Below are 55,557 nucleotides of genomic sequence, written 5' to 3' on the forward strand. Positions count from 1 at the left end.
GCCCGTAGCTGGTTGAGCACCAGCGACCATGCCGCGAGGGTGGCCTCGCTGCCCTCCAGGTCCGTCGTGCCGTCGCGCAGTCTGCGCAGATACTCGGCGGCGTCCATGCGGGACTCGGCCAGCACCGAGGCGGCCTGGGTCAGGGCGAGGGGCAGATCCCCCAGTTCGGCGGCGACCTCTTCCGCTTCGTCGGCGCTCAGGTGCGGGGCCCGGCGCAGCAGATAGCCGGTGGACTCGGCGCGGTCGAACCCGGGCATCTCGACGACCTCGGCCGAGGTCCGCCACGCGCGATTGCGTGAGGTGATCAGCACGTGGCCAGGACTGCCCTGCGGCAGCAGCCCGTCCGCGCCCTCCGGCTCCTCCCAGCCGTCGAGTACGAGCAGCCAGCGCCGGTAGGGCTCGCCCGTGCGCAGCGCCTCCCGTACCGCGCGGACGCGCTCGCCGATCTCGGGGCCCGTGTCCAGGTCCAGCGCCGCCGCCAGTTCCGCGAGGCGTTCTCGCAGGGTGGCGCGCCGGTCGGCGTCGATCCACCAGACGACGTCGTAGTCCGAGCCGTAGCGGTGCGCGTACTCGACGGCCACCTGCGTCTTGCCGATACCGGCCATCCCTACGAGGGCGCAGACGGAAGCTCCCGGCTCGGCGTCCATGAGGGTCCGCTGCACGCGGGCGAGCAGTTCGTCGCGCCCGGTGAAGCGGGGGTTGCGGCGCGGGACTCCGCCCCATACGGCGGGCGGGTCGTTCGGGTAGCGGGCGCCGACAAGCTCTCTCGGGTTCGGGTTTTCCCTAGGGGTCGCCTCCAGATCGAGCCGGGCCAGCAGCCTGCGTTCCGCCTCCGTCGCGTCCAGGCCCCGCAGGTCCACCGGTTCCAGCAGAGCGGCGGCGGTCGACAGGGGAAGGTCGGTGAGGGCGACGGCGGCGAACCGCCCGGCGTTTCTCGCCACCAGACCGCGCAGCGCCTCGTCCCACTCACCCTCGCGACGCGGACCGAGCTGGAAGAACCGCTCACTGAGGACGAGGAGCACAGGCCCGGAGGTGAGCAGCAGATCGCCGAGTGCCTCTGTCAGATCCTGTTCCCTGGGCGGGTCCCAGCGATGGAGGGATGTGCGCTGCCCGTGCGCTTCCAGCGTGCGGGCGATCCATGCCGCCCATGCGCGGTCGGGGCCGGGGAAGACGACCGTGATGAGCTGCTGCGACTGCACCGGTTCGGGTTCCGGCTCCGGTTCCGGTACGGGCTCCGGCTCGCGGTGCGGCGTCCGGCCGAGCAGTCTCCGCCTCGCCCGCTCCACGAGGCCGGGACGCGACGCTTCGGCGTCGGGCTCGAACTCGATCTCGAACTCGACCTCGGGCTCGGGCTCGGCGCCGGGCTCGATGCGGAACTCGGGCAAGGCCCCGGCCTCCCAGCCGGGCTCGATGCGGAACTCGGCTCCGGGCTCCGTCGGCACCTCCGTCGGAGTGGACGCGAGCGGGGCGCGGGGCGCGTAGCGGCGTACGACCTGGGCCGGGATCTCCGCGAAGGGCTCGGGCAACGCGGGGAACGCGTCGTTCTCGGCGCCCCCGGACAGCTCCGGCGCGCCCTCGCCTTCCGCGAGCCGGGCGAGGGCGAGCGCCGGGAAGTTGCGTGTGCCGCGGCCGAAGTGCTGCTCCACGTAGGCGGAGCAGAGGCGCAGCACCATCAGCGCGTCCCCCTTGGGCAGCACCCGCAGCAGCGCCTCACGCACACCGGGGGCGAACTCGTACCAGCCTTCGGACTCCCCCCGGCGCAGCAGTCCGCTCAGCACCACCTCGGCCAGGACGGAGGGGCCGCTGCGCGGCTGGGTCGCGCGCTGGACCATGCGCATCACCGGGAGGGTCAGCGGCACGGCCGAGAGCGCGACGGCCAGTTCGAGCGCGGGCCTGGAGGCCGTCTGCCGGAAGGTGCGCACGAGCCGCCCGGGGTCCGCCTCGCCCGGTGCGGGACGCGGCCCGGCCGAGGGGTGGTCGGCCTGTACCCAGCCCGCTGCGGCGGGCAGCGAGACCCCGGTGGTGCCCGACATCAGCCGCGCCCAGGTCTCCAGCGCGGCCGGGGTGGGGGCGAGTACGGGTACCGGGACACGGGCGTCCTGGCCGTACGCTCCGTCCCGGCCCCCACCCCCGCCCCCGTCCGACTGCCGGAACTCCAGCCTGCCGCCCAGCCCTTCGCGCCGCCGCAGCAGCCCGGCCGAGGCGGGCAGGTGGGTGCGCCCCCACATGCGCTGCGGAAGCGGCTGGACGACGGCGACGGGCGAGGTCCTGGACCAGCGGTGGAGCAGCCGCTGCATCCGTCCCGTACGCCACAGGGGCCCCGCACAGTCGCTGAGCACGAGGGTGAGCTGCCGCCCCGTGGGGTCGCGCAGCAGTTCCGGGGCGCGCGGCCGACGGCCGGGGTCCCAGTCGCGGCTCACGGTGGCCGCGCCGCTGTCGTCCATGTGCACGTAGTGCACCAGCACTTCGCGGAAGACGCCGGTCCCCTCGCAGAGTCTCCGCAGGTCGGTGAGGGTCGCCGTCCACACGGCCGTCGAGGTGGAGACGTCCATCAGCAGTTGCAGCCGCGCCTCGCGGCGTCCGCTGTCCTGGAGTACGGGCAGCAGCAGTCCGCTCACTGCCGCGCGCTCCGCCGTGGCCTGCTCGTCGAGCTGCTGGAGCGCCACGTGGACGGGCGGGCGGTAGCGGCGCAGCGGGCGCAGCGCGCGCTGCATCGGCAGGGGGTCGGGGAGCGCGGTGGCCCCGGGGGCCCGTACCGGGAAGGGTGCCCGCCCCCCGGCCGGGACGCCCTGTCCGGCGCCGGGGTGGTGCGCGGGGTGCAGCGGCAGCCGCTCGGGAAGGGGCGCCCCGGTGCCGGGCGGCGGGGGTTCGGGTGAGGCGCTGCGCGTGCCGGGCGGCGGCCCCGCCGGTACGTGCCCGCCTCGGTCCGCGCCCTCGCCGGCCACGCCGCCGCACCCCGTACCCACCCAGCGCGCCAGCCACAGCGACTCGGCCAGTTCGCGCGGCGTGGGGTCGCCGCCCGCGTCGCGCAGCCGTCCGACCAGCTCCATGAGCGGGTCGGACGGCCCCGAAGGCCGGTCCGGGGGCCGGTCCGAAGGCCCGTCCGGGGGCGGAGACGGAGGCGGGGACGGGGACGTCATCGGCGCGAGCCCGTCATCCGTGCGGGCCCGGCTCGGTCTGGTCCAGTGGCCGCATCAGCAGCTCGGCCAGCCGGTCCCGGTCGACGGCGCTGTCGAGACCCGCGTGCTGGGTCAGATAGATCGCGTTCAGCAACTGGTCAGCGGCGCGCAGGGAGCCGGGGCTGCTCTGGAGGAAGTGCCGGATGAGCGCGTCGTTGCGCTCGGGGTCCTCGTCCCCGAAGTGGGCGCGCACCATGGTGCCGAGGCGGTCGGCGCCGTGCGGGTCGTTGCGCGGCGAGGGCAGGTCCAGGTGGAGGCAGCGGCGCAGCAGCGGGGGCGGGAAGTCGCGCTCGCCGTTGCTGGTCATCACCACGAAGGGGAAGGCGCGGCAGCGCACCCTGCCCTCCACGAGCGGTGCCCGGCGGCCGTCGTCGGTGAGTACCTCGACCATCTCCCGCGTCCCGGACACCCGCTCCAGCTCGGGGACGGCGAATTCGCCCTCCTCCAGCGCGTTCAGCAGGTCGTTGGGGAGGTCGATGTCGCTCTTGTCCAGCTCGTCGACGAGGAGGACGCGCGGGCGCTCGTACGGCAGCAGCGCGGTGCCGAGCGGTCCGAGCCGCAGATAGCGGCCGATGTCCCCGGCCTGCGGTTCCGCCGTACCGGACGGCTCCCCCGGTTCGCCCGGCTCCCCCGACTCCCCTGGCTCGCCGAGCGGCCCCGCCCGCCGGGCCAGTTGCATGTCCTGGAGCCGGGCGATGGCGTCGTACGTGTAGAGCCCGTCGCGCAGCGTGGTCCGGCTGACGATGGGCCAGCGCAGCACCCGGCCGAGGCCCAGTTCGTGTGCGACGGCGTGGGCCAGCGTCGACTTGCCCGAGCCGGGGTCGCCGGTGACCAGCAGGGGCCGCCGGAGGTAGAGCGCGGCGTTGATCAGCTCCAGCTCCTGGGGGCGCCAGGCCAGTCCGCCGGGGCCCCGTGCGCCGTACGTGCCCCTGGTGCCGAGTCGGCGGAGGGACTCGGTGCCCAGGGGCGGTACGTCGCCGAGCGGCGGGCCGCCGTCGAAGTCGCGCCAGGGCGGCGGGGGCGGCAGCGCGTCGATGCCGTCGTGCGGCTCGCCGGTGCCCCGGTAGAGCAGCCAGTCGGGGTCGGCCGTGGTCACGGCGCCCTCCTCTGTCGTCTCGTCGATCGGTCGTGTCGGCCGTCAGCCGGTCGTCCCGGCCGGTGGCCGTCGGGCCGGTGGCCGTCGGGGCGGCCGGTGTGCGTCGTGGCCGTCGGGGCCGTCGGGGCCGGGCCGGTCATGGACAGTCCACGACGGTCGCCGGGGGCCCCGGCACGGGGCGGCCCGGGTCGTCGAAGAGCAGCGCCAGATGCTCGGCCCAGTAGGCGTCAGCGTCCTCCCCGTTGACCCGCTCCCGCAGCACGCGCAGTTCCTCGGGCAGCGCCCCGGCCCCGCCCGACTGCCGCAGGAGCTTCGCTGTGGCCTCGTGGAGCCGTTCGCACTCGCCGTCGCAGCCGTATGTGTGCCGCGCCGTACGGTTCCACAGCGCGAGGCCGTGCCCGGCCCTGATCGCCTCCCTGAGCGGGACGACGCTCTCCGAGGCCGGACGGCACAGTACGGGCACCGCGTCTGCCTCGGCCGTGCCGAAGGCGACGTCGCCCTCAGCGCGGACGGGCAGCGCCTGCGGACACCGCTCCGTCACCGCCTCCCAGCGGGCCTCCCACGCCCCGCCGGGCGCCCCGCCACGCCTGGCGAGATCGCGGAGGACGACCTGCCGGTGGACGCCGAAGGGACGCTCGGCCGGGTGCGGTCGCATGCTGCGCACGACCAGTTGGGCGCGCCAGAGGTGGACGTCGATGTCGAAGTGCTCCACGGGGAGGACGACTTCGAGGCGGGCGCGCCGACGGCCGGTGTCCAGGCGCCCGAACGCGGTGCGCAGCGGCTCGCTCAGCCGGTACGGCAGCTCGTGGAGTGCCGTGCCCTCACCCGACTCGCCCTCCGCCCAGGAGCGCACGCTCTCCGGTCCTTCGGTCCACACCCAGACGCGCCAGTAGAAGCGTCCGCCTCCGGGGTAGTGGGCCGGTTCCAGCTCCACCGCGACGACCGGCCCCTCGTCGCCGGGCCCGGCGGCAGCGCGCTCGGACACGGTGGCCGCGCCGAGGGCCGCACCGCCACGCCGCGACGGGCCACCGCCCGGGACCGCGTCCGGGTCCGGGTTCCTGTCCGGCCCCGGCGCCCCCGGCTCCTCGCGCGCTCCCCGTACCCCCCGTGCTCCCGGCCGGGCGAGGACGTTCTCCAGCAGCGCCCGGTGGTGCGGCACCAGTTGCGCCGCGCGGTCACGGACCCAGCACTCCAGCCGCTCCACAGGCCCCGCCGCCTCCTCCTCCGGTTCCTCGGCGCGGCAGGTACGGGCCGCGAGCAGCAGGTAGTGGAGGAAGGACATCTCGTCGCCGGTCTCGTCGCTCTCGTAGAGCCGCCCGTGCCCGTCCCGCCAGGTGCGCGGCGCGACGCCGAGCCACGGCTGCTCCTCGCCGAGCACGGTCCGCAGCACGTCGCCCACGGTGGCGGGGCCGCCTGGCCGGGGCAGCGCGGCGAGCAGGGCGAGCGCCCGCGTACGGTCCGACGGACGCCAGCGGCCGTGCTCCGGCTGCACGGGGGTCCAGGCCATGGGGCCGCCGCAGCCGTCGTGCCACTCGTCGTGCGCGCGGATCAGCCGCTCGTACGGGTCGGGGCCCAGCCCGTTCTCGCCGCCCACGGCCTCGGCCGTCTCGAAGCCGCGCAGCGCCGTCGTCGCGATGGCGAGGCCACCGTCCCTGCCGCGCCGCCGGGCCTTGACGACACCGACGACGGACCCGTGGTCGCGGTCGACCACCGGACCGCCCGAGGCCCCGTGCGGGACCTCGGTCTCGGGGCCGAGCATCATGCCGTACGGGCCGTCGGAGCCGGTGATCGCGCAGTTGCCGCTCCACTCCTGGGGCGCCTGGCCCTCCTTGGGGACGCGCCAGCCGTAGGCGGCGACACGGGCGGGCTTGTCGCCACGGTCGGTCAGCCAGACACAGGGATGGGGCACGTCGTCCAGCAGCCGTACGAGCGCGAGGTCCTGGTCCCCGTCCTGGGCGGCGGGCAGGCGGTACCCGAGCCGGGCGCCCACCCTCAGCCCGCCCGCACCGTGCACGGCGAAGGGGAGGCCGCCGTCCGGGCCGAGCCGTTCGCGCACCACGTGGAGGCAGGTCAGCACCCAGCCGGGGGCGACGAAGAAGCCGCTGCCCCACAGCGTGCCGTCCGCGTCCTCGGGGCCGAGCCGCACGGTCGCCGTGCGGGCCAGCGCCTCCAGTCGGGCGCCGGTCATCCCGCCGAACCGGCGCCGCGGCGGTCACCGTCGTCGCGGCCGTCGTCGTTGCGACGGCCGTCGCGGCCCGGGCGCCACGTGAGGGTGACCGAGACCGACGCCTTCGCCTCGCCGTCGGCCAGCATCGCGACGGCCTTGCCCGGCTTGGCCACCAGCTCGACGCCGAAGGTCGCCGTGACCTCGTCCGGGGACGCGGCGCGTGCCGCGTCGAGCACGGCGGAGCCGACGCCCGTGATGACGTCGTTGAGCGCGTCGATGCGGGAGGTGAGGGTGTCCAGGGCGCCGACGTCGTCGTACGCGAACTCGTCCTCGTCGGCGCTCGGCGGGATCTCATCGGGTTCGAGCACGCTGACGCGGGCGAGCACCGTCGTGCCGTCCGGCAGCAGGATCTCCTTGATCTCGCGATCCATCGCGTCCCCCGTCTCCCTGTGCGCCCCGCGCCTGTGCGTCCGGCCCCGTTCACGCCAACGGGCCTGTTTCCGGGCCGCGTTGACGGGCGTCCAGGCTACTGCGCGGGGTGACAGTGATCGACCCCCGCCGGCAGGGGCCGCGACTCCCGCCGGGGGACGGAGCGGAACGGGTGCCCCCGCCCCGCATACCCTGGAGCGGAACCATCCCCGGGCATTCCAGGAGCACCCGTGTACTTCACCGACCGCGGCATCGAGGAGCTGGAGAAGCGGCGCGGCGAGCAGGAGGTCACCTTCGAGTGGCTGGCCGAGCAACTGCGGACCTTCGTCGATCTGAACCCGGACTTCGAGGTCCCGGTCGAACGCCTCGCGACATGGCTGGCACGGCTGGACGACGAGGACGAGGACGAGGAGTAGACGGCTCGGCGGCGCCCCTTGCCGAGGCGGGCAACGCGACATATCGTGTCGAGTGAGAGACGCGATATGTCGTCGCGTGTCCATGCCTACTCAGGGGGAGGCCGTCGTGCCCGCCGATCGCTCGTGGCAGATCTCCACGCCGCAGACCCTCGATTTCGACGCGCCCGTCGACGAACTGCACGTACGGGTGGTGAACGGCACCGTGAACGTCGTCGGCACCGCCGGGCCAGGCGCTCGGGTCGAGATCGCGGAGGTGAAGGGGCCGCCGCTGGTGGTCGAGCGGGGAGGGCGGCACGCTGAGCGTCGCGTACGAGGATCTGCCGTGGAAGGGCTTCCTCAAGTGGCTGGACCGCAAGGGCTGGCACCGGCGGGCCGTCATCTCGGTCAGCGTGCCCGCCGGGGCGCGGCTGAGCGTCGGCGCCGTGGGGGCCTGCGCCGTCGTCTCGGGGATGGAAGGGAACACGGACGTGCGAGGGGTATCGGGCGAGACCACCCTGGTGGGCCTGTCGGGTCCGGTGCGCGCCGACACCGTCTCAGGGAACGTCGAGGCGCAGTCGCTCAGCGGCACGCTCCGCTTCAACTCCGTCTCCGGTGACCTCACCGTCATCGACGGCGGCGGGACCTCGCTCAACGCCGACTCCGTCAGCGGTGACATGGTCCTCGATCTCGCGCCCGAGCCGGGGCGGCCGGACGAGCCCACGGACATCAGGCTCACCACGGTCTCCGGGGACGTGGCCCTGCGGCTGCCCCGGCACCCCGTCGACGCCACGGTGGAGGCCAACACCACCAGCGGCGTCCTCTCCAACGCCTTCGACGAGCTGCGGGTCGACGGCCAGTGGGGCGCCAAGCGGGTGACCGGCGTCCTCGGTGACGGCAGCGGCAGGCTCAAGGCCACCACCATCTCCGGCTCCATCGCCCTCCTCCGCCGCCCCGCCCAGGCGGACCCCGAAACCGATCCTGGAACCGGCTCCGGAACCGGCTCCGGAACCGGCTCCGGAGCCGCACCCGGTTCCGGCCCCGCCGACGACGTCTCCCCCACCCTCACCAAGGACGTGTGACATGGCCCCCGTCTTCGCCCACGGCAGGCTCCGCCTCTACCTCCTCAAGCTGCTCGACGAGGCACCCCGCCACGGTTACGAGGTGATCCGTCTCCTGGAGGAGCGCTTCCAGGGGCTGTACGCGCCCTCCGCCGGAACCGTCTATCCCCGGCTGGCGAAACTGGAGGCCGAGGGCCTGGTGAACCACACCACCGAGGGCGGCAGAAAGGTTTACTCGATCACCGACGCGGGCCGCGCCGAACTCGCCGACCGGCAGGGGGAGCTGGCCGAGCTGGAGGTCGAGATCCGCGAGTCGCTGGCCGCGCTCGCCGCCGACATCCGCGAGGACGTCAGCGGTTCGGCCCGCGATCTGCGCCGCGAGATGCGGGAACAGGCGCGGCACGCCCGCGCCTCCGGGGGTGCGGGCGCGGGCGGCGCGGGGGCGCCCTGGGAGGGCTGGGGCGACAAGGAGGGCTGGCGACAGGCGAAGGAGGAGATGCGGCGCGCCAAGGAGGAGTGGAAGGAGCAGGCGCGTAAGGCCAAGCGCGAGACGCAGCAGGCCCAGCGCCAGGCCAAGGAGGCCGAGGCGCGCGCGGAGGCGGCGGAGGAGGTCCGTCGCATCGCCCGCCAAGTGCAGGACCAAGTGCAGTCGCGGGCCCGCGCGGGGGACTGGCCCGGCGCGGTGCGCGAGGGCATGTCCCAGCTCGCGCGCGAGATGGGCAACCTGGGCCGTATCACCGGGTATTCGACGGCCTGGCCCCCGTACGTCAAGCCGGATCCGGCGCCGGGTGCGGGGCCCGCTGAGGGGTGGCAGGGGCACGACGCCTGGGCCGAGGAGGACGAGGACGCGTCCGGCGAGAACCCGTCCCGCACGCTCGAACGCCTCCTCGACCGCTTCCGCGACGAGGTCCGCGACGCGGCCCGCGACCACGGCGTCACACCGGAGCAACTGCGTGAGGCGCGGCGCCATCTGTCCACGGCCGCGGCGCACATCGGCGTGCTGCTTCGTGATTCGGAGGGCAGCGACGGCCCCGGTCCAGGTGACGGGGCCCCCTAACCCGGCCTACACAGGGTTGCCGCTTCACGGGGGTGTTGCGCGGGACGGGTCCCCTTCGCGGGGTGCGGAAGGAAACGGTGGGTTCTGGTTGTCCGGGGGTGTTGCGCGGGACGGTTGGCCCGTGAGGTGGGTGCCGTAGGGTCCCGCGCTGATTTTTGTGCCGCAGCACGGGGCGCGGGGCGCTGCGCTGGGCTGGGCGCCGTTTCCGGGTGCGGCTGTGTGGCTTCGGCGCGGCGTGTGGACCGGTTGTTCGCGGCTGGCGCCGCGTGATTCTTGGTGTCCGACGGTGGCCGTGTGCGGTGTGTGGGTGGTGGGTGTCCGGTGCCGGGGTGGGGTGTCTCCTCGGCGTGAAGGTCTCGCTTACGGCTCTCCGCCGGTGACTTTCTCGACCTGCGGGGACACCCCACCCCGTCCCCGTCCCGCCGGTGACCCGCTGCTCCTCCGGGTCGGCTGGGGTCGGCTCCATGGCGTGCGGCGGCACGAAAACCAGCGCGGGACCTTACGGTTCCCGCTTCACGGGCCGACCGTCCCGCGCAACACCCCCGGTGCAGGGGTGCGCCTACCCGATTGCCCCCTGGGGTCTCGTTCGCGTGCTGCGGGCCGGTGGCACGGGTTGTGCCCACCCTCCCCCAGCTACCGCTGGGAGGTGCCCCCTCGCCGAGCGGGACGCTTGCCCACAACAGTGTGGCGAGCACCATCGTCGGCTTCCGGTGGCAGGGGCGGGCCCCTCGGCGAGGCGCCGGGGGGGCGGGCACACAACGGTGGTGGAGCCGTCACCGTCAGCTCCCCCGACAGGGGCGAAGCCCCTCCGGTACGGCACCGGCACACAGCATGGCAACAACCAAAGCGGTCACCGGCCCGAGGTTGGCCACCGAGTGGGAGGGGACGCGGTGGGGTGTCCCCGCAGGTCGAGAAAGTCACCGGCCGAAAGCCGAAAACGAGACCTTCACGCCGAGGAGACACCCCACCGCGGCACCGACCCCCACCACACACGGGCCCCATAACCACGGTCGCAACCGAGAATCACGCGGCGCCAGCCGCGTCGTACCGGTCCATACGCCGCGCCGAAGCCACCGGCCCGGCAGCCGAACACGGCGCCAAGCCACACGCGCACCGCCCCCGTGAAGCCGCACAAAAATCGGCGCGGGACCCTACAGTGCGCACCACACCGGCCAACCGTCCCGCGCAACACCCCCGACGAACCGGCAACCCCCCGTCCCCTTCCGCACCCCGCGAAGGGGACCCGCTCACCCCAGGACCGCCGCGCGGCAAGCGGCCGGCGTGCCCCACGCGCCGCGCAGGGCGCGGGCCTTGCGGAGGTGGAGCGTCAGGTCGTACTCGTCCGTGTAGCCGAGGGCCCCGTGGACCTGGAGCGCCGTGCGGGCCGCGCCGTACGCCGCGTCGGAGCAGGCCGCCTTCGCCGCGGGCAGGTCCGGGGACCCCGTGTCGCCGCGGGCGAGGGCTACGGCGGCCCCGTACAGCAGCGGCCCGGCGAACTCCAGCTCGACGGCGACCGTGGCCAGCATGTGCTTGACCGCCTGGAAGGAGCCGATGGGGCGCCCGAACTGCGTGCGGTGCGCGGCGTGCTCCACGCTGCCGTCCAGCAGCGCGCGCCCCGCGCCCAGCGTCTGGGCGGCGGTCAGCAGGGTCGCGAGGGAGCGGAGCCGCACGGTGTCGGCGGCCACGGTGCCGCCGGGGGCGGGTGCGCAGCGCGTCAGGCGGCGCACCGGGTCGATGGAGTCGCGGGGTGCGCCCTCGGGTGCCGCGAGGCGCAGGACGTGGGGCGCGCCCGCGAAGACCGGTCCGGGGTCCCCATCGTCGTCTCCGGGTGCCCGTTCCAGGACGAACGCCGCATCGGCGAGGTGTGCGTCGAGTGCGTACGGGCCCGCCGGGTCGGCGACCGTGAGCAGCGCGTCCCCGGCCATGGCGGGCCCCAGCCAGGGCGCGGCAGCCACGGCGCCGTCCCCCGCGTCGCCGGCGGCGCCCAGCGCGGCGGCCACGGCGACCGTCTCCACGACGGGGCCAGGAACGCCCGCGCGGCCCAGTTCGAAGAAGGCGGAGGCGAGTTCGGGCGGGCGGTGGCCCAGGCCCTCGCGGGCGGCGGGGACGGCGAGGGCCACGAGGCCCGTGTCGGCCAGGGAGCGCCAGAGGCGGCGGCCAGGTTCCGGGTCGCCAGCGGCCCAGGCGCGGGCCGCCTTCAGGGGCGCGGCGTCCGCGAGGAGGCGGCGCAGCGTCGAGACGTAGGCGCGGTGGTCCTCGTCGGGGTGGAAGTCCATGGCCGCTCAGCGCCCCTTCGGCAGGCCGAGCAGGCGCTCGGCGATGATGTCGCGCTGGATCTCGTTCGTACCGGCGTAGACGGGACCGGCGAGCGCGAACACCCAGCCGTCCATCCAGCCGTCCGCCCAGTCGTGCGTCCACGCGCCGTCGCCCTCCGGCCCGCGTCCCGGCTCCTCCGACGCGAACTCCCCCTCCGGGCCCAGGAGGTCGAGCGCGGTCTCGTGCAGGGCGATGTCCAGCTCGGACCAGAAGACCTTGTTCATGGAGGCCGCCGCGCCCGCGCGCACCGCCGCCTCCGCCCCCGCTTCCGGGCGCGACACCGCCGCGTACCCCGCGAGCTGGTAGGCGCGCGCCCGTATCCAGGCGTCGGCGACGCGGTCGCGCGTCGCGGTGTCGCGCGGGTCGCCTGCGCGGCGCCAGAGCGCGGCCAGGCGCGAGGCCGACGCCGTGAACCGGCCCGGCGAGCGCAGCGTCACCCCGCGCTCGTTGCCCGCCGTGGACATCGCGGCGCGCCAGCCCTGCCCTGCTTCGCCGATGACGTCCTCGTCGGGCACGAAGACCTGGTCGAGGAACAGCTCGGCGAAGGCGGGCCGCCCGTCGAGGCGGCCGATGGCGCGTACGGTGACGCCGGGCGCTACGAGCGGGAACATCAGATAGGTCAGGCCGCGGTGGCGGGACTGCTCGGGGTCCGTGCGGAAGAGGCCGAAGGCGCGGTCGGCGAACGCGGCGCGCGAGGACCACGTCTTCTGGCCGCTCAGCAGCCAGCCGCCCGTGGTGCGTTCGGCGGTGGAGCGCAGCGACGCCAGGTCGGAACCGGCCTCCGGCTCCGACCACGCCTGCGCCCAGACCGTCTCGCCCGAGGCCATGGGCGGCAGCAGACGGGCGAGCTGGCCCGGTGTGCCGTGCGCGAAGAGGGTGGGGGCCAGCAGGCTGATGCCGTTCTGGCTGACGCGGCCCGGCGCGCCCGCCGCGTAGTACTCCTCCTCGAAGATCAGCCATTCGGTGAGCGACGCGTCCCTGCCGCCGTACGCGCGGGGCCAGCCGACCACCGACCAGCCGCCCTCGTGCAGCTCCCGCTCCCACTCCCGGTGGGCGGCGAAGCCCTCCTCCGTCTCCAGCGAGTGCAGGGGTGTACGGGGCACGTGCGCCGTCAGCCAGGCGCGGGCCTCGGCCCTGAAGGCGTCCTCGGCCTCGGTGAAGTCGAGATCCATGACGGGGTGCTCGCCTCCTTCCCTAACAAGTGTTTGGTAGATTAACGTGGCCGCCAGCGGCCCGTCGAGAGGCCGGCGCCCAGAGGCGCACGCCCGACGCGCGACGCAAGGAGACACGAGGGGAGCGGCACCACATGACGGACACCCCGGAGCCCCGGAGCGGCGCGCTGGCCCCCTCCTACGTACCGGCGCACGGCCTGCTCACCGGCCGCACCGTCGTCGTCACCGCGGCGGCGGGCAGCGGCATCGGCGGGGCCACGGCGCGGCGCGTCCTGGAGGAGGGCGCCGAGGCGGTCGTCGTCGGCGACACCCACGAGCGGCGGCTGCGCGAGACCGAGGAGTCGCTGGCCGGGGAGTTCGGCGCCGAGCGCGTCAGCGCGCTGCGCTGCGACGTCACCCGCGAGGAGGAGGTGACGGCGCTGCTGGACCTGTGCGTGCGGCGCTACGGACGGCTCGACGTCCTCGTCAACAACGCCGGGCTCGGCGGCACGGCCGACCTCGTCGACATGACCGACGACCAGTGGAGCAGGGTCCTGGACGTCACGCTGAACGGCACGTTCCGCTGCACCCGCGCCGCCCTGCGCGTCATGCGGGAGCAGCCTGGGCCGCGGCGGGGCGTGATCGTCAACAACGCCTCGGTCGTGGGCTGGCGCGCGCAGCGCGGGCAGGCGCACTACGCCGCCGCGAAGGCGGGCGTGATGGCGCTGACGCGCTGCGCGGCGGCGGAGGCCGCCGAGTACGGCGTCCGCGTCAACGCCGTCTCCCCCAGCCTGGCCATGCACCCGCATCTGGTGAAGGTGACCACCCCGGAGCTGCTGGCTGAACTGACCGCCAAGGAGGCGTTCGGGAGGTACGCGGAGCCGTGGGAGGTGGCCAACGTGATCGTCTTCCTCGCGGGCGACTACGCCTCGTACATGACGGGCGAGACCGTCGCGGTCAGCAGCCAGCGGGCCTGACGCACGCGCCGCGCCGCGCTGGGCGGGCCCGCAAGGAACCGCGCCGGCCCCGAGGACACCCCGAGGACAATGGACCCATGCCGACGAAGAAGACTCCAGCGCCGAACGCAGCGCGGCCCCGGCGCTCCGAACTGCTGGCCACGGCCGCCGAGGTGTTCGCCGAGCAGGGCTACGACGCGACCACCGTCCGCACCATCGCGGACCGCGCCGGGATGCTCGCCGGGAGCCTCTACTACCACTTCGACTCCAAGGAGTCGATGGCGGACGAGATCCTCAGCTCCTTCCTCACCGAGCTGTGGGAGGGCTACGAACGCGTCGAGGACGCCGGGCTCGCGCCGCGTGCCACGTTCGAGGGACTTGTCACGGAGTCCTTCCGTCAGATGGACAGGCACCGCCCGGCCGTCGCGCTCTACCAGAAGGAGGCCCGGCGGCTGTCGGCGCTGCCGCGGTTCGCGTATCTCTCCGACTCGCAGCAGCGCTTCCAGAAGCTGTGGACGCGGACGCTGGAGCGCGGCGTCGAGGAGGGCGACTTCCGCGCCGACCTGGACGTTCCGCTCGCGTACCGCTTCGTGCGGGACACCGTCTGGGTCGCCGCGGTCTGGTACCGGCCCGGCGGGCGCAAGAGCGCGGCGGAGATCGCCGCGCAGTACACGTCGATGGTGCTCGACGGCATCGCCGCCGACACCGGCGAGGACACCGGCAAGGACACCTGAAGAGCAGACCCGAGGAGTGTGAGCGCGATGGCGCGCGGCGGCGGAGCAGGCGAGGCGTACGTGGTCGAGGCGGTGCGCACCCCCGTCGGCAAGCGGGGCGGCGCCCTGTCTGCCGTCCACCCGGCGGACCTGGGCGCGCACGTGCTCGGCGCCCTGATGGAACGCTCGGGCGCCGATCCGGAGGCCGTGGAGGACGTCGTCTTCGGCTGCCTGGACACGGTGGGCCCGCAGGCGGGCGACATCGCGCGGACGAGCTGGCTGGCGGCCGGGCTGCCCGAGTCCGTCCCCGGGGTCACCGTGGACCGGCAGTGCGGTTCGTCGCAGCAGGCGGTGCACTTCGCCGCGCAGGCGGTCCTGTCGGGCACGGCCGAGCTGGTGGTAGCGGGCGGCGTGCAGAACATGTCGCAGGTCCCGATCGCCTACGCCTCGCGCGAGGCGGCCGTACCGCTGGGCCTGACGGAGGGCCCGTTCCACGGCTCACGGGGCTGGCGGGCCCGCTACGGCGACGCGCCCGTCGACCAGTTCAACGGCGCGGAGATGATCGCGCGGCAGTGGGACATCTCGCGCGAGGACATGGAGCGGTGGGCACTGCGCTCGCACCGGCGCGCTGTGGAGGCGATCGACGGGGGACGCTTCGCGCGGGAGACGGTGCCCTACGGCGACCACGCGACGGACGAGGGGCCGCGCCGTGACACGAGCGCGGAGAAGATGGCGGGGCTCAGCACCCTGGTCGAGGGCGGGCGGCTGACCGCTGCCGTGTCATCGCAGATATCCGACGCGGCCTCGGCCGTGCTGCTGGCCTCCGAGGAGGCCGTCCGCGTCCACGGGCTCACCCCGCGCGCCCGCGTCCACCATCTGTCCGTGCGCGGCGAGGATCCGCTGCGGATGCTCTCGGCGCCGATCCCGGCGACCGCGCACGCGCTGAAGAAGGCCGGGATGACGATGGACGACATCGATCTGGTCGAGATCAACGAGGCGTTCGCCTCCGTCGTCCTCGCCTGGCTCCACGAGACGGGCTGCGACCCGGACAAGGTCAATGTGAACGGCGGCGCCATCGCGCTCGGGCATCCCCTGGGCGCCACGGGGACGAAGCTGCTGACGACGCTGCTGCACGAACTGGAGCGCACCGGCGGCCGTTACGGCCTCCAGACCATGTGCGAGGGCGGCGGCCAGGCGAACGTCACCATCATCGAGCGGCTGTAGCCCCCTCGCCCCTCCCCCTCGCTCCTGGCCGGGGACTCAGAACTCGGCGGTGTCCAGCTCGAAGCCGAGGGGATCGGGGAGCGCGATCTTCTTGGAGAACTTCGCCTGGACCCGCCGGGTGTACTCCTCGCCCTTCGGCTCACTGTGCACGACCACCTCATCGGCCTCACGGTCGATCAGAAGATAGACCGGAATGCCCGCGCGCGCGTACCCCCGCAGCTTCGGCCCACGATCGATATCCCCCGTAGAACGGGACGTCACCTCGCCCACGAGCAACGCGGGAGACGGATCGTGGAACTCCTGCCCATCACTGAAGCTGCCCTTGGGGGCGACGACCAGATCCGGAATGATCTTGCCGGTCGGAGAAGCACCGGGGATGAGCAGCCCGAGCCCGGTGAAATTGCGGAGCGTCTCTTCTGTTCCCGTTCCCCGCACCGTCACCTGGTGCGAAAGCTCGGAAACGATTTCCTCATGCTCGCCATTGGCGGGTGGCACCACGCGGATCTCCCCTTCGACCAGTTCCACGCGCCACCCTTCCGGGGCTGCCGCATCGAACGCTTCGAAGGCGTCCTCCACCGACGGCACCTTGCTGCCGTCGACGACCGCGTCGGACTCACGCTCGGGGGCTGTCAGTGCCACGGTGGACCTCCTTCGTCACGGAGCGACACTTCCAGGTTAGCGGCGTGAGTGCGGTCGTATCGGCGTACGACTCCCTCGAACGTGTGTCAGGAAACCTTTCCGCAGCTCAGAGCGCTGCCGCCCGTGCTAGTGACCCACGGTGACGCTCACCCCGTGTCATCCCCGCGCCCCGTACACCCGCTCGGGCTCCGGCGACTTCGCGACGAGGCCGCGTACCGCCATGTCCAGCTCGGACGGGTCCCAGCGCGCGCCCTTGTCCGCCTGCGCTGCACGGCGCCAGCCGTCCATGAGGGTGACCCGGCCCGCCTCGGCCTCGAAGACGCGGCCCGTGATGCCGTGCGAGGCGGCGGAGCCGAGGTAGACGACGAGGGGCGAGACGTTGTCCGGGGCCATGGCGTCGAAGCCGTCGTCGGGGGCCGCCATGTCCTCGGCGAAGGTGCGCTCGGTCATCCGGGTCCTGGCGGCCGGGGCGAGCGCGTTGACCTGCACCCCGTAGGGCGCGAACTCCTCCGCCGCGACCAGCGTGAGCGCCGCGATGCCCGCCTTGGCCGCGCTGTAGTTGCCCTGCCCTACGCTGCCCGCGAGCCCGGCGCCCGAACTGGTGTTGACGACGCGCGCCTCGGGCACGCGGCCCGCCTTCGCCTCCGTGCGCCAGTGGGCCGCCGCGTGCTTCATCGGCAGGAAGTGCCCCTTGAGGTGGACACGGATGACCGCGTCCCAGTCGTCCTCGTCGAGGTTGACGAGCATGCGGTCGCGCAGGAACCCCGCGTTGTTGACGAGGGTGTCCAGGCGTCCGAAGCGGTCGAGGGCCGTGCGGACGAGGTGTGCGGCGCCCTCGCCCGTGGCGATGTCGTCCGTCGAGACGGCCGCCTCGCCGCCCAGCGCGCGTATCTCGTCGGCGACCAGGGCCGCGGGGGCGTCGTCCGCTTCGGCCGAGCCGTCGAGGCCGACGCCGAGGTCGTTGACGACGACGCGGGCGCCCGCGCGCGCGAAGGCCAGCGCGTGCGCCCTGCCGAGCCCGCGGCCAGCCCCGGTGACGACGACGACCCGTCCCTCGGCGATACGGGGGCCGCCGGGGGCGCGGGATTCTGACGGTGTGGCGGGCATGGTCTCTCCTTCGCGTCGGGCGCGCCCGGCTGTTCTCGGCTGCTCTCGGGCGGGCGCGCGGTCAGGGCCTGTTGACGTTCGCGGCGTCGAGGAACGCGGGCCGCTCCCCTCCCCCGTGCACGGCGAGGGACGCGCCGGTGATGTAGCGGGCGCTGGGCGAGGACAGGAAGACGCAGGCGTCGCCGACCTCCTCCGGGTCAGCGAGCCGCCCCAGCGGCACGGTGCGCGAGACCGCGTCGACGCCGTCCTCGTCCCCGTAGTGCAGCTGCGTCAGCTCGGTGCGGACCATGCCGAGGACGAGGGTGTTGACCCGTACGCCGTCACCGGCCCACTCCACGGCCAGCGAACGCGCGAGGTTGTCGAGGCCCGCCTTCGCGGCTCCGTAGGCCGCCGTGCCCGGTGAGGGGCGGGTGCCGCTGACGCTGCCCACCATCACGATGGAGCCGCCGCCCTCCTGCGCGCGCATCACGGCGTGCGCGGCGCGGGAGAGGTGGAGCGGCGCGAGGAGGTTCAGCTCGATGACCCGCGCGTGCTGGGCCGCCGCGCCCTCGGCGGCGTAGCGGAAGGGCGTGCCGCCGGCATTGTTGACGAGGACGTCGAGCGATCCGTGCTCGCGGGCGATACGGGCGCACAGTTCCTCGGCGGCGGCGGGATCGCGTACGTCGAGGGGGAGGTAGCGCGCGCTGCGGACGCCCTCGGCGTCGCCGGAACCGGAACCCTCCCCGTCGCCGGGCCCCTCCCCGTCCCGCACGCTCACCGGGCGGTCAGGCGCCCTGCGTCCGCACACCACGACCTCGGCGCCGGAGCGCAGGAGCGCCCGCGCGATGCCCGCGCCGACCCCTCGTGTGCCGCCCGTGACGAGCGCGACCGTCATCCTCCGGCTCCCCTCCCGACGCCCCGATGCCCCGACGTCCCGACATCCGACGTGGCTCGTCGGACCACCTGTCCGCTTCCCCGGTGAGGGGGCCGCTGCTATGGTCCGCCAAGCAAACGTTAGGTGGAAAGGTAGCTGATCCAGCCATGGGTGTCTCCACCTCCCGCCCGGAAGGGCACGACGGGGTCGCCGTCGTCACCGTCGACTTCCCACCCGTCAACGCGCTGCCCGTCAGCGGCTGGTACGAGCTGGCCGACGCGCTGCGCGCCGCGGGCCGCGACGCGCGCCACCGCGCCGTCGTCCTCACCGCCACCGGGCGCGGCTTCAACGCGGGCGTCGACATCAAGGAGATGCAGCGCACGCGGGGCCACGCCGCGCTCATCGGCGCCAACCGCGGCTGCTACGAGGCGTTCGCCGCCGTCTACGAGTGCGCGGTGCCCGTCATCGCCGCCGTGCATGGGCACTGCCTGGGCGGCGGCATCGGCCTGGTGGGCAACGCGGACGCCGTCGTCGCCACCGAGGACGCCACCTTCGGGCTGCCCGAGCTGGACCGGGGCGCGCTCGGCGCGGCGACGCATCTGTCGCGGCTCGTCCCCGGACATCTGATGCGGGCGCTGTACTACACGGGGCGCACCGTCGGGGCGCGCGAGCTGGAGCGGTACGGCTCGGTGTGGGCCGTCGCGCCCGACCGGGAGCGGCTGCTGGCGGCGGCGCTGGAGCTGGCGGACGCGATCGCCGCCAAGGACGGCTACCTCCTGCGCCTCGCGAAGGAGGCCCTCAACGGCATCGACCCGGTGGACGTGCGCCGCAGCTACCGCTTCGAGCAGGGCTTCACCTTCGAGGCCAACCTCGAAGGCGTCTCCGACGCGCACCGCGACGCCTTCGTCTCCCGCGAGCCCCGCGAGCCCCGAAACTCCCACTCCCACGAGGGGAAGTGACGCGATGACCACCGGCCACCACACGGACACAACCGCAGACACAGGACCCGCGGCGGACGGTTCCGGCAGCCGTCCCGCCGTCGACAAGGTCCTCACCGCGGACGAGGTCGCGGCCCGCGTCGAGTCCGGCATGACCGTCGGCATCGGCGGCTGGGGCTCGCGCCGCAAGCCGATGGCGCTGGTACGGGCCCTGCTGCGCGGCGGCGCGAAGGACCTCACACTGGTGAGCTGCGGCGGCCCCGACGTCGGGCTGCTGGCCGCCGCCGGACGGCTGCGCAGACTCGTCGCACCGTTCGTCACCCTCGACTCGGTGCCCCTCGAACCCCACTTCCGCGCGGCGCGCGAGTCGGGCGCCCTCGACTTCGAGGAGTGGGACGAGGCGATGTTCCTGTCCGGGCTGACGGCCGCGGCGCAGCGGCTGCCCTTCCTGCCCGTACGCGCGGGCCTCGGCGCCGACCTGCTGCGCCTCAACCCCCGGCTGCGCACCGTCACCTCGCCGTACGAGGACGGCGAGGAGCTGCTGGCGGCGCCCGCGCTGACGATGGACGTGGCCCTGGTGCACGTCAACCGCGCCGACCCGCGCGGGAACGGCCAGTACCTGGGCCCCGACCCGTACTTCGACGACCTGTACTCGGAGGCGGCCACCCACACCTATGTCTCCTGCGAGGAGATCACCGACCACCTCGAAGGCCCGCCCCAGACGCTGCTGCTCCAGCGCCAGAACGTGTCCGGGGTCGTACGGGCGCCCGGCGGCGCCCACTTCACGGGGTGCGCGCCCGACTACGGCCGCGACGAGGCGTTCCAGCGCGCCTACGCGAAGGCGGCGGCGGACCCGGGGACGTGGCGGGAGTTCACGGAGCGCTTCCTCTCGGGCGACGAGACGGAGTACCGGCACGCGGTCGCCGCCTTCGCGGCGGAGGAAGGCCGCGCCGCACACGAGACCACACACCAGGGGGAGCGCAAGTGAAGAGGACCGCGGCACCGCAGACGTCGGACCCGGACAGCCCTGCCCCCGGGGTCACCCGCGCCGAGCACTGCGTCATCGCTTGCGCCGAGGCGTGGCGCGGCGACGGCGAGATCCTGGCGGCCCCCATGGGCACCGTCCCCCGCGTCGCGGCGCGGCTGGCCCGCCGTACCTTCGCGCCCGAGCTGCTGCTGACGGACGGCGAGGCCCTGCTGACCCGCGAGGACCCGGGCTCGACGGACTCGGCCCTGGATACCGTCGAGGGCTGGCTGCCGTACCGCAAGCACCTCACGCTCACCGCTGGCGGGAAGCGGCACGTGATGATGGGCGCGAGCCAGCTCGACCAGTACGGCAACCAGAACATCTCCGCCATCGGCGACCCGCACCGCCCCAGGCGCCAGCTCCTCGGCGCTCGCGGCGCCCCGGTCAACACCCTCAACAACCCGGTCTCGTACTGGATACCGCGCCACTCCCCCCGCGTCCTCGTCCCGCGCGTGGACGTCGTCAGCGGGGTCGGATACGACCGCGCGGCCGAGGCGGGCCCCTCCGCCACCCGCTTCCACGAGCTGCGCCGGGTGGTCACGGACCTGGCCGTGCTCGACTTCGCGACGCCGGACCACCGGATGCGGCTGGTGAGCGTCCACCCCGGGGTGACGGTGGAGGAGGTGCGGGAGCGCACGGGCTTCGACCTCGCACTCGCCGAACCCGGCCCCGGCGGTCCGCGGGCGGGCGAGGTGCCGTACACCCGCGACCCCACGCCCGAGGAGCTGCGCCTGATCCGCGAGGTGATCGATCCGCACGCCGCACGCGACCGCGAGGTCTCCCCATGACACCCCCGCCACCACCCGCACCCTCCCCTCCGGGCCCGCTCCGTACACCGCTCACCGAACTGACCGGCGTGCGCCACCCCCTCATCCAGACCGGCATGGGCTGGGTCGCGGGCCCCCGGCTCGTCTCGGCGACGGCCGAAGCGGGCGCCCTCGGCATCCTCGCCTCCGCCACCATGACGCTCCCCCAGCTCCGCGACGCGATCACGGAGGTACGCACGCGCACGGGCGGAGCGCCCTTCGGCGTCAACCTGCGCGCCGACGCCTCGGACGCAGCCGACCGTGTACGGCTGCTCATCGACGAGGGCGTACGCGTCGCCTCCTTCGCGCTCGCGCCCTCGCCCGAGCTGATCGCCCGGCTCAAGGAGGCCGGTGTCGTGGTCATCCCGTCCGTCGGCGCGGTGCGGCACGCGCGCAAGGTCGAGTCGTGGGGCGCGGACGCCGTGCTGGTGCAGGGCGGCGAGGGCGGCGGCCACACCGGGCAGGTCGCCACGACCGTGCTGCTTCCGCAGGTCGTGGACGCCGTCGGCATCCCCGTCATCGGCGCGGGCGGCTTCTTCGACGGGCGCGGGCTCGCCGCGGCGCTCTCCTACGGCGCGGCGGGCGCGGCCATGGGCACCCGCTTCCTGCTGACGGCGGAGTCGACGGTGCCCGACGCCGTCAAGCGGCGCTACCTCGAAGCGGCCGTCACCGATGTCACCGTCACCACCCGCGTGGACGGGCTCCCGCACCGGATGCTGCGCAGCGAGATGGTCGCGGCGCTGGAGTCGTCGGGCCGCGCCGCCTCGCTGCTGCGGGCGCTGCGGCACGCCGCCGCGTTCCGGCGGCTGACGGGGATGTCCTGGCGCCGCATGCTGCGGGACGGGCGCGCCCTGCGCCACGGCAAGGACCTCTCCCTCAGCCAGACGCTGCTCGCCGCGAACACGCCGATGCTGCTGAAGGCGGCCATGGTGGACGGCCGTACGGACGCCGGGGTCATGGCCTCGGGCCAGGTCGCCGGGGTCATCGGGGACCTGCCGACGTGCCGCGAGCTGGTGGACTCCACCGTCGCCGAGGCCGTCGCCGTCCTGACCTCGCTGGCGCGCACCGCAGTGGTGACGGAGGAACAGCGGACGGAGGAGGAGGGCGCGGAACCCTTCTCACCGTGAACCGTGAGGGGCCCGGCCCGACGTTCAGACCGTGAGCACGACCTTCCCGAAGAGGTCGCCCTCGGCCATCTTCGCGAAGCCCTCGCGTGCCCGGTCGAGCGGCAGCGTCGAGTCGATCACCGGGCGCACGCCCTTGGCGGCGCAGAAGCTCAGCAGGGAGGCCAGCTCCTCCTTGGTGCCCATGGTCGAGCCGACAACGCGCAGTTCCAGGAAGAAGATCCGGTTCAGCTCGGCAGCGGGCGGGTTGGGGCCGCTGGTGGCGCCCGAGATGACCAGGGTGCCGCCAGGCCGCAGCGACTTCACCGAGTGCGACCACGTCGCCGCGCCCACCGTCTCCAGCACCGCGTCCACGCGCCGCGGCAGCCGCGCGCCGCTCTCCAGTGCCGCCTCGGCGCCCAGTTCGACGGCCCGCTCGCGCTTGGCCGCGTCGCGGCTGGTGGCGAAGACCCGCAGCCCCGCCGCCGCGCCGAGCACGATCGCCGCCGTGGCGACGCCGCCGCCCGCGCCCTGGACCAGGACGCAGTCGCCCGGCCGTACGTTCGCGTTGGTGAAGAGCATCCGGTAGGCGGTGAGCCAGGCCGTGGGCAGGCAGGCCGCCTCCTCGAAGGACAGCTCCCGCGGCTTCGGCACGACGTTCCACCGGGGCACGGCCACCCGCTCGGCGAAGGTGCCCTGGTACTTCTCGGTGAGGATCGACCGCGGCTCGTCCGGGCCCACGCCGTGGCCGCTCTGGCCGATGACGGAGTGCAGGACGACCTCGTTGCCCTCGGCGTCCACGCCCGCCGCGTCGCAGCCGAGGATCATCGGCAGCGACTTCTCGCTCAGCCCCACCCCGCGCAGCGACCACAGGTCGTGGTGGTTGAGCGACGCGGCCCTCACGTCGACCGTCGTCCACCCCTCGGGGGCCGTGGGCTCGGGGCGGTCACCCAACTCCAGCCCGTTGAGCGGCTGGTCCTTGTCGATGCGCGCGGCGTAGGCAGCAAACATGATCCGACGCTACGCCCGAGTAGCCCGGTCGTTGAAGACCCCGCTCCGCGAAGCGACGGATGTCACGGGGACGGACCGGCCCGAGGCGGACCGGCCCGCCCTGGGCAGGACCGGTCCGTCCCCGTCGGCTACAGCACCTTCGACAGGAACGCCTGCGTCCGCTCGTGCTGCGGGTTCGTCAGGACGTCCCGGGGGTTGCCCGACTCGACGACCACGCCGTCGTCCATGAAGACCAGCGAGTCGCCGACCTCCCGCGCGAACCCCATCTCGTGGGTGACCACGATCATCGTCATGCCGTCCTCGGCGAGCCCGCGCATGACGTCCAGGACCTCACCGACCAGCTCCGGGTCGAGCGCGGAGGTCGGCTCGTCGAAGAGCATCAGCTTCGGCTCCATCGCCAGCGCGCGGGCGATGGCGACGCGCTGCTGCTGGCCGCCGGAGAGCTGCGACGGGTAGTTCTCGGCCTTGTCCGAGAGCCCCACCCGATCCAGCAGCGCCCGCGCCCGCTCCCGTGCCACGGCCCGCGACTCGCGCTTGACCTGGACCGGCGCCTCCATCACGTTCTCCAGCGCGGTCATGTGCGGGAAGAGGTTGAAGCGCTGGAAGACCATGCCGATGTCGCGGCGCTGGGCCGCGACCTCGCGGTCGCGCAGCTCGTAGAGCTTTCCGCCGCGCTCGTGGTAGCCCACCAGCGTGCCGTCGACGTACAGCCGCCCGGCGTTGATCTTCTCCAGGTGGTTGATGCACCGCAGGAAGGTGGACTTGCCCGAGCCCGAGGGGCCGACGAGGCAGAACACCTCGCGCGGCGCGACCTCCAGATCGATGCCCTTGAGGACCTCGACGTGGCCGAAGGACTTGTGCACGGCCTCGGCCTTCACCATTGCCGTCGCCGTCGCCGTCGCCGTCATGCCTTGGCCCCCGATCCCGAACCGCGCGAGAACGTGAAAACGTTCTGCTTCACCTTCTGCCACGGCGTCGCGGGCAACTGCCGCCTGCTGCCGCGCGCGTAGTACCGCTCCAGATAGAACTGGCCGATGCTGAACACCGTCGTGATGGCGAGGTACCAGATGGTCGCCACCAGCAGCATCTCGACGACCGCGCCCGCGTTGTTGCCGATGTTCTGGGCCTTGCGGAGCGTCTCCTCGAACATCACGACGGCGCAGAGCGAGGACGTCTTCAGCAGGTTGATGAACTCGTTGCCCGTCGGCGGCACGATGACCCGCATCGCCTGGGGCAGCACGATGCGGCGCATCGTCTTCGCGTTGCTCATGCCCAGCGCCTGCGACGCCTCGGCCTGGCCCTCGTCAACGGACTCGATGCCCGCGCGGCAGATCTCCGCCATGTACGCCGCCTCGTTCAGGCCGAGCCCCAGCAGGGCTGCCATGAACGGCGTCATCACGTCCGTCATCTCGTCCTTGTAGATCGGACCGAGATTGAGCATCGGGAAGATGAGCGCCAGGTTGAACCACAGCAGCAACTGCACATAGACGGGCGTGCCGCGGAAGAACCAGATGTAGCCCCAGGCCACGCTGGAGGTGACCGGGTTCTTCGACATCCGCATCACGGCGAGCAGGATGCCGAGCACCAGGCCCATGATCATGGCCAGCACGCTGACCACGAGGGTGTTCTTGACGCCTTCGAGGATCTCGTCGTCGAAGAAGAAGTCCCCGACCGCGCCCCATTCGAGGTCCGCGGTCGCGAAGGCGTTGACGAGCAGGGCGAGCAGCGCGAGCACGATGACGGCCGACACGTAGCGGCCGTAGTGCCGCACGGGGATGGCCCTGATGGCCTCGGGCGCGGTGCGCGCCGGCGGCGTACCGCCGCCGGGCGCCGCGTCCCCGGAGCCCCCGGAGTCCTTGGAAACAGCCACGGGAATCGCCTTTCAGCTTCCGTCCGTACGGTGCGGTCAGGAGCCGGCGTTGATCTTCGCCGAGTCGACCCCGCCGTCCTCGACGCCCCACTTCTTGAGCGCCTTGTCGTACGAGCCGTCCTTGATGACCGCCGCCAGGGCCTCCTTGAGGGCGTCCCGCAGCTCGGTGTTGGTCTTGCTCACGGCCATGCCGTAGGGCGCGGACTCCATCTGCTCGCCGACGACCTCGAAGTCCTTGCCCGCCTTGGCCGCGTTGGCGGCGACGGGGAAGTCCGAGACGTCCGCGACGACGCCGCCCGCCTTCAGCCGGACACGGGCCTCGTCGTCGGTGTCGAAGGGCTCGATGGAGATGGCCTTCTCACCGTCCTTCTCGCACTTCTCGGTCTGCTTCTTGAGGATCTCGTGCGAGGTGGTGCCGCGCTGGGTGGCGACCTTCTGGCCGCACATCTGCTCCACGGAGTCGATCTTCTCCGGGTTGCCCTTCTTGACCAGGATCGAGGAGCCGGCGGTCAGGTAGTCGACGAAGTCGACGCCCTTGCCCGCCTTCTTGCCCTTGTCGTCCAGGCCCTCCTGGCGGTCCTTGGTGTCCGTCATCGCCGACATGATCATGTCGAAGCGGCCGGTCTGCATCGAGGTGATGAGGCCGTCGAAGGTGCCGTTGGTGAACTCGAAGCGCACGCCCAGCTTCTTGCCCATCGCGTCCGCGATGTCCGGGTCGAGGCCGACGATCTTCTGCCCGTCCTTGTACTCCATGGGCTTGTACGCGGCGTCCGTGCCGACCTTGATGACGCCCTCGTCCTGGATCTTCTTCGGCAGCTTGTCGAAGAGCGGGGCGTCGCTCGTGGCGCCCCCGCCCTCGCCCCCGCCGTCGGTCTGGTCGCCGCAACCGGCCAGCAGCAGTGCGCCGGTGACCGCGATGGCTCCGGCCGCGAGTATCCGGCCCCGGGAAGCGGCCGTGCGACGGGGGGTGCTTGCGGTCATGCTGGATCCTCCTGCTGGATGAGGCAGTAGCGATCGGTCGGGCACACACCTTCGGGTGTCGCGACCGCGTATGGGTGGGGGCATCTTGCCATCCGGACATGCGGATGCAGGGTGCCATCGATGTCAAAATCGGATAACGGAGGTCCGGTTCCGATTACTGGGCAGCACTCAGGCGCGTACTGGGCAGCACTCAAGCACCCAAAGCACTCCGGACCGGGACGCTCTGAGACATACGTCACGCCAGGCAGGTCTCACTGTGTGGACATCTTGCCGCCCACGCGACGCTTTGTCGTCATTACGCCCCCTTGACACGGGGCCGGGGAACAAGCGGGTCGTCCCGAGCGGGCCTTGTCGGGTAGAAAGGTCGATTACACCCCTCACCCGGGGACCAGGGCGCGTGTGCGGCGCGCCCGGCGTCCGCACCTCCCCCCGGACGGCGGCCCATCCGCCGCTCGGGAAGCGGACGTGGTGCCCGCCCGTTCCTCAACCAGGGAGCGGTCACCCTCACCAGATTCGACAAAGGGGTTCGACAAGTGGCAGCGGAGATCGTCAATTCGAAGGACGGGCTGGGCGAAGACGTCATCGATCCGGCCTTCGCCCTGCACCGCGGCGGCAAGATGGCGGTGCAGGCAACGGTGCCCGTGCGGAACGCGGACGATTTGTCCCTCGCGTACACGCCGGGCGTCGCCAAGGTGTGCAGCGCCATCGCCGACCAGCCCGAGCTGGTCGACGACTACACCTGGAAGTCCCAGGTGGTCGCCGTCGTGACCGACGGCAGCGCGGTGCTGGGCCTGGGCGACATCGGGCCGGAAGCATCGCTTCCGGTGATGGAGGGCAAGGCCATCCTCTTCAAGCAGTTCGGCGGCGTGGACGCGGTCCCGATCGCCCTGGACTGCCGGGAGACCGACGAGATCGTGGAGACCGTCGCCCGGCTCGCGCCGTCGTTCGGCGGCGTCAACCTGGAGGACATCTCGGCACCCCGGTGCTTCGAGATCGAGGCGAAGCTCAAGGAGCGGCTCGACGTCCCGGTCTTCCACGACGACCAGCACGGCACGGCCATCGTCACGCTCGCGGCGCTGCGCAACGCGGCGAAGCTGAGCGGGCGCGGGCTCGGCGAGCTGCGCGCGGTCATCTCGGGCGCGGGCGCGGCCGGTGTCGCCATCGCCAGGATCCTCGTCGAGGCGGGCATCGGCGACGTCACGGTCTGCGACCGCAAGGGCGTCGTCGCCGCCGCGCGCGAGGACCTGACGGACATCAAGCGGGAGCTGGCGGGCTTCACCAACAAGGCGGGCCTCACCGGCTCGCTGGAGGACGCGATGGACGGCGCCGACGTCTTCATCGGCGTCAGCGGCGGCACCGTGCCGGAGCCCGCGGTGGCGCGCATGGCCGAGGGCGCGTTCATCTTCGCCATGGCCAACCCGAACCCGGAGATCCACCCGGACGTGGCGAAGAAGTACGCGTCGGTCGTGGCCACCGGGCGCAGCGACTACCCGAACCAGATCAACAACGTCCTCGCCTTCCCCGGCGTCTTCGCGGGCGCGCTCCAGGTGCGGGCGACGGACATCACCGAGGGCATGAAGCTCGCGGCGGCCGAGGCCCTGGCGGCCGTGGTCGCGGACGAGCTGTCGGCCGACAAGGTCATCCCCTCGCCGTTCGACGAGCGCGTCGCACCCGCGGTCACCTCGGCGGTCGCCGCCGCGGCCCGCGCGGAGGGCATCGCACGGCGGTAACGGCGCCAGACAGACCAAGAGGGCGGTACGGGCCGGGTGTCCCGTACCGCCCTTTGGCGTGCGGGTGCGGGTGCGGGTGCGGGTGCGCAGGCGCGCACAGGGCGCGCGTGACGTGCGCCGGAGCGCGGATTCCCGCCCCGGCCACCACTGGTTCACCGCATGCTGCTGGGATGTCGCCCGCGGCGCGAGGGCGCCGCTCGTCCGGACAAGTGCAGACGAGTTCGGACGAGTTCAGACACCTGGAGGCATCATCTCAGTGAACCTCGTGGTCAACGGCGATGCCGAACACGGTCCCGGCGGCACGGCGGAGCCCGTCCGCTCCGTCGAGGGATGGGAGGTGACGCAGGGCGCGCCGGCCCTCGTCGGATACGGGACGGCCGAGGGGTATCCCACGCCGCAGGATCCGGGCCCGCCCCGTCGCAGCAGCCGCTTCTTCTCGGGCGGGAACTCGCCCCGCACCGCCCTCGTCCAGGACGTCAGGCTCCCCGCGCACGGCTCCACGGGCCGCGCGGCCGTGGACGCGGGCCGGGTCCGTTTCCGCGCGGGCGCCTGGCTCGGCGGCTACGCGGGGCAGGGCGACGGCGCACGCCTGTCCGTCGAGTTCCGCGACGCGAAGGGCACGCCCCTGGCCCTCGCCGTCCTCGGCCCCGTCACCCCGGAGGAGCGGGACGGGCGCACGGGGCTCGTCGAGCGCACGGCGGAGGCCGCGCTGCCGCCCGGCGCGCGTACGGCGCGGCTCCAGCTCGTCCTCACCCGCAGCGGCGGCGGCACGTCCAACGACGGCTACGCCGACGCACTCACCCTCACCCTCGTCCCCGCTCCCGCCCACGCCGGAGGCCGTCCGTGAAGCTGAACCGACGCGATGTGCTCAGGGCCGCCGGAGCGGCGGGCGCCCTCAACCTCGTCTGGCCGCTGAGCGCCGGGCTCTCCCCCGCGCAGGCCAAGGAGGCCGCCCAGGAACTGGGCGCGTCCTACGATCCCGCGCCGTTCACCCTCGGCGTCGCCTCCGGCGATCCGCTGCCCACCAGCGTCGTGCTGTGGACGCGGCTGGCGCCCGAGCCGTTCGCCGCCGAGGCGGACGAGCAGGGGCTGCCCGAGGTGGTCGAGGTGGGCTGGGTCGTCGCGGAGGACCGCGCGCTGAGACGGGTGGTGGCGCGGGGCACGGTGCCCGCTTCCGCGACGCTCGGCCACAGCGTCCACGTGCCGGTGGGCGGCCTGCGCCCCGGGCGCCACTACTGGTACGCGTTCACCGCGCGCGGCAGGACCAGCCGGGTGGGCCGCACGAAGACGGCGCCCCTGGGCACGGCGGCGAGCGTGCGCTTCGCCAGCGCCAACTGCCAGGCGTTCCACGACGGCTACTACGCGGCGTTCCGCGGTATCGCCCGCGAGGAGCTGGACTTCGTCGTCCACCTGGGCGACTACATCTACGAGCACGGCCCCGTCGGCGGCGATCACGTCCGCGACCACGAAGGGCCCGAGGTCTTCACCCTCGCCGACTACCGCAGGCGCTACGCGCTCTACAAGGGCGACCCGTCCCTGCGCGCCGCCCACGCGGCGCACCCCTGGTATCTGACCTGGGACGATCACGAGGTCGTCAACGACTACAGCGGCACGGGCGGCGACGCGGCCTTCCTGCGGCGCAGGGACGCGGCGTACCAGGCGTGGTACGAGCACCAGCCGCACCGCGACGAGGGCACCTCGGCACTCCCTGACCCGGTGATCCACCGGCGCAGGCTCTACGGCAACCTCGTCGACCTCACCGTCCTCGACCTGCGCTCCTACCGCTCGGCGCAGAACCTGCCCGACGGGACGATCCTGGGCGACGCGCAGAAGCGGTGGCTGAAGCGGGGCATCGACGAGGCGCCGGACGCCTGGCACTGCTGGGTGAACTCGATCATGCTGAGCCAGTTGCGGGGCAGGCCGGGCGGCGACTTCATGTTCACCGACCAGTGGGACGGCTTCCTCGCCGAGCGGAAAGAGGTCCTGACGCACGCGCACAAAGCGGGTCTTGAGGACCTCGTCGTCATCACGGGCGACTGGCACTCGGCCTTCGTGGACGACGTGCGCCCGGACTTCGACGACGCGGACTCCCCCGTCATCGGTACGGAGTTCACGGCGCACTCGGTCAGCTCCGCCGCCTACGACGAGGAGTGGAACAAGGCGAACGGCCCCCTGATGGGCCGGGCCAATCCGCATCTCGCCTACTTCGACGGCGGACACAACGGCTACGCGGTCTACGACGTGACGGCGCGGCGCTGGTCGACGGCGATGCGCGTGGTCGGCTCGTTGACGGACCCCGCGTCCGCCGTCTCCACGCTGACGACCTTCCACGTGGACCGGGGCAAGGCGGGCACGTACGAGGACCCGTCGACGGACGGCTCCCCGGCGCACTACCGCCGCACGTAGCGGCGTACGCGGCGCCCTATGCGGCGGCGGGGGGCGCCTCCTCCCACGGCACCGGGAGGAGGCGCCCCCGCAGCCTGAGCACCCGGGGAGGCTCAGCGCAGGCCGAGGACCAGCCCGTCCTCCGGGGAGCACCAGACCTGGCGGGCCTCGGCGAAGCCGACGGACCGCAGCGCCTCGGCGTGCCAGGCCGCCGACTGGACCTCGCCGTGCGCGTGGTCGCCCGCCGCCGGGTCGCCGAAGATGCGGTAGCGCTCGGCGACGACCCCGGACAGCTCAGGGTCGGCCGCCATCTCCTGCCACCAGGCGATCCAGTCCTGGCTGCCGCCCTCCCGCTCGCGCTCGCGGCGGGCCTTGTCGAAGGCGTGCGCTGCCTCGTTGATGCGCGGGGTGGACTCGTCGGGCATGTGGTCGGCGTTCATGAAGACGCCGCCCTCGCGCAGGACGCCGCCGATCTGCCCGTAGAGCGCGCGCAGCGGTTCCGTCTGGAGCCAGTGCAGGGCCGTGGCGGTGAGCACGGCGTCGTACGGGCCCTCGGGGAGCTTGTCCACCCAGGCCGGGTCGCCGAGGTCGGCGGTGACGAACTGGGCCCGGGGTTCCCCTGCGAAGTGGCCGCGCGCGATGGTGAGCAGGGCGGGGTCGAGGTCGACGCCTACGCTGCGGGCGCCGGGGAACCGCTTCAGGAGACGGTCCGAGATACTGCCCGTACCGCAGGCGAGGTCGAGCACCCGGGGCTCGGGCCCGGCCAGCGCCTCGACCATGTCGAGCATCACGCGGAACCGCTCCTCGCGGTCGGGGAGGTACCACTCCTGCTGGCGGTCCCAACTGTCCTGCCACGTCTGCCAGGTCCGGCCGTTCACGTGCTCGGCGTGATCGGCCTGTCCCGCGTTCCCGTCCGTACGTACCGACATGAACCCTCCTTGGCGTAATACCCTCAAACCATAGTCATCCATTACTAACCTTGACCGACCTTAGACCGCAGCCGTAAGGACCACAAGTGGAACTGAACTATTACTCGGACATGGCGGTGCGCCTGGTCAACACCGAGCGGCCCGAGCGCGGCGAGGACTCCCTCACCACGGTCGAGTCCGTGCGCGAGCTGTTCGGTCCGCTCCAGCAGATGGCCCGGCGCGCCACGGAGGCCGACGTGACCCGGCTGCGCGCCGTCCGCACCCGGCTGCGCGCGGTGTTCGGGGCCGCTTCAGAGGGCGACGAGGTACGCGCGGTCGACCTGCTCAACTCGCTGCTGATGGAGTTCCCGACGAGCCCGCAGATCTCGGGGCACGAGTTCCTGGACGAGGAGGGACGCCCGCGCTGGCACATGCACCTGGCCGACTACGCGCCCAACGCCACCGCCGGATACGCCGCGACCGCCTGCATGGGCCTCGCCTTCCACCTCACCGACCTGGGCGTGGAGCGGCTGGGCGTCTGCCAGGCCGACCCCTGCCGCAACGCCTACCTGGACACGTCGACGAACCGCTCGCGCCGCTACTGCTCGGACCGCTGCGCGACCCGCGCCAACGTGGCCGCCTACCGCGCCCGGAAGCGCCTGGAGAGCGCGGCGGAGGCCGAGCGCGGCCGTACCCGCGACAGCGGGCGCACCCGTACCAGCGGACGCACGGCACCCAGCACCCAGCCCGCCACGGATGACACGTTGGGCTGAATCCCGCGCGGCGGACGCAGCCGCACCCACGCACGGGCGACGACCAGCTCGTCCGGAACAGCCCCGAACTCCCTGCTGTCGTTCCTGACGGCCGGGTTGTCCCCCATGACCCACCAGCCCCCGGCGCGGCGCTCGACCGCGCGCTTGACGATGAGCAGGTCGTGCTGGAAGGGGTGCCGCACGACCACGACGTCCCCCGCCCGTACGGCGTCGCCCCACTTGACGATGAGCTGGTCACCGGGGCGCAGCGTGGGCAGCATCGAGGGGTTGTAGACCTCCGCGAGCCCGATCCTCCGCAGCGGACCGGCCCCGCCCTGCCCAGGCTGGCCCTGCTCCCGCGCCCGCTCCGGCATGTCGCCCTCCGCCTCCGGTCCTTCCTCCGCCAGTCCCAGCACAAGACTGGACTTTTGTCCTAAGCCCATGGGGGCACACGCGAAAAGGCTTCCCCCACGGAGTAATCTCGCACGTGAGAAGACGATCACGAGGAAGGACGCTTTATGCTTTCCCGCCTGTTCGCCCCCAAGGTGCAGGTCAGCGCCCACTGCGACCTGCCGTGCGGCGTCTACGACCCGGCCCAGGCCCGTATCGAGGCCGAGTCGGTCAAGGCCGTCCAGGAGAAGTACCAGGCCAACGAGGACCCGCACTACCGTGCGCGCGCCACCACCATCAAGGAGGAGCGCGCCGAGCTGGCCAAGCACCACGTCTCGGTCCTGTGGAGCGACTACTTCAAGCCGCCGCACTTCGAGAAGTACCCGGAGCTGCACCAGCTCGTCAACGACACCCTCAAGGCCCTCAGCGCGGCCAAGGGCTCGACCGACCCGGCCACGGGCCAGAAGGCGCTGGACTACATCGCCCAGATCGACAAGATCTTCTGGGAGACGAAGAAGGGCTGAGCCCTGCTGGGCCCCTGGCCCGCGGTCCCCGTGACCGCATGGCCCACATGCCCGCACCCGGCCCGCACGGCACCCTGTCCGGTGTCGTGACGGGCCGGGTGCGGTCTGTGTTTTGCGGTCTGTGTTTCCGGCGCTTTCGGGGCGGGGGCGGGACAGGGCGGGGCGCCCGGAGCGGGTCTCAGCTCTTGGCGGGCTTGCCCCGCTTCTTGAGACGCTTCAAACGCTCCTGCGCCTTGACGTGTTCCTTCTGGAAATGCTTCAGCATATTCTTCTGGAGCCCTACGTCATTACCCGGCCCACCCTTCTTGATCACTGATGCGATGTCCTTGACGCTCCTTTCCTGGGTCAGGCTCGTGAGCTTGTTCGCAGCGGTGATGTCACTCATGTGCTGGCTCTTGTTAGTGGAGTAGAACGGCACGAAGCGATCGGAGAGGAATTTCTTGAACTTTTCCTCCTGCTTGGGCGTGAGCTTGACCTTCTGATCGAGGCTCGTGATGCCGTAACCGGGCTTGTGCCCGAGAGCGTGGTTGAGCGCGGCGAGAGTGACCGCGTTCGTGGGGTCCCCGTTGCTGGGGTCGGGGATACGGTCGGTAAACCCGATCCGCTTGTACTGGCGCGGGTCCAGGCCCGCGACGGCGGCCTTGATCCTTTCACTCTTCGGCTTCGTCGCCAGCTCGCGCCTCTTCAGCTCGCCTTTCTGCCACTCGATCGTTTTCTCAAGCTCTGCTTCGTTCTGCTCCTCCACCGGCTTTACGTCCCAGTTGCCGCGGGAGTTCTTGTACTGAGGGATACCGTTCTCGATCCGCATCACCTCGTCGTCCTTGTGCACGGCTTCGGTGTGCACCTGATCCGTATCGGTCGGCTCGACGACCGCGCCTTCTTCTTGGCCTTCTTGGCCTTCTTGGCCTTCTTGGCCTTCTGAGCCCGCACCCGGTTCCTCCGCCACCTCCCCCTGCTCCAGTTCCTCGCCCTCTTCCGCTCCGGATTCCGGGGACGCCTCGGAGGCGATCTCACCTTCTTCTAGCTCCTCGCCCTCGCCGCCCTCTTGTTCCCCACCGGCGACCTCGCCCTCTTCCAGTTCCTCGGACTCGGACTCGGACTCCTCGGCACCCGACTCTCCGACCTCCGCTTCCGTCTCGGGCTCTGGCTCTGCTTCCGGCTCCGCCTCCCCTTCGGGCTCCACGTCGGGCTCAGTCTCGGCTTCGGCCTCCGCCTCACCCTCGGGTTCCGGCTCCGGCTCCGCCTCTGGCTCCGACCCCCCTTCAGCCTCCGGCTCGGACTCCGACTCCGCGTCGGCCTCCGGCTCCCCTTCAGCCTCCGGCTCGGGTTCCGGCTCCGCCTCGGGCTCCGGCTCAGGTTCCGGGTCCGCCTCGGGTTCCGGGTCCGCCTCGGCCTCTGGCTCAGGTTCGGGCTCTGGCTCCCCTTCAGCCTCCGGCTCGGGTTCGGCCTCTGCCTCGGACTCCGGCTCAGGTTCCGGGTCCGCCTCGGCCTCTGGCTCAGGTTCGGGCTCCGGCTCCGCGTCAGCCTCCGGCTCCCCTTCAGCCTCCGGCTCAGGCTCCGGGTCCGCCTCGGGCTCGGGCTCTGCTTCCGGCTCGGCCTCGGCCTCCGCCTCTGCCTCGGGTTCCGGCTCCGCCTCGGACTCAGGCTCAGGTTCGGGCTCCGCCTCGGACTCTGGCTCAGGTTCCGGCTCCGCCTCGGGTTCCGGGTCCGCCTCGGCCTCTGGCTCAGGTTCGGGTTCCGGCTCCGCGTCGGGCTCGGGTTCTCCTTCTGGCTCGGGTTCAGGTTCGGGCTCCGGCTCGGGCTCCGGCTCCCCTTCCGGCTCCGCCTCGGACTCTGGCTCGGGCTCTGGCTCCGCGTCGGGCTCGGGCTCTGCTTCCGGCTCGGCCTCGGGCTCCGGCTCCGGCTCCGGCTCGGGCTCCGGCTCGGGCTCCGGCTCCGGCTCCGGCTCCGGCTCCGGCTCCGGCTCCGGCTCCGGCTCCGGCTCCGGCTCGCTGGCGTCGTCCTGGTTCATGCACAGCACCCCTGTGTCTCGTATCGCAGCCTGGATTCGCCGTGTCCCCGTGCGTCAGGCTGCCTCGGAGGAAACCCGTTCAAGCATCCCGAACCCCCTATAAGGGTGTATTCACTGGTATGAGTGGCTATGCGACCTCATATATTGCGTTGGCAGTTTAGGAGCGGCTTATGTAGCAGTCGGATATTCGACCCGAGAAGGGAACATTCATGCCTCAGCGCATGCGTCTTCGTCCTGCCCGTGTGCTCGCCGTCATGGCTGCCACCAGCGCGGCCGTCCTCGTCGTCCCCACCGCCCAGGCCGCGTCCCCAGACGCCGCGCCCCGAGCCGCCGCCGCGAGCGTCTCCTGCCAGGCGGGCGGCACCGCCCAGTTCTCCCCCGGACTGACCCCCGTCCCCGTCCCCCGCGACACCAACGTGCAGTACAACGGGCGCGACCACTCCTGCACCGGCGCCACAGCGAAGGGCTCGGAGATCGCCACGGCGACCTTCAACGGCTCCTTCAACGTGCCGATGTCCTGCGAGGTCGGCGGCTCCTCCACACCCGCCACAGGATCGGGCACCGTCACCTGGAAGACCAAGGAGGGCAAGACCCTCAAGTCGTCCCTCTCCCTGACCATCACCGGCCAGATGTTCAACACCGCCAAGGTCGACGGGAACGTCACCGACGGCGCCTTCCTCGGCGGCAAGATCCACGGCGACTTCCAGGTCGATCTGGTCAAGGAGGGCGTCAACTGCGCCGCCCAGGCGTTCACCGGCGGCCTCCGCCAGGCCAACTACGACGGCAGCTTCACCATCAACGCCTGACCGCCCCGCGCCGACGGCGCTGACACCCCACAGACCGTGGGCCCGCTCCGGGGTTCCGGAGCGGGCCCACGGCGTGCGTGCGAGCGGGCAGCCGGACCCGGCGAGAGGCAGGGCCCGGCGACCGGGCAGGCGTGCCGTCCGGTCACTTCACCGGCCGGTCACTTCACCGACCGGGCGCTCGGCGTGAGGAGATGCTCGGGCCGCAGGTACAAGGCCTTGCCATAGCTGTCGTCCAGCCAGATCCTGTTGCGGTCCGTCTCGCCCTCAAGGCTCGGATGGATGTAGCTCAGGGACCGGCCCGACTCCGGGTTGACCGTGACCTTCACCCACTCGACGCACCAGGGCGGATTGCTCCCGGCGGGCTCGAAGCGCAGGTAGACGGGGAAGTAGTCGAGATCGTCGGTGTCCAGAGGAGGCGTGCGGGGGTCGTTGTACTCGGGCTCCTCAAGGTTGTTGCCGTCGCCGAACCGGAAGTCCTGCTTGGCGCCCACGGAGAAGTCGGCGCCGGTGCTGTCGACCACGAACTCCCGTCCGCCGATGCCGAGATAGACCCAGGCGCCGGTGTCGGCGCCTCCGACGTCCGCGGTGTGCACGTGAGCGAGGATCTGGGTGATGGGGGCCACTGGAGCCCTCCTTCGGTGAGCGTGCCGGTACCGCCGCGAACGATGGCCCCGTGGCACGCGGCCGACCGGCCGTTCACCGGTCCGGCGCGTGGAGGGCCGCACGTGACGGCGCTTGTCGACGAAGGGCATGCCCCGCCTCTCCCGGCCCGTAGAGCGGCTGATCGCGCTGTGACCCGAACCGGCGACACCGTGGGGTACCAGAGGGGGAGACCGGACAGGCGTGCCCCGCGTGCGCGAAGGCACGTGTGCGGAGCACCGCGCGCCGGTCTTCGCCCGGCGCGCGCTCGTCCACGCGAACCCGCAGGCCGCACGGCTGCGGGGACGGGTCTGCTCCCGTCCCCGCGCCGGTTCTCCCACGGTTCCACCGGCTCGTCCGACACCGTCCGACGCCGTCGGGTGCCGTCAAGTGCCGCCGGTGTCACCGGTTCCGCGCCGTGCGGGCCCGTGGACTCGTGGACCCGTACCCGTACGGGTCCCGCCTACTTGATCCAGCCCGCCGTGCGCGCCGTCTTCCACGCCTGGAGCTCCGCGCGGTCGGCGGCGATGTTCAGGCGGCGGTCCTTGCCCTGGGCCTTGCTGGCCTGACGGGCGGCCTTCCAGGCGTTCCTGGCGGCCTGGCGGGCCTCCAGGCCGTTGCCGGAGAAGCCCTTGTCCTCGGTCGTGGCGAAGAGGACCGCGCCCTGAGGACGGTTCTGGGGACGGTTCTTGGCCGGGGCGATCGCGCCGCTGAGCGCCGCCGCCTCCTGCGAGGTGCGGAACGCCCTGTTCGCCGCCCGCGAGGGGTTCTTGGCCGCCATCGCCTGGTCGGCGAAGCCCTGGGCGCGCTTCGGCGCTGTACGGCTGTAGCTCTTGGCCTCCTTGCCGGGGGCCTTGCCGACGACGAGCTTGGCGCGCTCGGCCGCGCGGGCCGCGCGCTTGGCGTGGCACTCGGCCACGACCTGCTCGGCCTTGAAGGACCAGAGCTGCGTGTTCATCTCCGCACATGTCGCGGTCCGCTTGGCGGCGGGCGCCGGGGCCGGAGCCGCGGCCAGTGCCGGGGCCGCCAGCACGCTGCCCAGCAGCGCCGCCGACACGGTCAACGCGGCCGTCTGGCCCGTACGGGCGGCCTTTCCTGCTCTGCGCATCGATTCCTCATTCCCTGTTTCCGGTAGGCCCCGCCACGGCGGAGGCCAGGCCCCTGGAAACGCCCGTGGGCCCGAAACGCATCTTCAGCCGCGCGTACGGGACCACCAAGGCGCACCGCCGCCGCGTCCTCCGCTCAGCCCAATGGTTCGTACGCCCATATCCCTTTTCGCGGCCCGGCCCGTCCCGCCCCCTCCCTTCCCCGCACACACCTCGGCGCCCACGGCAGAAGCCGTGGGCGCCGAGGGAACCGGGCGCGCGGGCGCGGCGGGGGAGGTCCGGGCCCGCGAAGGGGGCGGGTCAGATCCTGCCCCCGGTCGCCCGGGTCAGGGGGCCGAAGCCGCTCTTCGCGGCGTGCCGTCCGGCGAGGTAGGAGGCGGAGCAGACCGCCGTCACCCCGGTGCCCGCCGCTATCGCGACGGCCTTGCGGGCGCGCAGGACGGTCCAGGCTGTGCCGGCCGTCGCGACCGCCTTGCCGGGCACGGCAGCCGCCTTCTCCCTGGCCACCGCGGCGCCCTGGGAGACGAGCTGTCCGGCGCGGCCCGTCGTGCCCGCCGCCTCGGCCACCCTTCTCCTGCCGGCCGCCGCGGCGTCCTTGGCCTCGCCCGGCGTGACGCTGCCGACGTCCTCGACGCCCTCGGGGACCTTCCCGTTCGTGCCGCTCCCGGCCGTCTTGCCCTTCGCCGACGTCACGGCCTTGCCGGTGGTCGCGTGCGAACTCGTCTTCTTGTCAGCCATGTTCGCCGGGTAGCCACACACCCTGGCGTGAAACCTTCGCACCACGCCCCGTCCACGACCCGTCCACGCCCGCGCCTACACCGTCCGCACCGGTGCCTCGTCCACCATCGGCCGCACCTCTACGGGCGTGTTCCCGTGGCTGCCGCCCCGGCCGGGCACGGCGGAGGCGCGGGCCGCGATCTCGATGGCACGCTCGCGCCCCGCGCAGTCCACGACCCAGTACCAGACGAGGACGCCGGGGCCCGTGTCCGGATGCCTGCCCTGGGCGACCTCGGGGAAGCCGCCCGGCCTGGCCCGTACGACCGTGGCCGTGGAGGGGGCCGCCAGGGCGCCCGTGTCCAGGAGTTCGCCCGCCGTGGCCAGTTCCTTGTTCAGGGTCTCCATGGACGCGCCCATCTCCTGGAGCGCCTCCCGGGACCACGCCGTCTCGCCCACGGCGCCCACGGCGTCCCAGTCCTCCTGGCGGCTGTACATCAGCAGCATGAACCTCATGTCAGGGCTCCTCGCTCCCCCCACCACCACCCGGCGCCCGGGGTGGGCGCCCCCCTCATCAGGAGAACGCGGAGCGGTCACCTCCGCTCCGGCCGCGCGGGCAAAGATGGCGGGCACCCGGGGTGCGACCGGGGTGCGCCCGCCGAGCTTTCCGGACGAAAGGACCGGGCCGCCCGCACACGGCGGACGGCCCGGAGAAGCGGTGGCGCGCGAGGGTCAGTCGGGCGGGGTCGGGGTGTCCGGGCAGCGGTACATCGCCTGGATGTCCAGCTCCAGTTGGACGGTGGGACCCACGACGGCGATGCCCTTGGCCAGCATGTTCCGCCAGTTGAGGGTGTACTCCTCGCGGTGCAGCTCGGCCGTCGCCTTGGCCGCGCAGCGCAGCTCCTCGCCGTAGCCGCCGTTGACGAAGCCGAGGTAGTCGGTCTCCAGCGCGACGGAGCGGCTGACGCCGTGCAGGGTCAGCGTGCCCTGGACGGACCACTTGTTGCCCGCGCGGTTCGCGAACCGGTTGCTGGCGAAGTGGATGTACGGGTAGTTCTTGACGTCCAGGAAGTCCGCCGAGCGCAGGTGGTTGTCGCGCGTGTTGTTGCCCGTGGTGATGCTGGAGGCGTCGATGGTGCACTCGACGTAGGAGTCCTCCGGCCGTTCACCGATGCGCAGCCCGCCGTCGAACCGGGTGAAGCGTCCGTGCACGTTGGCCATGCCGACGTGCCGGGCGATGAAGCGGATCGCGGTGTGCGGCGGGTCGAAGAGCCACACGCCGGGCTGCGGGGGCTCCAGCGGACGCGCCGGTTCCAGCTCGACGCGCTCCAGCTCCTGCTCGCCCGCCGTCACCTCGACCGTGCGCTGGCCTGGCAGCAGCCCGTCCACGGTGATCAGCGCGGCGTAACGGCCGGGCGGGAGGGCGACGTTGAACATGCCGTACGGGTCGGTGCGGCCCTTCATCACCCGTCGCCCGCTGGTGTTCGACTTGATCGTGACGTCGGCGCCGTTGAGCGGATGCCCGATCGGGTCCACGACTTCGAGGGCCAGGACTCCGGCTGTCAGGGGAACCCTGGACAGCAGCCCCGCTCCTCTGCCGCCGCTCTTCGACCGCCTGCGCGGAAGCAGCGAGAGGCCCATGGGGTGACCGCCTTTCTCTCTTGCCTAACGATGTCCTGCCGGTCCACGGCGCTCTCGCGCCGTTCCGGCCGGGGAGCCGAGGATCTGCCGCGGTGCAGCGGCAGTGGCTTCCGCGCACCCGGATCGGCGCCGGGGTGGCGGACTGCGATGTGGTTGTGGGGGCGTACGAGTTGCAGGGGCCGACGGGCGGACGACCCGCCCCTCCGGTCTCCCGCAGCCGGGCCCGGCCCCCCGTACGGGTCCTCGTACTCCGGCCCTGGCCCGATGACGGTGATGACGGCGGCGGCGCGCTCGCGGTTCAGTTCCACTGAGACCGCGTCAGCCGCCCGCGTCCAGCAGTCGCCATCAAGTCCGGTGATCATACTGAACCCGTCGTTCCCCTTGAGGCCGAGGGCGACTGGGGTGATGCGTCCTCGGGAGCCGGCAAAGAGATCGTAAATGAGTTGTTCCCGCTTCAACTTCCCCCGCTCCGGGGCCGAACGGGCACACAGGTGGCGATCACGGACGAACGGACTCCGGAAGAGCCGTCCAGGGGCGCGAAGCGTGGCGAGTACCACGTTTCCGCGCCGCCTCGCCGGGCCGAGCGGGGGTCGCTTCGGGCGAGATGAGCATCCGGTTTCCGACGAGGCGAGGCGAGACGCGAGGCGTGACGCGAGGCGGCGCTGGACCGACGTGGCTACGCGGGCTCCCCGGCCGCGCGCAGCCGCCACAGCGAGGTCACCTCGGCGGCGCGGGCCGCGTGCAGCGGGTCGTCGCGGTCGGCGGCGCGCGGGTGCCGCGGCCTGATGTCCTCGCGGCCCGCGACCCGCAGCCCCGCGCCCCCGATCCAGCCGAGCAGCTCCTCGCGGCTCCGCAGGCCCAGCTGCTCGGCGAGGTCGGAGAGGATCAGCCAGCCCTCTCCTCCGGGCGCGAGCCGCGCGGCCAGACCGTCGAGGAAGCCGCGCAGCATCCGGCTGCCCGGGTCGTACACCGCGTGTTCCAGCGGCGAGGTGGGCTTGGCCGGGAGCCAGGGCGGGTTGCAGACGACCAGCGAGGCGGCGGGGGCGGCGGGAGTGCCAGGGGCGCCTGTCCCGTCCGGGAAGAGGTCCGCGGCGACGACCTCCACCCGGTCAGCCACGCCGAGCCGCCCCAGGTTCGCGCGGGCGCAGTCGAGGGCGCGCGGGTCCTGGTCCGTCGCGACCACCCGCGCCACACCGCGCCGCGCCAGGACCGCGCTCAGCACGCCCGTACCCGTACCGATGTCGTAGGCGAGGGTCCCCCCGGGCAGCGGGGCGCGTGCCACCAGGTCGACGTACTCGCCGCGCACCGGCGAGAAGACCCCGTACGCCGGATGCACCCGGTCACCGCCGAGCGCCGGGATCTCCACCCCCTTGCGGCTCCACTCGTGCGCCCCGACCAGGCCGAGCAGCTCGCGCAGCGCGAGCACGGAGGGCCCCTCGTCGGGGGACGGCGGCCCGTACGCCTCGGCGCACGCCTCCCGCACGTCAGGGGCGCGGCGCAGCGGCACGGTGTGGTCCGCTTCCAGCGGGACCAGCAGCATGCCGAGGATCCGGGCGCGACGGGACTGCGCCTGCCGGTGCAGATGGAAGCTCTCGCGCGCGTCGGCGCCCCGCTTGGCGGGCTTGCGGTCGACGCGGCGGCCCAGCGCGCTCAGCAGTTGCCGCGCGCCGTGGAAGTCACCGCGCCACAGGAGCGCCGTGCCCTCGCAGGCGAGCTTGTAGGCGGCGTCGGCCGTCGTACGGTCGTCGGCGACGCGCACCCGCGCGGGCGGACGTGCGCCGCTCTCGGACCGCCACCGTGCCCGGTGCGTCCGCGCCCGCGCGCCCGTCTCCGTGCCCTCTTCGGCCTCTTCCCACGTCACCGTCTCCGTCTCCCGCTCGCTCACCGCCTCACCCTATGGCGTCCCCGGGGCGGGCCCGCCGCCTCGTGGGCGCGGGCCCGCCCCGCACGGGCGCGGGTCACGTGGTGCGGGAGGTGCGGACCGCGCCCGCGCTGGCCGCTATCACCAGCGCGATGGCGACCAGCTCCAGCGGCTTCAGGCGCTGGTCGAGGACCAGGAAGCCCGCCAGGGTCGCGGCCACGGGCATCAGGCTCATCAGCACGGCGAAGGTGGCGGCCGGGAGCCGTCGCAGGGCGAACAGCTCCAGGGTGTACGGCAGCCCCGACGACAGCACGGCCACCGCGGCACCGAGCCCCAGGGTCACCGGGTCGAGCAGCGCGCCGCCCGCGTCGAGGATGCCCAGGGGCGCGCTGACCAGCGCCGCGATGCCCATCGCGAGGGCCAGCCCGTCCGCCTTGGGGAAGCGGGCACCGGTGCGCGAGTTGAAGACGATGTACGCCACCCACATGCCGCCCGCGGCGAGCGCGAAGCCCACCCCGGCGAAGTTCAGCTCGTCGAACCCGCTGCTGCCCAGCAGATACACCCCGGCCAGCGCCAGCAGCGCCCACACGAGGCTGAGCAGCCGCCGGGACGCGACGACGGAGAGCACCAGGGGGCCCAGGAGTTCCAGGGTGACCGCTGCGCCCAGGGGGATGCGGTCGATGGCCTGGTAGAAGAGCGAGTTCATGGTGCCGAGGGCGATCCCGAGCCCGGCGACGGCGGCCCAGTCGGCGCGCGAGTGCCCGCGCAGCCTCGGCCTGCACACGGCCAGCATGAGGGCGGCCGAGAAGACCAGCCGCAGCGCGACCACGCCCAGCGCGCCCGCGCGCGGGAACAGCGTCGCGGCGACGGCCGAGCCGAACTGGAGCGAGAGCGCGCTCCCGATCACCATGCCGACGGCACCGAGCCGCGCCCGGCCACCGGGCGCCCCGCCCGGCAGGGGGCCAGCGCCGCCCGCCGTGGGGGCAGTGGACGCCGCGGACGCCGACGGCGCCGTGCGCGCGGCGCCGGTAACGGGATCGCCTGTTGTCATGCGCCCCACGCTAAGACTCATGACCCGGCGCGTGAAATGCGCGCCCGCCAGTGACTATGCGTCCCGCGCATGATCACGGAGCCGTGTCACCCGCGCGCCTTCCCCGACCGGTGCGGTGTCCGGAGCGGCGGCCCGGGAACCCGCTGATCACCGCATACGTTGGCGGGTCGAGGGCACTCACCCCTCTCCGCACCAGAAGCACCGGGAGGCAGGGCCATGGCAGGTTTCCTCGACAGGGCCAAGGAACAGGCACAGCGCGGACTCGCACAGGGCAAGGAGAAGGTGGGCGAGGTCCAGGCGCAGCGCTCCGGCAACGATCTGCTGCGCAAGCTCGGCGCCGCCTACTACGCACAGCAGCGCGGCAGCGGTTCGCCCGCCGACGTACAGCAGGCGCTCGCGGCGCTGGAGGCGCACATCGCCCAGAACGGCGACGCGTTCCTGCGGGGCGGCGGCACCTCGGGCCACTGATCCCGCACGTCGCACCGTCGTCCCGTCGCCCTCCCGCGCCCGGCGCCAGGCGCCCCCGCGCCTCTTCCCACCCTCGCCGGGGCGGGGCGGAGCGGGCCGTGCGGCACGGCGCGGACCAGCCGGCCGGTCCCTCGTGGGCGAGGCCAGCGCGGCTGCCGCCGGAACGGGCCGCGGCCCGTCGGCACGGCAGTACGCACGTCCTTGTCCGCGGGTTCCGGCCGGTGGCCGGGCCCTGGGCCCTCACCGGACCCTCACCGGGCCCTTCGGCGGGCTCCGTCGAAGCGTCGAAGCAGAGCCATGGCCGGGCTCCACCGGAGCCGGGCCCTCGCCAGGCTCAGCCGAAACGGAGCCGGTAGAGCATCAGCAGCGCGGCCGCCATGTTCGCGGCCGGGACCTCACCCCGTGCGATGAGGTCGGGCGTCTCCTTGAGCGGCACCCACTCGCGCTTGTCGGACTCGAAGTCGTCCTCGGGATGCCCGACGAACGTGGCTTCCTGCGCCCAGTAGATGTGGTGCCGCGCGTCGGTGAGCCCGTTGGAGGGCTCGACGGTCATGAGGTGGGCCAGCGGTCCCGGCCGCCACCCCGTCTCCTCCAGCATCTCGCGGGCCGCGGCCTCGGCGAGGTCTTCTCCTTCCTCCACGACACCGGCCGGGAGTTCCCAGCCCCAGCTGTCGGTGATGAACCGGTGCCGCCAGAGCAGCAGCACCTCGTTCCGCTCGTTGACCGCCGTGGCCATCGCCACCGGACGCAGCCGGATCAGATAGTGGTCCAGATGACGGCCGTCGGGCAGTTCCACGTCCGCGAGGTTGACCCGAAGCCACTGGTTCTCATACACAGTGTGTTCACCCAGGTTCTTCCATTGCACGTATGTGCCCCCTTCCTGACGAAAGTTGGGCACATCTGAACACGCTGCGGCGCCCGCCTGACAGAGGCGCACGGAGCGGGGGCAACCCTCCGCGGCCTGCGGAGTGTCCTCGCCATGAGCGGGGGCACGCCCCCGCCGCACGCGGTGTGCCCTCGGTCAGAGAGGCACGCGCAGCGCTTCTTCGATCAGTTCCGCTGCCTGGGCCGCCGACGTCCCGGGGTGCTGGGCCAAGTGGTCCCGCACCTTCCGCATCCGTCCGCGCAACCGCTGCGACTCGATGCCCTGCGCGTAACCGACCATTTCGGCCGCCGTCGCGGCGGCTCGCTCCGCCGCACCGCTGTGCAGCTCGACATCGGTGAGTGTGGCCAGCCGGTTCACCCGTCCGCGCACGTGGGCAGGTGCCCTGGCCGCCTCCTTCGCATACTTCTCGGCGGCACCGATCTCGCCGAGTACCAGCAACGCTTCGGCCAGCCTCACCTCCACAAGTCCGGGTTGGACGTAGCCGGTCTCCACCGGCTCCTCCTCGGGGCGTATGCGCTCGGAGTACGCCTCGGCCCAGCGCATGCAGCCGTGCGCGCTCCTGCGGTCGTCCAGCCGCGCGTACGCCTTCGCCTGCATCGCGTACAGGTCCGTGGCCAGCGCCGGGCTCGCGTGCGGCCCGGCCGTGCGCAGCACCGCCTCCGCGCAGGCGATGGCGCGCCGGTTGTCCCCCAGGAACAGCGCCTGGTTGACGAGCAGCGCCACGACATAGCCGCCGAACAGCCGGTCCCCCGACGCCTTTCCGAGGCGCAGCGCCTGGTGGAAGTAGCGCTGGGCGAGGCCCTGCGCGTCGGCGTCGTAGGCGCAGATGCCGCTGACCGCGGCCAGCGACCCGGCGGCGCGGAAGAGCTGGCGGCCCGTCTCGTCCCCGTACGTGCCGCGCAGCAGCGGCGCCACCTCCGCCGTCAGGAAGCCCACGACGCGCGGGCGCGTGGCGACGCCGCCCGCGTTGCGGTACAGGTGCTCGTAGTGGCTGCGGGCCGCGTGCAGCACGGCCACGTCGGACTCACCGACCTGTAGGTCCCCGGCGTGCGACACGTCCAGGTCCTCTGGCGGGTTCTCCCACTCCCACACGGGCGCGACGGCGGCGGCGCCCGTCAGCAGCGAGGGGCCCACCGAGTCCGCGTGCAGTTGGTCCGAGCGCCATAACACCGCGGAGCGTTCGACGAACCGGCCGAGGCTCGCGTCGTCGCCGACGTCCTGCACCAGCGCCGGGGGCGGCGCCGCCATGCCGATGTCGGCCAGCGTGAGAGTGCGCTCCAACTGGCGGCCGAGTATCTCGCATATCAGCTCCGGCACCTGGCCCCGTGGGCGCTGCCCCTTGAGCCAGCGGGCCACGGCCGTGTGATCGTAACGCAGCGTGACGCCCGCCTCTTTCCCGAGGCGGTTGATTCTCGCGGCCAGACCAGCCCGGGAAACTCCGGACTGGTCAAGCAGTGCGTCAAGTTGACTGTTGGGCTCCATCCCGCCCTCCGGTCGTCCATCTCTTGTTTCGCAGAGTAACGGACATCCGTTCACACGGGGTGTGAAAGACCCACCTACGCATGCGTAAGGCACATGCTCCCGCAGGCGGTGCGGATGCGCTTGGCTGGAAGCAATCCGTACGCAAGGGCGCATACGGCGCCCAGAGGAGGCTCAACGTCGTGAACGACCCGATCCGACTCCGACTCGGCAACAGCCATGCAGTCCGCTGACCGGCGCAGCCGGACCCCGAACAGCGCGCTGCGGGCGCTGCTGGAAGAGACTGAGTGGACCCAGGCCGCATTCGCGCACGCCATCGCCACGCTGGGCAGCGAAGCGGGACTGCGACTGCGCTACGACCGTACGTCGGTGGCGCACTGGCTGCGCGGCAGCCGCCCCGATCCACGGGTGCAGCGCCTCATCGCCGAAGCGCTCTCCCGGAGACTCGGCCGCCCCGTCCCCGTGACCGACCTCGGCATGGGGGACGGCCGCAGCGGCGGCCCGGGGCGGCGGCCGGCGCGCGCGGGGGCGCGCGCCGGCACGGGGGCGCGACAGCGGGCCGCGGCGACTTCCGAACCGGCACCGGCGCATCCCGCCGACCGGCTCGCGGCGCTGACGGCCCCTGTCGTGGGCCCGCCCCGCGCTGACACCCCGCCCCCGGCCCCGTACCGGCTCACGCTGCTCACCCCCGGCCCTGCGGGCCGCGCGCCCGCTACGCGCGTCCACCCCGAACACCGGCAGCGCCGCGCCGCCTTCCCCGGCCCGCACCGCGGGCCCGGCGGGCGGCCGGCCCGGCGCACCAGCCCGGACGAGGTCGCCTCCGTGCGCGAGCACGCGCGCTTCTTCGCCCAGCAGGCCGACCGGCACGGGGGCGGGCACATCCGCACCCCGCTGGCCGCCTGCCTCTCCGGGCTGGTGCGCCGCCTGCGCACCGGCGGGGACGGACCGCACCACCCCCAACTGCTGGCGGCGACGGCACGGCTGAGCTATCTGCTCGCCCGCGTGTACGCCGACGAGCAGCGCCACGGCCTGGCCCAGCGCGCCTTCCTCACCGCGGCCGAACTCGCGCGGGAGGGCGACGATCCGGAGGGCGTCGCTGTGGTGCGCCGCGCCCTCAGCTCCCAGGCGCACCAGCTCGGCCACAGCCACCACAGCCTCGCGCTGGCCGAGGCCGCCTGCGAGGCGGCACCGGCCGACGCGGAGCCCTCGGCCCGCGCGTTCCTGTACGCGGGACTCGCGGTGGCCCGCGCGGCGGAGGGCGAGCGGGACAAGGCGCTGGACGCGCTGCGGCGCGCCGAACACGCCCTGGCGCGGGCCCCTGTGGACCTCACCACGGGCCCCGAGAGCCCGAACGGCGAGCCCGTCGGCACGTACCAGGACGCGGCGCTGCTCTACCAGTCCAGCCAGGTGCGCGCGGAGCTCGGCGACCGCGAGGGCGCCATCGGCGAACTGCGCTCCTCGCTGCGCTCCCGCCCTGCGGGCGAGCGCCGCTCGCGCGCCGTCAGCCACGCCGAGCTGGCCGAACTGCTGCTGTCCTGCGGCCGTCTGGAGGAGGCGTGCGCGGCGTGGCAGGTCTTCCTGGAGGACTGCGCCCTCGTCCGCTCCGGGCGCGCGGCACGCGCCCGTGCGCGGATGCCGCAGTTGCTGCGGCCGTACGCGCGCGAGCGCTGTGTACAGGCGCTCCTCGCCCGTGCGGGGGTGCTCGCCGGGGAGGGTGCCCTACGGTGACCCGTCCCGGAACAAGCGCACCGGAGGTCCCGGAGTAAGCACACCGTAAGCAGGGCATCACCCAACGAACACACGGCAATCCGTACGGCATCCACGAGAAAACGGGGGCTTACATGGCGACTCCCATCACCGCGAACAGCTTCGTCGAAGCACTCAAGAAGGAAGGCGTGAAGGTCGAGGAGGTCCGCGACTGGCGCAACCACAACCGCAACCACAAGGGCCCCTGGGGCCCGGTGCACGGCATCGTGATCCACCACACCGTCACCCAGGGCGCCAAGGAGACGGTGGACCTGATCTACGACGGTCACGCCTCGCTCCCCGGCCCGCTCGCCCACGGCTGCATCACCAAGGACGGCACGGTCCATCTGACGGGCCACGGCCGCGCCAACCACGCGGGACTCGGCGACGACGACGTGCTGCGGGCCGTGATCGCGGAGAAGAACCCGCCGAAGCCGAACGAGATGAACACCGACGGGAACCGCTCGTTCTACGGCTTCGAGTGCGAGAACCTCGGTGACGGCAAGGACCCGTGGCCGGACGCGCAACTGGAGGCCATCGAGAAGGCCGCAGCCGCGCTCTGCCGCCACCACGGGTGGAACGAGCGCTCGGTCATCGGGCACCTGGAGTGGACGAACCAGAAGTCCGACCCGCGCGGATTCACGATGGACGACATGCGCGCCCGCATCGCGGCCCGCCTCAAGTAGCGGCCCGCCGCCCCGGCCAGCGCCGCGTGAAGAACGGGGGTGTGGGCAACCGTTCCCCCCGGCCCCGTCCGGGTGTGCCCCCTGACGGAGCGGTTGCCCACTCCCGCCCCCCCGCCCCCGCCTACGCGACGGCGCGCACCGCGCGAGAATGGCGGGGTGCCCCTGCCGCCTCTCCCGCCCCTGCCGCCCGACGCGCTCGTCCCCTGCCTGCCCTCGCCGCTCGTCCCCGTGCGCGACGAGGACTTCGCACGCCGGGGCGTCAGGCTGCTGCTGAAGCGGGACGATCTGATCCACAAGGCGCTTCCCGGCTACCAACCGACTGGTGTTAGCCGGGTTGACCTGCTGGTTTAACCGCTGGACAGCTCCTAGCACCCTGTATGAGGGTGGGTGTATGGGGATCGTGACGGATCCTGCGAAGCTCTGTGATCTGTTCCTCCGACGGAGCACCTTGCAGGATGACAAGACCACGTTGCGGGCACACGAGCGAGACCTCCGGGAGCGAGTAGTACGCGAGAACCTGACAGTCCGTAAGGTTTGGAAGGAAGAGCTTTCCGCCTTCAAATCGGGCGTGGTTCGAGAAGAGTTCGATAAGGCAATTCTCGCGGTAGTGAACGGAGAGGTTAAGCACCTCTTCGTCTGGAAACTCGACCGACTCAGCCGTAAGGGAATGGGGCAAGTCGGCCAAGTCCTTGACCAGTTCGACGCAAAGGGCGCCCGCCTCGTTGCGCACATGGACGGCTTGGACAGCAGCATTCCCCAGCATCGCGGACTCTTCGCGTGGCTTGCCGAACAGGCGCGCTCGGAGTCCTTCAACACGTCTGTACGCGTGCGCAGCACCAAGGAAGAGAGGAAGCTCGCGGGTGAATGGCCGGGAGGTCAACCGCCGTTCGGACTCCGAGAGAACAAAAAGACTAGGCACACCGAGCATCACCCCAAGGAGTATCGGCTTTCACGCGAGATCGCCGACGCTCTACTAGAGGGAAAAACAGCAATGGAGATCGCGAGCGCCCTGAACGAAAAGGGTAGGAAAACGCGGCGAGGCTACCAGTGGCGCTCTTCCACCATCACCATTCTTGCGCATTCCCCGGCGTGGGCTGGACTCATGCCCAAACACGAGCGCTACACCGACAAGGCGGGGCGGGAGCGCTGGCGGGCCCTGGACGAACCCCTGACGGGCCCTGACGGCTCACCTGTACGCGCTGGCAAGGGGGTCGTCACACCAGGCGAACGCGCTCGGATCCTGGCCAATCTGCGTTCACGGATATCTTTCGGGCCGACCACGGGGCAGCGTCGGGGAAAGCCTGTCGCACGGTCGCTCATGGCGGGCCGGTTCAAGTGTGGTCGGTGCGCGGGTCCGATGACCAAGGGAGGCAAGCAGTACCGCTGTTATCGGCGCGTTCACTTGGGTCGTTCGGCATGTCAAGGAATGGCAGTCCTCGTACTCGACATAGAACGGGTCATGGAGCGGGCATTCGTCAAGCAAGTGTCGAGCTTCACACCGGAGCACGCTCTCTATAAGGAGCTTGCTTCCCGGTGGCTGTCCTACAAGGACCCGGAGTCAGATACACGCCTGATGGAATTGTCAGCTTCCTTGGATGAAGCGCAAGCGCGCCTGAAGTCGCTCGACGATGCGTACTACGTACTAGGGCGCTTCAAGGGGGCCGAAGGGGAACACCGCTACGAAGGAATGCGGAGCGCGATCTCTGCCCAAATTGAGACCCTGAGCGCGGAGCGAGAAAAGGTCTCGGCAAACAGTGCGTTCTTGAGGTTCAGTGACCTGGAAGAGATGGAATCTGCTTGGAGGGACGCCGAATTGGAGGAAAAGCGCATGCTGCTGGGCGTCGTCATGCACTCCGTAACGCTGCTCCCTCCGCCCAACACGGGGCCGCGCTCCCTCTGGGAGCTGATGCACCGATGCTGCTTCCACTGGGTGGGCGAGAAGCCGCAGGCGCACGAACTCGATCCGAGCCGCGCCATGGGCGTGAGCTGGCCGGATGAGTACATGCCTCACTGGGCCCGAGCGGCGTAGCGACGGGGTGCGCCTCGGGCAATAGGACGGTTCGGAGAGGCTTTGGGCTGTAGCTGCCATGGGGTGAGAGAGCGGGGGGCCATACGCTTCCGCGAATCGGGCTGGCTCCTCGCCTGCCCGCAATAGCCCGATCCGGCCCCCCGCTCTTCGAGGCTCACCCCATGGGAGCTGCCTAAAGCCTCGGAGGACCGTCCGTCCCCGCCCTACGAACACGGGCGGGGAGAAGGCACTCAGAGGTACAGCAGAGCGTGAGCCAGGGCGGGGAAGCGGTCTGGGCTCCTACGGCTCAAGGCAGCCGTCGCGTGGGGCGGCTGCCGCTCGGGCGAGACCGGCCGGAGGCCGCAGCTCGCACGAGGGCGGCAGGGCCGCCCGGCACGCCGCAGGCGTGCCCTTGATGTAGTAAGGAAATTCTGAACCACTCACCCCCGCCCCCTGCTCCTCGCTCCTCGCTGGGCTCGCTGGCGCCGCTCTCGCACGCTCCGGGGACGCTGGGGCAGGGGGGCGGCTTCGGTCCTGCTGACGGCGCCTGGGCAGGGCTCTACGGCGTGGGTGACCGGTTGAAGCGCGAGAGGGCCCGACGGCTGGTGTCGGCAGTCTCGAAGTACAACGACCATGGTCCGCTGTTCACGACGAATTCCTTGTCGAACCCGACCCACATTCCCGTAGCACTTCGGCCGGTGAGTTCGACCAGGAGCTGCAAAGCACCGTGATATACCGCGCCTTTGTAGTATCCCGCCACTGAGGTGCGTTCCGTCCACGTGCCAGTGAGAGCCTGTCCGTCCCGAGTCAGATCTAGAAAGACCGAGGAATCATTAGATCCGGGCAAGCTCTCGACGTGAAGGCGATTACCTACCTCACGAATGACCATGAAGTGATACCGCGCGACTTCCCCCTTCCCTGTGCTCGTGTAGGTGTATTCACTCCGCCAAATACCCGACAATGAACCGTTGTCGGCTGGCTGGTCCCCGCCGAGGGTCTGAGCGGACATGCCGAGAGCCTGTGCGATGGGACCAAGCCAGTCACGGGGCGTTCGTGTGCCTTTCTCGTATCGGTAGATCTCTTGCCGTCCTAGGGAGTCCGTGCTCACACCAGCGGCGCGGCACGCTTCGATGGCTAGTCGCTCCTGGGACCAACCGAGTTGCTGACGGCGCTCCCGGATGCGTTCCCCGACATTCATACCCCCCACTATGGCCTACACGGGGCCTACAGGGTGGCTTACAGCGGGCATCTGTCGCCCCTTCCACCATGGGCGGAGTCTCAAAGCATGGTGAAGACAAGGACTGTGATGAGGCCGATAGCTCCACGCACGATCGTTTGGAGGTGTAGGCGGTGAGCTTCGAACCGGGCTCGATCGTCGTGGACTTGTCCCGGTGCAAGGTAGGCACGGTCACACGCAACGACGGGGTCTCTATGACCCTCGTACGGCCCTCGGGCCTGGAATGGGAAGCCTTCGTATCCAACGTGCGAGAGGCCAACTCGACCGAACAGCTAAGCGTTCGCGTTCATGAGCGAAACGTATCGAGCGCATGGGGGCGACGCACGTGACGCGCGCTGAGATCTTCCGCGTGAACTGGACAGTCACCCCGGACCAAGAACCGGACGCGAAGCTCAACAGCTACGCACAAGAGTGCGACGTTTGCGGAGTTGCCTCGCCACGGACCCATGACGCCAATGACGGCACTCTCTGGATTATCGAGCACGCGAGAAGGAATCCGTCCCACACTTCCTATACAGAGGTGGTGAAACGACCATGGCGCGCTTTCATGTCCTGAAAGACCGCGTTCTTGCTTACGCGGGAGTGCTGATCATGATCGGGCTGCCGTGCTGCCTCGTAGGCGTGGTCTACCTCTGTGTGGTCGCCAACCCCTACTCGACGTAGCTAGCCTCTGGCCCGTCACCCCCTCCGAGCCCCCGTCTCCTCCCAGTGACGGGGGCTCTTCTCGTGTGTAGCTGCGGTTACACCAGTGCCCGGTTACCCTGATGGCAACAAGCCGGGTGGTGTTAGACCAGTGATCGCGCACTCCCCCGGCAACAAGTACCGGAAGCTGGCGCCCAATCTGCGGGCCGCGGCCGAGCAGGGCCACGGCACCCTCCTGACCTTCGGCGGCGCCTACTCCAACCACCTGCGCGCCACCGCCGCCGCAGGCCGCCTCCTGGGCCTCGCCACCATCGGCGTCGTCCGCGGCGACGAACTGGCCGCGCGCCCCCTGAACCCCTCGCTGGAGCGCTGCGCCGCCGACGGCATGCGGCTGCACTTCGTCTCCCGCGCCGACTACCGCCGCAGGACAGAGCCCGCCTTCCACGCCGAGCTGCGCGCGCACTTCGGCGACGTGTACCTGGTGCCCGAGGGCGGCAGCAACGCGCTCGCCGTCGAGGGCTGCGCAGCGCTCGGCCGGGAGCTGCGGGGCCGCACGGACGTCGCCGCCGTCGCCTGCGGCACGGGCGGCACCCTCGCCGGGCTCGCCGCGGGGCTGGCCCCCGGGCAGCGGGCGCTGGGGATACCGGTGCTCAAGGGCGGCTTCCTCGACGGTGAGGTGGCGCGCCTCCAGCGGGCGGCCTACGGCGGGAGGCGGGGCGACTGGTCCCTGGACGACCGCTTCCACTGCGGCGGCTACGCCCGTACGACCGGGGAACTGGATGCCTTCGCCGCCGCCTTCTCCGCGCGGCACGCGCTGCCGCAGCTCGACCGCGTGTACGTGGCCAAGCTGCTGTACGGGCTCGCCGCGCTCGCCGAGGAGGGCGCCTTCGCGCCGGGGACCACGGTCACGGCGGTCGTCACGGGCTGACGCCCCCCTCGCGCCGCCCCACGCCACCCCGCTCCCGTCCGCCCCCTGCCGCCGGGCCCACTGTCAGACCCACCGGTTAGCCTGCACCGCATGATCCGAGCCGCCACTCCAGCCGACGTCCCCGAGATCCACGCGATGATCCGCGAACTCGCGGAGTACGAGCGCGCGCTGGAGCATGCCAAGGCGACCGAGGAACAGTTGCGCGAGGCGCTCTTCGGGCCGCACCCCGCCGTCTTCGCCCTGATCGCCGAGACCCCGGCCGGCGACACGGGCCCGGCCACGGAAGCGGCCCCGAAATCGGTCACGGAGAGTGATGTTGTTGGTTTCGCTCTGTGGTTCCGGAATTTCTCGACCTGGACCGGTACTCACGGTGTGTATCTGGAAGACTTGTACGTGCGCCCTTCGGCGCGCAACTCGGGCCATGGGAAGGAGCTGCTTTCAGCCCTTGCCGAAATCTGTGTCGAGCGGGGCTATGAACGCTTCGAGTGGTGGGTATTGGACTGGAACGACCCCTCCATCGGTTTCTACAAGTCGCTGGGCGCGGAACCGATGGACGAGTGGACGGTCTTCCGGATGTCAGGGGAGCCGCTTCAGAGGCTCGCCGGTGTCAACGGAGAGTAATCGTCCCGGATTTCGGGCGCCCAACCCCTAGCCACAGACAGTGCCCATATGTTTACTATGGGTGACGCTTGCGAGATGGTGCGACCTAGATCCGTACGGGCGACATCGCGTCGCGGATCGCGATAGCGTCGCAGCCGAACCATCTATCGCGCCGGCCCGTCAGCTTTCTGCGGTGATGACACGCCTCGGAAGGCCCGGACCAGCGCACTCGTAACAGCGAACGAGCCTAACCGGCTTGTGCCACCTTGGAGGTGAGGGTGTCCCAGATCGCAGGTGAGTCCGTGGGGCAGGACGGGCAGGACTTCGTCGAGGTCCGGCTGCCCGCCGCGGGCGCCTATCTGTCGGTGCTGCGTACGGCCACGGCCGGACTCGCGGCCCGCTTGGACTTCACCCTTGACGAGATCGAGGATCTTCGGATCGCCGTGGACGAGGCATGCGCGATCCTGCTCCAGCAGGCAGTCCCCGGCTCCGTCCTGAGCTGCGTCTTCAAGCTCGTCGGCGACTCGCTCCGGGTCACCGTCTCGGCCCCGACGACGGACGGACGCGCCCCCGAGCGGGACACCTTCGCCTGGACGGTGCTCTCGGCACTGGCCGGAGAGGTGGACTCGGCGGTGTCGGACGACCGCACGGTCAGCATCAGCCTGCACAAGAAGCGCGGTGCGGGACCAGGGGCATCGTGACCGAGCACGAGGCACGGGAGCTGTGGGCGGGCCGCCACGGGACAGCGGCCGGCCCGGGCATCCCTGAGCAGCAGGCCCGGCCGCACCCGGCCGACCCCAGCAGTCAGCGACCGGAGCAGGCAGAGCGGGCGGACGCGATGGACCAGCAGCAGCACGAGAAGCAGGGGCAGGACGAGCACGGAGCGGCCCGCCCCTCCGGGCAGTTCGACCCCCACGACCGTGCCGGAGCGCGCAGCCTCTTCATCGAACTGCGCAAGCTCCCGGAGAACTCTCCGGAGCGGGCCGAACTGCGCAACCACCTGGTGCGGATGCACCTGCCGCTCGTGGAGCACCTGGCCCGCCGTTTCCGCAACCGCGGCGAGCCGCTGGACGATCTCACCCAGGTCGCCACCATCGGCCTGATCAAGTCCGTGGACCGCTTCGATCCGGAGAGAGGGGTGGAGTTCTCGACGTACGCCACCCCGACCGTCGTCGGTGAGATCAAGCGCCACTTCCGTGACAAGGGCTGGGCGGTCCGCGTCCCGCGCCGCCTCCAGGAACTGCGCCTCTCCCTGACGTCGGCGACGGCCGAGCTGTCCCAGTTGCACGGCCGTGCGCCGACGGTGCACGAGCTGGCCCAGCGGCTGTCGATCTCGGAGGAGGAGGTTCTCGAAGGGCTGGAGTCCGCGAACGCGTACAGCACCCTGTCCCTCGATGTTCCCGACACCGATGACGAGTCCCCGGCCGTCGCCGACACCCTGGGCGCCGAGGACGACGCGCTCGAAGGCGTCGAGTACCGCGAATCGCTCAAGCCCCTCCTGGAGGAGCTGCCGCCGCGCGAGAAGAAGATTCTCCTGCTGCGGTTCTTCGGCAACATGACGCAGTCCCAGATCGCCCAGGAGGTCGGCATCTCGCAGATGCACGTCTCCCGCCTCCTGGCCCGCACCCTGGCGCAGCTCCGCGACAAGCTCCTCGTCGAGGAATAGGCGACCACCGGCGTGGGCTCATCGGCCCACGCCACGCCCCCCGCTCACACCCGCCAGCGCCGCGGCTCAGGGCGCCCCAGGCGGCCATGGGTCAGGCGTCGCGCGGGCCGATGCCCAGCGCCTCCGTCGCCGTCGGGTTGACGAGGCAGCAGAGCACGGCCACCCCGGTCACCGCGATGGCCGCTCCCGAGGCGACCCAGATCCCGCCGTTCTGCGCCATCTGCCAGCCGACGGGCAGCGCCATCAACTGCACGATCATGGAAGGCCCGCGGCTCCAGCGGCGCCGCAGCCACAGCCCCCGCGCCGCGGCCAGCGGCAGCGCCGCCAGCGCCAGCACGGTCACCGCCATCGTGACGGCCTGCGTCATGTCGTCGGGCTTGTCGGTGAAGAGCAGCACCAGCGAGGCCAGGCCGAACCCGGCGACCACCACCCCCTCCAGCGCGGTCAGCACGGCAGCCGCCGTGATCCGTCGCGGACGGGTGCCGGGCGCGTGGTCGGAGGCGGGGTTCTCACTCACACAGGAAGGGTAGCCCGCCGCCCCCTGCCGCCCCCACGTGCGGGGCTGGGCCGGTGTACCACCCGGTATGTACGCTGCACACCATGCGCGCACTTCTCGT

Annotated in this window: 52 protein-coding genes and 3 pseudogenes (2 of these 55 running past the window's edge); 28 read left to right on the plus strand and 27 right to left on the minus strand. The window is 72.2% G+C overall.

Features of this window, described 5'->3' with window-relative positions:
* From fxsT to ACYVOO_RS34730, 4 genes are all read right to left on the minus strand, one after another.
* A protein-coding gene (gene fxsT / locus ACYVOO_RS34715; protein WP_461019703.1) for an FxSxx-COOH system tetratricopeptide repeat protein crosses the window boundary here: on the minus strand, nt 1–3,050 show its 5' portion. It extends 1,762 nt beyond the left edge of the window; only the first 3,050 of its 4,812 coding nucleotides appear in the window; the start codon lies at nt 3,048–3,050; the stop codon falls past the left edge of the window.
* Between the two features lie 103 nt (nt 3,051–3,153).
* On the minus strand, nt 3,154–4,275 hold the full coding sequence (locus tag ACYVOO_RS34720; RefSeq protein WP_461019704.1) for an AAA family ATPase: 1,122 nt from the start codon (nt 4,273–4,275) through the stop codon (nt 3,154–3,156).
* Nucleotides 4,276–4,411: 136 nt separating this feature from the next.
* Nucleotides 4,412–6,463, minus strand: coding sequence for a VMAP-C domain-containing protein (locus ACYVOO_RS34725; protein ID WP_461019705.1), 2,052 nt, complete (start codon nt 6,461–6,463; stop codon nt 4,412–4,414).
* Nucleotides 6,460–6,873, minus strand: a complete 414-nt coding sequence (locus ACYVOO_RS34730; protein WP_461019706.1) for a CU044_2847 family protein — start codon at nt 6,871–6,873, stop codon at nt 6,460–6,462. The genes ACYVOO_RS34725 and ACYVOO_RS34730 overlap by 4 nt, the downstream gene beginning before the upstream one ends.
* A 228-nt stretch (nt 6,874–7,101) precedes the next feature.
* Here ACYVOO_RS34730 and ACYVOO_RS34735 point away from each other — a divergent pair, with 228 nt between their 5' ends.
* The 3 genes and pseudogenes from ACYVOO_RS34735 to ACYVOO_RS34745 all read left to right on the plus strand — a co-directional run bounded on the left by ACYVOO_RS34735 (nt 7,102) and on the right by ACYVOO_RS34745 (nt 9,381).
* Complete coding sequence (locus ACYVOO_RS34735) at nt 7,102–7,287, plus strand: DUF6104 family protein (protein ID WP_453345445.1); 186 nt, start codon at nt 7,102–7,104, stop codon at nt 7,285–7,287.
* Nucleotides 7,288–7,369: 82 nt separating this feature from the next.
* A pseudogene (locus ACYVOO_RS34740) lies at nt 7,370–8,345 on the plus strand (DUF4097 family beta strand repeat-containing protein).
* A 1-nt stretch (nt 8,346) separates the two neighbouring features.
* Nucleotides 8,347–9,381 carry a PadR family transcriptional regulator gene (locus tag ACYVOO_RS34745; protein WP_461019707.1) on the plus strand — a complete coding sequence of 345 codons (1,035 nt, stop codon included), beginning with the start codon at nt 8,347–8,349 and terminating at the stop codon, nt 9,379–9,381.
* A 1,247-nt stretch (nt 9,382–10,628) separates the two neighbouring features.
* Here the strand turns inward: ACYVOO_RS34745 and ACYVOO_RS34750 are convergent.
* Both ACYVOO_RS34750 and ACYVOO_RS34755 read right to left on the minus strand, forming a co-directional pair.
* On the minus strand, nt 10,629–11,657 hold the full coding sequence (locus tag ACYVOO_RS34750; RefSeq protein WP_461019708.1) for an acyl-CoA dehydrogenase family protein: 1,029 nt from the start codon (nt 11,655–11,657) through the stop codon (nt 10,629–10,631).
* A 6-nt stretch (nt 11,658–11,663) separates the two neighbouring features.
* The gene (locus tag ACYVOO_RS34755; protein WP_461019709.1) at nt 11,664–12,869 is read right to left on the minus strand and encodes an acyl-CoA dehydrogenase family protein; all 1,206 of its coding nucleotides are present in this window, start codon (nt 12,867–12,869) and stop codon (nt 11,664–11,666) included.
* Between the two features lie 134 nt (nt 12,870–13,003).
* On the opposite strand from ACYVOO_RS34755, the gene ACYVOO_RS34760 reads away from it, so the two are divergent.
* From ACYVOO_RS34760 to ACYVOO_RS34770, 3 genes are all read left to right on the plus strand, one after another.
* A complete protein-coding gene (locus ACYVOO_RS34760) occupies nt 13,004–13,825 on the plus strand; it encodes an SDR family oxidoreductase (protein ID WP_461019710.1) in 822 nt (273 codons plus the stop codon).
* A 77-nt stretch (nt 13,826–13,902) separates the two neighbouring features.
* A complete protein-coding gene (locus ACYVOO_RS34765; RefSeq protein WP_461019711.1) occupies nt 13,903–14,538 on the plus strand; it encodes a TetR/AcrR family transcriptional regulator in 636 nt (211 codons plus the stop codon).
* Between the two features lie 27 nt (nt 14,539–14,565).
* Nucleotides 14,566–15,741, plus strand: a complete 1,176-nt coding sequence (locus tag ACYVOO_RS34770) for an acetyl-CoA C-acetyltransferase (protein ID WP_461019712.1) — start codon at nt 14,566–14,568, stop codon at nt 15,739–15,741.
* A 36-nt stretch (nt 15,742–15,777) separates the two neighbouring features.
* Here ACYVOO_RS34770 and ACYVOO_RS34775 read toward each other — a convergent pair whose 3' ends face one another.
* The 3 genes from ACYVOO_RS34775 to ACYVOO_RS34785 all read right to left on the minus strand — a co-directional run bounded on the left by ACYVOO_RS34775 (nt 15,778) and on the right by ACYVOO_RS34785 (nt 18,361).
* Complete coding sequence (locus ACYVOO_RS34775; RefSeq protein WP_461019713.1) at nt 15,778–16,380, minus strand: Uma2 family endonuclease; 603 nt, start codon at nt 16,378–16,380, stop codon at nt 15,778–15,780.
* Nucleotides 16,381–16,536: 156 nt separating this feature from the next.
* The gene (locus tag ACYVOO_RS34780; RefSeq protein WP_461019714.1) at nt 16,537–17,487 is read right to left on the minus strand and encodes an SDR family oxidoreductase; all 951 of its coding nucleotides are present in this window, start codon (nt 17,485–17,487) and stop codon (nt 16,537–16,539) included.
* A 61-nt stretch (nt 17,488–17,548) separates the two neighbouring features.
* Nucleotides 17,549–18,361 (minus strand): SDR family oxidoreductase, encoded by an 813-nt coding sequence (locus tag ACYVOO_RS34785; protein ID WP_461019715.1) that lies wholly within the window; start codon nt 18,359–18,361, stop codon nt 17,549–17,551.
* Between the two features lie 146 nt (nt 18,362–18,507).
* Between ACYVOO_RS34785 and ACYVOO_RS34790 the strand changes: the two genes are divergently transcribed.
* From ACYVOO_RS34790 to ACYVOO_RS34805, 4 genes are read left to right on the plus strand one after another with little or no spacing between them, the layout of a single operon-like run.
* Nucleotides 18,508–19,299 carry an enoyl-CoA hydratase family protein gene (locus tag ACYVOO_RS34790; RefSeq protein WP_461019716.1) on the plus strand — a complete coding sequence of 264 codons (792 nt, stop codon included), beginning with the start codon at nt 18,508–18,510 and terminating at the stop codon, nt 19,297–19,299.
* A 4-nt stretch (nt 19,300–19,303) separates the two neighbouring features.
* The gene (locus ACYVOO_RS34795) at nt 19,304–20,266 is read left to right on the plus strand and encodes a CoA transferase subunit A (RefSeq protein WP_461019717.1); all 963 of its coding nucleotides are present in this window, start codon (nt 19,304–19,306) and stop codon (nt 20,264–20,266) included.
* Nucleotides 20,263–21,093 carry a CoA-transferase subunit beta gene (locus ACYVOO_RS34800; RefSeq protein WP_461019718.1) on the plus strand — a complete coding sequence of 277 codons (831 nt, stop codon included), beginning with the start codon at nt 20,263–20,265 and terminating at the stop codon, nt 21,091–21,093. The genes ACYVOO_RS34795 and ACYVOO_RS34800 overlap by 4 nt, the downstream gene beginning before the upstream one ends.
* Entirely contained in the window at nt 21,090–22,238 is a 1,149-nt protein-coding gene (locus ACYVOO_RS34805; protein WP_461019719.1) for an NAD(P)H-dependent flavin oxidoreductase, read from the plus strand. The genes ACYVOO_RS34800 and ACYVOO_RS34805 overlap by 4 nt, the downstream gene beginning before the upstream one ends.
* Nucleotides 22,239–22,262: 24 nt before the next feature.
* Here the strand turns inward: ACYVOO_RS34805 and ACYVOO_RS34810 are convergent, their stop codons facing one another.
* The 4 genes from ACYVOO_RS34810 to ACYVOO_RS34825 form a co-directional block, all read right to left on the minus strand.
* A complete protein-coding gene (locus ACYVOO_RS34810) occupies nt 22,263–23,225 on the minus strand; it encodes a zinc-binding dehydrogenase (RefSeq protein ID WP_461019720.1) in 963 nt (320 codons plus the stop codon).
* 128 nt (nt 23,226–23,353) lie between these two features.
* Nucleotides 23,354–24,133, minus strand: a complete 780-nt coding sequence (locus tag ACYVOO_RS34815; protein WP_461019721.1) for an amino acid ABC transporter ATP-binding protein — start codon at nt 24,131–24,133, stop codon at nt 23,354–23,356.
* Entirely contained in the window at nt 24,130–25,095 is a 966-nt protein-coding gene (locus ACYVOO_RS34820) for an amino acid ABC transporter permease (RefSeq protein ID WP_461019722.1), read from the minus strand. Before ACYVOO_RS34820 ends, ACYVOO_RS34815 begins: the two co-directional genes overlap by 4 nt.
* A 36-nt stretch (nt 25,096–25,131) precedes the next feature.
* A complete protein-coding gene (locus ACYVOO_RS34825) occupies nt 25,132–26,076 on the minus strand; it encodes an ABC transporter substrate-binding protein (protein ID WP_461019723.1) in 945 nt (314 codons plus the stop codon).
* 533 nt (nt 26,077–26,609) lie between these two features.
* Between ACYVOO_RS34825 and ACYVOO_RS34830 the strand changes: the two genes are divergently transcribed.
* From ACYVOO_RS34830 to ACYVOO_RS34840, 3 genes are all read left to right on the plus strand, one after another.
* Nucleotides 26,610–27,806 carry an NAD(P)-dependent malic enzyme gene (locus tag ACYVOO_RS34830; RefSeq protein WP_461019724.1) on the plus strand — a complete coding sequence of 399 codons (1,197 nt, stop codon included), beginning with the start codon at nt 26,610–26,612 and terminating at the stop codon, nt 27,804–27,806.
* 256 nt (nt 27,807–28,062) lie between these two features.
* Complete coding sequence (locus tag ACYVOO_RS34835) at nt 28,063–28,653, plus strand: phosphoesterase (protein WP_461019725.1); 591 nt, start codon at nt 28,063–28,065, stop codon at nt 28,651–28,653.
* Entirely contained in the window at nt 28,650–30,212 is a 1,563-nt protein-coding gene (locus ACYVOO_RS34840; protein ID WP_461019726.1) for an alkaline phosphatase D family protein, read from the plus strand. Before ACYVOO_RS34835 ends, ACYVOO_RS34840 begins: the two co-directional genes overlap by 4 nt.
* A gap of 92 nt (nt 30,213–30,304) precedes the next feature.
* On the opposite strand, the gene ACYVOO_RS34845 is transcribed toward ACYVOO_RS34840, so the two are convergent.
* Nucleotides 30,305–31,120: a class I SAM-dependent methyltransferase gene (locus ACYVOO_RS34845; RefSeq protein WP_461019727.1), complete on the minus strand. Its 816-nt coding sequence runs from the start codon at nt 31,118–31,120 to the stop codon at nt 30,305–30,307.
* Nucleotides 31,121–31,206: 86 nt separating this feature from the next.
* Here ACYVOO_RS34845 and ACYVOO_RS34850 point away from each other — a divergent pair, with 86 nt between their 5' ends.
* Nucleotides 31,207–31,872 carry a CGNR zinc finger domain-containing protein gene (locus ACYVOO_RS34850; protein ID WP_461019728.1) on the plus strand — a complete coding sequence of 222 codons (666 nt, stop codon included), beginning with the start codon at nt 31,207–31,209 and terminating at the stop codon, nt 31,870–31,872.
* Here the strand turns inward: ACYVOO_RS34850 and sodX are convergent.
* Nucleotides 31,782–32,225 (minus strand): annotated as a pseudogene (gene sodX, locus ACYVOO_RS34855) (nickel-type superoxide dismutase maturation protease); the annotation flags it as partial. The gene ACYVOO_RS34850 and the pseudogene sodX sit on opposite strands and share 91 nt — an antisense overlap.
* A gap of 144 nt (nt 32,226–32,369) precedes the next feature.
* On the opposite strand from sodX, the gene sodN reads away from it, so the two are divergent.
* On the plus strand, nt 32,370–32,765 hold the full coding sequence (sodN, locus tag ACYVOO_RS34860) for a superoxide dismutase, Ni (protein WP_461019729.1): 396 nt from the start codon (nt 32,370–32,372) through the stop codon (nt 32,763–32,765).
* A 178-nt stretch (nt 32,766–32,943) separates the two neighbouring features.
* Here the strand turns inward: sodN and ACYVOO_RS34865 are convergent, their stop codons facing one another.
* Complete coding sequence (locus ACYVOO_RS34865) at nt 32,944–34,776, minus strand: hypothetical protein (RefSeq protein ID WP_461019730.1); 1,833 nt, start codon at nt 34,774–34,776, stop codon at nt 32,944–32,946.
* Nucleotides 34,777–35,030: 254 nt separating this feature from the next.
* On the opposite strand from ACYVOO_RS34865, the gene ACYVOO_RS34870 reads away from it, so the two are divergent.
* Nucleotides 35,031–35,582: a hypothetical protein gene (locus ACYVOO_RS34870; RefSeq protein ID WP_461019731.1), complete on the plus strand. Its 552-nt coding sequence runs from the start codon at nt 35,031–35,033 to the stop codon at nt 35,580–35,582.
* 158 nt (nt 35,583–35,740) lie between these two features.
* Here ACYVOO_RS34870 and ACYVOO_RS34875 read toward each other — a convergent pair whose 3' ends face one another.
* The 7 genes from ACYVOO_RS34875 to ACYVOO_RS34905 form a co-directional block, all read right to left on the minus strand.
* Nucleotides 35,741–36,205, minus strand: a complete 465-nt coding sequence (locus tag ACYVOO_RS34875; protein WP_461019732.1) for a hypothetical protein — start codon at nt 36,203–36,205, stop codon at nt 35,741–35,743.
* Nucleotides 36,206–36,684: 479 nt separating this feature from the next.
* The gene (locus ACYVOO_RS34880; RefSeq protein WP_461019733.1) at nt 36,685–37,329 is read right to left on the minus strand and encodes a hypothetical protein; all 645 of its coding nucleotides are present in this window, start codon (nt 37,327–37,329) and stop codon (nt 36,685–36,687) included.
* Nucleotides 37,330–37,627: 298 nt separating this feature from the next.
* A complete protein-coding gene (locus ACYVOO_RS34885) occupies nt 37,628–38,065 on the minus strand; it encodes a hypothetical protein (RefSeq protein ID WP_461019734.1) in 438 nt (145 codons plus the stop codon).
* A 75-nt stretch (nt 38,066–38,140) separates the two neighbouring features.
* Nucleotides 38,141–38,557 carry a YciI family protein gene (locus tag ACYVOO_RS34890; RefSeq protein WP_461019735.1) on the minus strand — a complete coding sequence of 139 codons (417 nt, stop codon included), beginning with the start codon at nt 38,555–38,557 and terminating at the stop codon, nt 38,141–38,143.
* A 216-nt stretch (nt 38,558–38,773) separates the two neighbouring features.
* Nucleotides 38,774–39,682, minus strand: coding sequence for a YceI family protein (locus ACYVOO_RS34895; RefSeq protein ID WP_461019736.1), 909 nt, complete (start codon nt 39,680–39,682; stop codon nt 38,774–38,776).
* 676 nt (nt 39,683–40,358) lie between these two features.
* On the minus strand, nt 40,359–41,543 hold the full coding sequence (locus ACYVOO_RS34900) for a methyltransferase (RefSeq protein WP_461019766.1): 1,185 nt from the start codon (nt 41,541–41,543) through the stop codon (nt 40,359–40,361).
* A 97-nt stretch (nt 41,544–41,640) separates the two neighbouring features.
* On the minus strand, nt 41,641–42,594 hold the full coding sequence (locus ACYVOO_RS34905) for an EamA family transporter (protein WP_461019737.1): 954 nt from the start codon (nt 42,592–42,594) through the stop codon (nt 41,641–41,643).
* Nucleotides 42,595–42,810: 216 nt separating this feature from the next.
* Here ACYVOO_RS34905 and ACYVOO_RS34910 point away from each other — a divergent pair, with 216 nt between their 5' ends.
* Nucleotides 42,811–43,062, plus strand: a complete 252-nt coding sequence (locus ACYVOO_RS34910; RefSeq protein ID WP_453345416.1) for a hypothetical protein — start codon at nt 42,811–42,813, stop codon at nt 43,060–43,062.
* Nucleotides 43,063–43,396: 334 nt separating this feature from the next.
* On the opposite strand, the gene ACYVOO_RS34915 is transcribed toward ACYVOO_RS34910, so the two are convergent.
* Entirely contained in the window at nt 43,397–43,927 is a 531-nt protein-coding gene (locus tag ACYVOO_RS34915) for an NUDIX hydrolase (RefSeq protein WP_461019738.1), read from the minus strand.
* Between the two features lie 156 nt (nt 43,928–44,083).
* On the minus strand, nt 44,084–45,430 hold the full coding sequence (locus ACYVOO_RS34920) for a transcriptional regulator (RefSeq protein ID WP_461019739.1): 1,347 nt from the start codon (nt 45,428–45,430) through the stop codon (nt 44,084–44,086).
* A 216-nt stretch (nt 45,431–45,646) separates the two neighbouring features.
* Between ACYVOO_RS34920 and ACYVOO_RS34925 the strand changes: the two genes are divergently transcribed.
* The 4 genes and pseudogenes from ACYVOO_RS34925 to ACYVOO_RS34940 all read left to right on the plus strand — a co-directional run bounded on the left by ACYVOO_RS34925 (nt 45,647) and on the right by ACYVOO_RS34940 (nt 49,888).
* Nucleotides 45,647–47,155, plus strand: coding sequence for a hypothetical protein (locus tag ACYVOO_RS34925; protein WP_461019740.1), 1,509 nt, complete (start codon nt 45,647–45,649; stop codon nt 47,153–47,155).
* Nucleotides 47,156–47,268: 113 nt separating this feature from the next.
* A complete protein-coding gene (locus ACYVOO_RS34930) occupies nt 47,269–47,859 on the plus strand; it encodes an N-acetylmuramoyl-L-alanine amidase (RefSeq protein WP_461019741.1) in 591 nt (196 codons plus the stop codon).
* 156 nt (nt 47,860–48,015) lie between these two features.
* Nucleotides 48,016–48,168 (plus strand): annotated as a pseudogene (locus ACYVOO_RS34935) (1-aminocyclopropane-1-carboxylate deaminase); the annotation flags it as partial.
* Nucleotides 48,169–48,250: 82 nt separating this feature from the next.
* Nucleotides 48,251–49,888: a recombinase family protein gene (locus ACYVOO_RS34940; RefSeq protein WP_461019742.1), complete on the plus strand. Its 1,638-nt coding sequence runs from the start codon at nt 48,251–48,253 to the stop codon at nt 49,886–49,888.
* Nucleotides 49,889–50,426: 538 nt separating this feature from the next.
* Here the strand turns inward: ACYVOO_RS34940 and ACYVOO_RS34945 are convergent.
* Nucleotides 50,427–51,065 (minus strand): helix-turn-helix domain-containing protein, encoded by a 639-nt coding sequence (locus ACYVOO_RS34945; RefSeq protein ID WP_461019743.1) that lies wholly within the window; start codon nt 51,063–51,065, stop codon nt 50,427–50,429.
* A 349-nt stretch (nt 51,066–51,414) separates the two neighbouring features.
* Between ACYVOO_RS34945 and ACYVOO_RS34950 the strand changes: the two genes are divergently transcribed.
* The 6 genes from ACYVOO_RS34950 (at nt 51,415) to ACYVOO_RS34975 (ending at nt 54,940) form a co-directional block, all read left to right on the plus strand.
* Nucleotides 51,415–51,660: a DUF7848 domain-containing protein gene (locus ACYVOO_RS34950; RefSeq protein WP_461019744.1), complete on the plus strand. Its 246-nt coding sequence runs from the start codon at nt 51,415–51,417 to the stop codon at nt 51,658–51,660.
* Complete coding sequence (locus ACYVOO_RS34955) at nt 51,639–51,767, plus strand: hypothetical protein (RefSeq protein ID WP_461019770.1); 129 nt, start codon at nt 51,639–51,641, stop codon at nt 51,765–51,767. Before ACYVOO_RS34950 ends, ACYVOO_RS34955 begins: the two co-directional genes overlap by 22 nt.
* Nucleotides 51,768–51,897: 130 nt before the next feature.
* Entirely contained in the window at nt 51,898–52,674 is a 777-nt protein-coding gene (locus ACYVOO_RS34960) for a 1-aminocyclopropane-1-carboxylate deaminase/D-cysteine desulfhydrase (protein WP_461019745.1), read from the plus strand.
* Between the two features lie 90 nt (nt 52,675–52,764).
* Nucleotides 52,765–53,295 (plus strand): GNAT family N-acetyltransferase, encoded by a 531-nt coding sequence (locus tag ACYVOO_RS34965; RefSeq protein WP_461019746.1) that lies wholly within the window; start codon nt 52,765–52,767, stop codon nt 53,293–53,295.
* 257 nt (nt 53,296–53,552) lie between these two features.
* Entirely contained in the window at nt 53,553–53,975 is a 423-nt protein-coding gene (locus ACYVOO_RS34970) for an ATP-binding protein (RefSeq protein ID WP_453345409.1), read from the plus strand.
* Nucleotides 53,972–54,940 (plus strand): RNA polymerase sigma factor SigF, encoded by a 969-nt coding sequence (locus ACYVOO_RS34975; RefSeq protein WP_453345408.1) that lies wholly within the window; start codon nt 53,972–53,974, stop codon nt 54,938–54,940. Before ACYVOO_RS34970 ends, ACYVOO_RS34975 begins: the two co-directional genes overlap by 4 nt.
* Nucleotides 54,941–55,031: 91 nt before the next feature.
* On the opposite strand, the gene ACYVOO_RS34980 is transcribed toward ACYVOO_RS34975, so the two are convergent.
* Nucleotides 55,032–55,457 carry a hypothetical protein gene (locus ACYVOO_RS34980; RefSeq protein WP_461019747.1) on the minus strand — a complete coding sequence of 142 codons (426 nt, stop codon included), beginning with the start codon at nt 55,455–55,457 and terminating at the stop codon, nt 55,032–55,034.
* Between the two features lie 83 nt (nt 55,458–55,540).
* Between ACYVOO_RS34980 and ACYVOO_RS34985 the strand changes: the two genes are divergently transcribed.
* Nucleotides 55,541–55,557, plus strand: the start of a protein-coding gene (locus ACYVOO_RS34985) for a diacylglycerol/lipid kinase family protein (RefSeq protein ID WP_461019748.1). The gene runs 952 nt beyond the window's last position; the window shows 17 of its 969 coding nt (coding positions 1–17); the start codon lies at nt 55,541–55,543; the stop codon falls past the right edge of the window.

It is taken from the genome of Streptomyces daliensis, from assembly GCF_054782395.1.

What these genes read in the sequence shown, in the direction of transcription:
- ACYVOO_RS34725 (WP_461019705.1), bottom strand. Translation starts at nt 6,463, where the DNA reads ATGACCGGCGCCCGACTGGAGGCGCTGGCCCGCACGGCGACCGTGCGG.
- ACYVOO_RS34730 (WP_461019706.1), bottom strand. Translation starts at nt 6,873, where the DNA reads ATGGATCGCGAGATCAAGGAGATCCTGCTGCCGGACGGCACGACGGTG.
- ACYVOO_RS34745 (WP_461019707.1), top strand. Translation starts at nt 8,347, where the DNA reads ATGGCCCCCGTCTTCGCCCACGGCAGGCTCCGCCTCTACCTCCTCAAG.
- ACYVOO_RS34750 (WP_461019708.1), bottom strand. Translation starts at nt 11,657, where the DNA reads ATGGACTTCCACCCCGACGAGGACCACCGCGCCTACGTCTCGACGCTG.
- ACYVOO_RS34755 (WP_461019709.1), bottom strand. Translation starts at nt 12,869, where the DNA reads ATGGATCTCGACTTCACCGAGGCCGAGGACGCCTTCAGGGCCGAGGCC.
- ACYVOO_RS34760 (WP_461019710.1), top strand. Translation starts at nt 13,004, where the DNA reads ATGACGGACACCCCGGAGCCCCGGAGCGGCGCGCTGGCCCCCTCCTAC.
- ACYVOO_RS34765 (WP_461019711.1), top strand. Translation starts at nt 13,903, where the DNA reads ATGCCGACGAAGAAGACTCCAGCGCCGAACGCAGCGCGGCCCCGGCGC.
- ACYVOO_RS34770 (WP_461019712.1), top strand. Translation starts at nt 14,566, where the DNA reads ATGGCGCGCGGCGGCGGAGCAGGCGAGGCGTACGTGGTCGAGGCGGTG.
- ACYVOO_RS34780 (WP_461019714.1), bottom strand. Translation starts at nt 17,487, where the DNA reads ATGCCCGCCACACCGTCAGAATCCCGCGCCCCCGGCGGCCCCCGTATC.
- ACYVOO_RS34785 (WP_461019715.1), bottom strand. Translation starts at nt 18,361, where the DNA reads ATGACGGTCGCGCTCGTCACGGGCGGCACACGAGGGGTCGGCGCGGGC.
- ACYVOO_RS34790 (WP_461019716.1), top strand. Translation starts at nt 18,508, where the DNA reads ATGGGTGTCTCCACCTCCCGCCCGGAAGGGCACGACGGGGTCGCCGTC.
- ACYVOO_RS34795 (WP_461019717.1), top strand. Translation starts at nt 19,304, where the DNA reads ATGACCACCGGCCACCACACGGACACAACCGCAGACACAGGACCCGCG.
- ACYVOO_RS34805 (WP_461019719.1), top strand. Translation starts at nt 21,090, where the DNA reads ATGACACCCCCGCCACCACCCGCACCCTCCCCTCCGGGCCCGCTCCGT.
- ACYVOO_RS34810 (WP_461019720.1), bottom strand. Translation starts at nt 23,225, where the DNA reads ATGTTTGCTGCCTACGCCGCGCGCATCGACAAGGACCAGCCGCTCAAC.
- ACYVOO_RS34815 (WP_461019721.1), bottom strand. Translation starts at nt 24,133, where the DNA reads ATGACGGCGACGGCGACGGCGACGGCAATGGTGAAGGCCGAGGCCGTG.
- ACYVOO_RS34825 (WP_461019723.1), bottom strand. Translation starts at nt 26,076, where the DNA reads ATGACCGCAAGCACCCCCCGTCGCACGGCCGCTTCCCGGGGCCGGATA.
- ACYVOO_RS34845 (WP_461019727.1), bottom strand. Translation starts at nt 31,120, where the DNA reads ATGTCGGTACGTACGGACGGGAACGCGGGACAGGCCGATCACGCCGAG.
- sodN (WP_461019729.1), top strand. Translation starts at nt 32,370, where the DNA reads ATGCTTTCCCGCCTGTTCGCCCCCAAGGTGCAGGTCAGCGCCCACTGC.
- ACYVOO_RS34865 (WP_461019730.1), bottom strand. Translation starts at nt 34,776, where the DNA reads ATGAACCAGGACGACGCCAGCGAGCCGGAGCCGGAGCCGGAGCCGGAG.
- ACYVOO_RS34870 (WP_461019731.1), top strand. Translation starts at nt 35,031, where the DNA reads ATGGCTGCCACCAGCGCGGCCGTCCTCGTCGTCCCCACCGCCCAGGCC.
- ACYVOO_RS34880 (WP_461019733.1), bottom strand. Translation starts at nt 37,329, where the DNA reads ATGCGCAGAGCAGGAAAGGCCGCCCGTACGGGCCAGACGGCCGCGTTG.
- ACYVOO_RS34885 (WP_461019734.1), bottom strand. Translation starts at nt 38,065, where the DNA reads ATGGCTGACAAGAAGACGAGTTCGCACGCGACCACCGGCAAGGCCGTG.
- ACYVOO_RS34890 (WP_461019735.1), bottom strand. Translation starts at nt 38,557, where the DNA reads ATGAGGTTCATGCTGCTGATGTACAGCCGCCAGGAGGACTGGGACGCC.
- ACYVOO_RS34895 (WP_461019736.1), bottom strand. Translation starts at nt 39,682, where the DNA reads ATGGGCCTCTCGCTGCTTCCGCGCAGGCGGTCGAAGAGCGGCGGCAGA.
- ACYVOO_RS34905 (WP_461019737.1), bottom strand. Translation starts at nt 42,594, where the DNA reads ATGACAACAGGCGATCCCGTTACCGGCGCCGCGCGCACGGCGCCGTCG.
- ACYVOO_RS34910 (WP_453345416.1), top strand. Translation starts at nt 42,811, where the DNA reads ATGGCAGGTTTCCTCGACAGGGCCAAGGAACAGGCACAGCGCGGACTC.
- ACYVOO_RS34920 (WP_461019739.1), bottom strand. Translation starts at nt 45,430, where the DNA reads ATGGAGCCCAACAGTCAACTTGACGCACTGCTTGACCAGTCCGGAGTT.
- ACYVOO_RS34925 (WP_461019740.1), top strand. Translation starts at nt 45,647, where the DNA reads ATGCAGTCCGCTGACCGGCGCAGCCGGACCCCGAACAGCGCGCTGCGG.
- ACYVOO_RS34930 (WP_461019741.1), top strand. Translation starts at nt 47,269, where the DNA reads ATGGCGACTCCCATCACCGCGAACAGCTTCGTCGAAGCACTCAAGAAG.
- ACYVOO_RS34940 (WP_461019742.1), top strand. Translation starts at nt 48,251, where the DNA reads ATGGGGATCGTGACGGATCCTGCGAAGCTCTGTGATCTGTTCCTCCGA.
- ACYVOO_RS34945 (WP_461019743.1), bottom strand. Translation starts at nt 51,065, where the DNA reads ATGAATGTCGGGGAACGCATCCGGGAGCGCCGTCAGCAACTCGGTTGG.
- ACYVOO_RS34950 (WP_461019744.1), top strand. Translation starts at nt 51,415, where the DNA reads ATGGGGGCGACGCACGTGACGCGCGCTGAGATCTTCCGCGTGAACTGG.
- ACYVOO_RS34955 (WP_461019770.1), top strand. Translation starts at nt 51,639, where the DNA reads ATGGCGCGCTTTCATGTCCTGAAAGACCGCGTTCTTGCTTACGCGGGA.
- ACYVOO_RS34965 (WP_461019746.1), top strand. Translation starts at nt 52,765, where the DNA reads ATGATCCGAGCCGCCACTCCAGCCGACGTCCCCGAGATCCACGCGATG.